Source organism: Mesorhizobium sp. WSM4983 (assembly GCF_029625765.1).
Taxonomy (GTDB): Bacteria; Pseudomonadota; Alphaproteobacteria; order Rhizobiales; family Rhizobiaceae; genus Mesorhizobium.
In genome coordinates, this window is the sequence record NZ_JARTVM010000004.1 from 113,177 (window position 1) to 169,138 (window position 55,962).

A 55,962-nucleotide genomic window follows, 5' to 3' on the forward strand; every position below is an offset into this window, starting at 1 on the left:
GGCGAGATGCCGGCCTGGGCAATCGCGATCTCCATCGCACGTCGCGCGCCATCGCCGTCCTCGGGGCCGGAAGTGACATGATGGGCATCCGCCGTGGTGCCGTAGCCGACGACCTCGGCGAGCGGTTTCGCGCCGCGAGCCAGCGCATGGCTCAATTCCTCGATGACCAGGATGCCGGCGCCTTCGCCCATGACGAACCCGTCCCGCGACATGTCGAACGGACGAGAAGCTTGATCGGGGCGGTGATTGAAGGAGGTCGAAAGCGAGCGTGCCGCTGCGAAGCCGCCCAAGCTGACGGTGTTCATGCATGCCTCGGTGCCGCCGCACAAAGCGATATCGGCCTCATCGGCGCGGATGATGCGAGCCGCATCGCCGATCGCCTGGATGCCGGCGGCGCATGCGGTTACCGGCGCGCCGATGTGGCCTTTGAAGCCGTAGCGGATCGAGACGTGGCCAGCCGCGAGGTTCACCAGGAAAGACGGCACCGTAAACGGTGAAAGGCGCCGAACGCCGCGCTGGTCGACGGTCCGTACCGCCTCGGTGATGGCGGGAAAACCTCCGACACCTGAAGCGATGATCGTCGCCGTGCGAACCCGATCCTTTTCCGAGGCCGGTTTCCATCTCGCCTGGGCAAGCGCCTCTTCTGCAGCGGCCAGCGCGAACAGGATGAAGCGGTCGACCTTGCGCTGATCCTTCGGCGCCAGGAAACCGTTCGGATCGAGGCCGGCTTGGGGATCATCCTCCAGGGAAGGAACCACGCCGCCGATCTTCGCCGGCAAATCTTCCACCACCTCGTCCGCAAGCCTGCGGATACCAGAGCGGCCGGCCAGGAGACGCGACCAGGACGTCTCGACATCCGCCGCAAGCGGCGTGACCGCGCCCATGCCCGTTACAACGATCCGTCGCATCTATTCTCCTATCAATCCCGGTCGTCAGTCCCGCGCCGTTCAAGCCGTGACTGCGTCGCGAACCTGTTCGGTGGCCGCATCCAGAAAGGCCTGAGCGAGGTCGGGGTCGTTGACGACGCGCGACAACGTCAGCGCGCCGACCATCGTCGAAAGAATGGCCATGGCCTTGCTGTTGGGCTCGTCTACGTCGGTCGCGGCGATCAACCGGCCGATGATTTCGAGATACTGCTTGATGCCGGCTTCGAACGACCCTTTCACCTCGGCCCGCTGCCTGGCGGCATCCGAGCCGAGCGCCGCGACCGGGCAGCCGTCCATCCTTTGCTCGCGATGGCCCATGCTGAGGTAAAATGCCATCACCGCCCCAAGCGGATCGCTGGGATTGGCTGCGGTCGCTGTCGCCCATCGGGCAGCCGTACTCTCCACCGCCCGTCTGGAAGCCTGTGCGACCAAGTCCTCCTTCGACGCGAACTGCTTGTAGAAGGCGCCTTGGGTCAGCCCGGCACCCTTCATCAGATCCTTGAGGCCGATGCCGTCGAACCCATGTTCCCGAAAAAGGCGGCTGGCCACGTCGATCACGGTCTGCCGGTTCTTCTCAGCCTGAATGCGGCTCACGCGCATGATCGGCCTCCATATTTAGATTGCGTAAGAAATCTATATGCCATTTAGAGACTGAGCGCAATCTAATTAAGGATCCGGGATAGGCGGCTCGTCGGGCGTAGGTTTGCGGCAGGCCAGATGCGCCGCCGACCGGGATTCCGTGAGCTTCTCCTTGCCGGGCCACCGCGAACAGCTCTACGCGCTCTCGAGATCCGGCGGGGAGGTGACGGTCTCGACCGTGGGCGACATGCAGATGAGCGCAACGCTGCCGGACTACCCCGCCACGGATCGCGGCCTGGCAAGCTGCCGGACAAGAGTCTCAGAGCGTTGGCCAGGACCTAACAAAAGACGCGTGGACCAGAGGACCTATTCGAAGGCTATTCTCGAACTCAATTCCCAATCGGCAGCGTCCCGGCGAACACCGCCGTCGCCGGCCCGAATCGCCGGCGTTGGGCGTCACCGCCGTGCGAAGCTGAAGGCGAAATGGCTGCCGCGATGATAGACAGCGGCATAGACGACCGGTGTCCCGGTCGCATCGAAACAGGTTTCAGTAATGAGCAGCGCCGGCCCGAAATCGCGCAGGTCGTTGCGCTGCACGATTTCGTCCGGCAGCGTCACGGCTGAAACCGAGGCGGCCGACATACGCGGCTGATGGCGGTGTTTCTCCAACAGCGCGAGCAGCGAACCACTCCATTCGATGTCGAAAAGGCGGCCGGGCAAAAGGCTGCGCGGCACGTAATCCAGCGAGTAGATGAGGGGCACGTCGTTGTGCAGCCGCAGCCGTTCCAGTCTTATGACGCGCTCTCCGTCGGCCAGCCGCAATTGCTGCTGGATCACCGGATCGGGCGTTTCCTCGGCGATCGACAGAACCTTGTTGATGGTGTCGTAGCCGTAATGGCGCGACATGTCGGTCACGCTTTCGAACATCGTTATCGGCCGGTCGACCTGCACGGCAGAGTTCGCCGTGACAAAGCGGCCGAGGCCGTGGGTGACGGAAATGGCGCCGTCCTGTTCGAGAAGTTTCAGCGCTTCGCGCAGGGCAGGGCGCGAGATGCGGAAGCGCTGCGTCAACTGCGACTCGGTCGGCAGCCGGTCGCCGGGCTTGAGCCCCTCGCTTCTGATCAGGTCGGCAAGGCGGTCGCGGAGCTGGACCGCCAGTGTGCGCGCATCCCGAAGCGGCTCGTCCAAGTCCGTGATCCCCATAGTGCCAACTCTCCTTTTGTTGTCGGACAATCGCGGCTAGGTCAAGCGGGGGCATGTCGTGGCGCCTCACTTGCTGCATACGCAATTGGACCGGAGCCGGTCCGCAAGATTTCTCTTGAAATGCGCTCAGCAAGATGTCAGTTGTCTTACAACAGATGCGATCGAGGGAACGATGCTCAATTTCGACGAAGCCCGGTTTGTACGCATTCAATCGGGGGCGGTGGCTTTGCGGGAGCGCATCGAAACCGCCGTTGCGCAATGTCTCGCCGCCGGGGCTCAAAACATCTTCTTCCTCGGCACCGGGGGCGCGGCGATTCTGATGCATCCGGCCGCACAATTGCTGCAGCGCCGGTCCGGCTTTCCCGCCTTCGTCGATATCACTGCCGAGCTGCAGCTTGCCCAATCCGTGCACCTGACCGAGAAATCGATCGTCGTGCTGCCTTCGCTCTCGGGCACCACCAAGGAAAGCGTGGCGCTGCTGGCTAGGATCAAGGAGATCGGAGCGACGGTCATCGCGCTGGTTGGGCATGAGGAGACGCCGCTCGGCAGGGGCGGGGACCACGTCTTCGTCAACTTCGCTGAGGACGACACCTCCTGCGAGTCCTTCTACCTCCAGTCGCTGTTCATCGCGCTTTCGGTGCTGAAGCATCGCGGCGAGCTGGCCGAATCCGAACGGATTTTCGCCGAGCTGGCGCAGTTGCCGCGATTGCTGCTGGAGGTGAAGCGGAGCTATGAAAAGCAAGCCGCCGACTTCGCCCAAAAACTGGCCGCCTCCGACTATCACATCATAACCGGCGCCGGGAACGTCTGGCCGCAGGCTTGGTATTACGGCATGTGCATCCTGGAAGAGATGCAATGGATCCGGACCCGTCCGGTGCATGCCTCCGATTTTTTCCACGGCACGCTGGAGCTGGTGGAAAAAGACGTAAGCGTTGTTCTCTTCAAGGGCGAGGACAGCGCCCGGCCGCTGGCCGAGCGGGTCGAGAATTTCGCAGCTAACTACACGGACAAGACGACGGTGCTCGACACGGCCGCCTTCGAACTGCCCGGCATTTCTGCGGACGTGCGGGCGCTGGTTTCGCCGGTCGTGCTGGCCACCGCCCTCGAACGCGTCAGTGCTCATCTCGAGGTGATCCGCAACCACCCGCTGACGACGCGCCGCTACTATAAACGCGTAGCCTATTGAGCGCGTGCCTTTAGCGGCAGCGCTTCATGGCGTAGCAGAGGGGATATGACGGCTCAATTTCGATTTGCCGCCGTCGGCGACAATTGCACTGACCGCCTCGGCTTGCCGATCGGGCGCTCGCTGGTCGGCGGCAACGCGCTCAACGTCGCCGTCCAGCTCGCCCGGCTTGGCAATAGGAGCTTCTATTTCGGTGCCGTCGGCCGCGACGCCGAAGGCGAGCGCACCCGCGCCGAGCTCGAAGCCAATCGGGTCGTGGTCGACCACCTGCGAGTCGGCGACCGCAACACCGCCTGGACCGACATCAAAGTGTTGCCGTCCGGTGAGCGGCTGATCGCTGCCGAGGATTTCGGCGCCTGCGCCGGATACGCGCCGCACGAGGCCGAACTTGCGATCCTGGAGGCGATGGATCACGTCCATATCGGCTGGCTGGATGACGGCGGCGCCTTGCGCAGGCGCCTGTCGCGGGCAGGCGTCAGCGTCTCGCAGGACATTTCGGTCAACGCCGATCCGGCCAATCTCGGCGTCGAGGGCCTGAGCGTAGCCTTCTGCTCGACCGGCGAACCCTATGGCGCCGCGGCGGCGATGGCGGCGGATCTTCTGTCGCGCGGCGCAGGCTGCGCCGTCGTCATGCGCGGTGCCGAGGGGTCGATGGCGTTCACTGCCCGCGAGCGCGCCGAGACCGGCATCCGTCCGGTCGAGGTCGTCGACACGACCGGCGCCGGCGACAGTTTCATTGCCGGCTTTCTCCACGCCTGGCTGGCCAAAAAGCCGCTGTTGCAATGTCTCGAAAGCGGCCGCGATCGCGCCGCGCTGACCTGCTGCCATCTCGGCGGCTTCCCCCAGGAGGGAATGCCGCACTGAAGTTCAGCGCTTCAGCGAGCGCCCGAACCGTTCCTCGATGCGGGACTGCAGGAATTCGAGCCCGATCGACAGCAGCCAGTAGATCATCGAGGCGGTGATCAGCATCTCGATGTGCCGGAACTCGGTCTGGCCCTGCGTGCGCGCCAGATACATGATCTCCCATACGCCGACCACCGAAATCAGCGAGGAATCCTTCAGCATCGCGATGAACTGGTTGCCGGTCGGGGGAACGATGACGCGCATCGCTTGCGGCAGGATCACCAGGAACATCGTCTGGTTGGGGCTGAGGCCAAGCGCGGTGGCGCCCTCCGTCTGGCCGCGCGGAATGCTTTCGATGCCGGCCCGGAAAATTTCGGTCATGTAGGCGCCGTAGCAGAGCGACAGCGCCATGATGCCGGCGGGCACGGCCCCGATCACGTAGCCGACCTGCGGCAGGCCGAGATAGATGATGTAGATCTGCATCAGCAACGGCAGCCCGCGGAACAGCGAGGTGTAGAACGTTGCCAGGCCATAGACGACGCCGTTCTTGGAGAGCTTGGCTATGGCGCCGATGAAGGCGATGACCGTGGCTATGGCGATCGAAATGGCGGAGATGTAGAGCGTCGTCACCACGCCCTGCGAGACGAGGAAGCCGATCTTCCTGGCAATGAAAGAGAACGACAGGTCGAAGGAATAGAAGAACAGCATCAGCAGCACGAACAGCTCGATCCATACGGCCACGATCTGCTGTTTGCGCCCGAGTTGCTGCAGGGCTTTCCAGTTGGCCGCCGCGATCAGCGCGATCAGCACCGCCGAAACGCCCCGCGCTGCCGCGGGATTGGCGGCAAGCCATTCGAGGGAGCTCGGAACCAGCTTGCCGATCCAGTCGGCTTTGATGCCAAGCCCGTAAAGGCCTGCAGCGAACGCGGCGAGCGCCAGGCACATGCCGATGCGACGCGCGGCGTCCGGATAATTGAGCAGCAGTCTGCCGATCACCTGTCGATCTCCCTGTGGTCAGCGGGGGCGTTCGCGCCACCAATCCTGCGCCTGTAGCTTCCAATAGGTGAGTTGCGCCGCGGCAAGCCCGACCGGCCCGCCCGCCCAGGTCAGTCCGAACCGTTCGAACAGCCGGTAACGGTCCGACTGGCCGAGTATCGCCTCGGCCACCACCTTGCCGGCCATGGCGGTGGTGTTGATGCCATGGCCGCCAAACGCCGTGAGATACCAGACGCCTGGCTGCAGCTGTCCGATCTGGGGCATCAGGTGCCGGGCGTAGGCCATCAGCCCCGACCAGGCGAGTTCGGTCTTGAGCGCAGCGAGCTGAGGATAGGTTCCGACCATCTCCCGGCGCAATTCCCTGGCCAGCGCCGACGGCGAAGCGGCCCGCGTCGTGATGCGCCCACCCCAGAGCAGCCGCCGCCCGTTTTCCACGACGCGGTAGTAGTCGCCGGCGCGGCGGCTATCGCCTATGCCGTCGGTCGTCGCGATGGCGCTGGCGATGAGCTCCGGGGCCTCCTCGCTCAGCATCACATAAGTCGCAATCGGCAACATGGCCCGCCTCAACTGGCCGAGCAGCCGTCCTGTGTAGCCGCCGGTGGCGAACACCGCCTGCCGCGCGCGTACTTCGCCGTTTGCTGTGCGCATGGTCTTTTGCGGGCCGTCGAGTCTCGCCTCGACGGCGCTCGACGCCTCGTGGATCCTGCCGCCCAGCCGCTCGATCTCCTCGGCGACGGAGCGCAGATAGTTGAGCGGATGCATGTGGAAGGCGTTGGCGTCGCGCAGGCCCTGATAGTAGCGCTCGGACTGCAGCACCGCGCGCACCTGGTCACGCTCGAGATATTCGAGCGGATAGTCGAAATCCCGCGCCAGCCGTTCGGCGTGGCCCTTCAGTTCGGCGCCGCCGTCATGGCGAAGCACGCCGATAATTCCGGGGCGAGGCTTTGCCGCCTTGATGTCGAGATCCTTGATCGTCTGCCGCACGAATTCGACGCCTTCGATCGACAATCGGTGCAGCTTCTGTGCCGCCGCGGTGCCGGCCATCGCGGCGATATTGTCGCTGCCGGTGGCGAAGCCGGGGCTGACGAAGCCGCCGTTGCGGCCCGAGGCGCCAAAGCCGACGCGCTCGGCTTCGAGCAGGACGACTTCGCGCCCGGCGCGGGCCAGCTGCAGCGCCGTCGTCAGACCGGCCAGTCCGCCGCCGACAATGACCGTGTCGCATTCGGCCAGACCGGCCAAAGGTGGTCTGACCTTCTCGTCGGCAAGCGTGCGGCGATAATAAGTATCGGGATAGGTCATGATGAATCGCATGAGAGCGGGCGGCCTTCAAAGCCGCCCGCGACGAACGTCATTCGGCGCTGTAGTTCTTGCCGTACCATTTGGTGGTCAGCGTGGCGAGTGTGCCGTCTTTTTTCATCTGGTCGATGATGCCGCCGATCTTGGTGGTCCACTCGGCGTCACCCTTGTCCGCGATCACCACCAGCGGCTCGCGGAAGGCGTAGTCGCCCTCGAGGATGCGCAGCGGATACCCGTTCTTGATGGCGTTCTGGGCGGTCTGCTCGGGCGCGATGACTGCGTCGAGCCGCACGCCGTCCCCAAGTCTCAAATCGTCGAATGGCAGCATGGAATCGGCAAAGGTCCGGATCTCGCCCGGTTGCAGCTTATATTCGACTGGCGGAAGGCCGGGAGCGTCGATCTCCAGGTGACGGCGGATGAAATCTTCCGAAGTCGTGGCGGTTTCGACACCGATCACCTTGCCGTTCAGGTCGTTCACGGACTTCGCCTTGCTGTCCTTGTGGACCACATAAACATAAGGGCTGTAATAATAGATGCCGGCGAAATCGATCACGTTGGCCCGGGCCTTGGTCGGCGTCACCGAGCCGACGCCGAGGTCGTAGCGGCCTTGCCAGTGGCCGCCGGTCATTGTGGCCCAGTCGGGCGTCTCGAAGCTGACCTCCACGCCCAGACGCTTGGCGATCTCTTTCGAGACGTCGATATCAAAACCCACCAACTGGTTGCTTTCGTCGAGAAAGCTCTGCGGCGGCCAGCCGCTGTTGGTCGCGACCACCATGGCCTTCTTGGATGTGACGCGATCCAGGGTTTCTCCCGCTCGCGCTGCCGACACGAATGCGAGCGCGCCGGCAGCCACCGCGAAACAAGCGATCAATCTCCTCACGAAACCTCCCTCTCGTATGTAAGATGTCTGACAACGCAATTGTCCGGAAGGGGCAGGGCGAGTCAAGCATCTTTTGTCGGGCATTGCCGAGTTCAGCCTGCAATGAGCGTCCACTGCCGCCCCGGCCCCAGGCTCAACTCCGATGCCGAAGCGCCTCGACGACGACTGCCATCGCCGGAGAAAGCTGCCGCCGGCTCGGATAATAGAGGTGATAGCCCGGAAAGGGCAGGCTCCAATCATCGAGCACGAGCGTCAGCCGCCCGTCCGCGATGTGGCGGCTGACGAGGTTTTCCGGGACATAAGCGATGCCGTAGCCGCTTAGCGCCGCATCGATCATCGGCAAGGTCGAGTTGAAGGTCAGCTGGCCATCGACCCGGACCCGAAGCTCGCGGCCCTTCTTCTGGAACTCCCAGGCATAGAGCCCGCCAAACGTCGCCTGCCGCAGGCCGATGCAGTCATGCCCGACCAGATCCTGCGGTGTCCTCGGGACTGGGCGGCGGGAGAAATACTCCGGCGAGGCGATGGCCACCAGCCGCCAGTCGGGGCCGATCCGCACCGCGATCATGTCCCTGTCGACGCTCTCGCCAAGCCGCACGCCGGCGTCGAAGCGCTCCTCCACGATGTTGCGCATGCCGTTGTCGCTGTAGAGCTCGACGCGCAAGTCGGGATAGTCGCAGAGCATCGGCTCGAGCTTCGGCCAGACCGTCGTCTCCAGCGCATGGTCGGACAGCGTGATGCGTACCGTGCCAGCGGGCTTGTCCCGGAAGGCGACCAGACCCGCGAGATCGGCCTCGATCTCCTCGAAGCGTGGGGCGAGCGACTGGTAGAGCCGCTCGCCGGCTTCCGTCGGCGCCACGCTTCGCGTCGTGCGCGTAAGCAGGCGAACGCCGAGGCGGGCTTCCAACTGCTTGATGGTGTGGCTGAGCGTCGACTGTGACGTGCCGAGTTCCGCTGCTGCCCTGGTGAAGCTGCGCTCCCGGGCGACAGCCAGGAACCACAGCAAATCTTTCATGTCGCCGCGCTGCATGGAGAACCTCCTGATCGATTTATATCACAGGTAGATAAGTCCATACGGATTATCGGCTCTAATCGATTTGGTTGCACTGCAATATCTTCCGGGCAGGTCGCGGCGGCCGTGGCCGATTCCGGCGCCCCGCTTGCAAGGATGCCCCCGAATGGAAACCACTTACGACACAAGGCTTGTCGAAGACCGCGCCATGCGGGGCGCGGTGCTCTCGATGGCGCTTTGCGTTTCGGTGCTCATCGCCTCGGAGTTCATGCCGGTCAGCCTGCTGTCGCCGATCGCGACCGATCTCGGTATCACCGAGGGTCGGGCGGGCCAGGCGATCTCGATTTCGGGCATTTTCGCTGTCGTGACCAGCCTGCTGGTCGCCGGTCTGACGCGCCGCATCGATCGCAGGCTGGTCGTCACCGGCTTCACCGTGCTTCTCATCGCGTCCGGGCTTGCCGTCACCTTCGCCCCGAACTACGCGTTCCTGATGGCCGGCCGCGCGCTGCTCGGCATGGCGATCGGCGGCTTCTGGTCGATGTCGACCGCGATCGTCATGCGCCTCGTCCCCGAGGAGCAGGTCCCAAAGGGCCTCGCCATGCTGAACGCCGGCAACGCCGTCGCGGCCACCATTGCCGCGCCGCTGGGCAGCCTGCTTGGGGCCTATGCCGGTTGGCGCGGCGCGTTCTTCCTGGTCGTGCCGCTCGGGTTCCTGGCGCTCGTCTGGCAGTGGCTCAGCCTGCCGCCGCTCCCGCCGCGCCGGCGAAAGCGGTCGGGCAACAGCCTGTCTCTTCTCGGCCGTCCTCCGGTCGCCATCGGCATGGCATCGGTCATGATGCTGTTCATGGGCCAGTTCGCGCTCTTCACCTATCTGCGTCCCTTCCTCGAAAGGGTCACCCAGGTCGACGTCGCGACGCTTTCGGCGATCCTGCTGGTCATGGGGCTCGCGGGCGTCGGCGGCACCTGGTGCATCGGCCGGCTGCTGCGCGCGCGTCTGTTCAGCATCCTGATCGTCATTCCGCTGGTCATGGCCGTGCTTGCGCTCGCGCTCATCGCCCTCGGCGCAATACCCCTTCCCACGGCCCTGCTGCTTTTCGTCTGGGGTTTCTTCGGCACGGCCGCGCCCGTCGGCTGGGGCACCTGGCTCAGCCGCACGCTGCCTGAAGACGCGGAGGCCGGTGGCGGGTTGCAGGTGGCCGTCATCCAGCTTGCCATTACCGGCGGCGCTGCGATCGGCGGCACGCTTTTCGACACGGTCGGCTGGTGGGGAGCCTTTGCCTTCGGCGCGGCGCTGCTTTGCGGAGCGGCGCTCGCCGCGTTCGCCGCATCGCGCATGGGCGGGAGGGCCGTGCCATGACGACCGGCCATCCCAAGCTCAGTCGCCGCGCATTGCTCGGCGCCGCGCTCGCATCAACGCTCCTGCCGCGGCGCGCCCGCAGCCAGCAGGGCAGGGGCCCGGCCAGCCAGGAACCCGCCGACATGAAGATCAGAATGACATTCGATGGCCGAACCATGACGGCCACGCTCTACGACAATCCTTCGGCACGCGATTTCTTTTCCATGCTGCCGCTCGATCTCACGATCGACGACTACGCGCGTAACGAGAAGATCGCCTATCTGCCGCGCAAGCTGACCGAAGAGGGCAGCGGCCCGTTCGGCAACGAGCAGCCCTATGACCTCTGCTACTTCGTGTCCTGGGGCAATCTGGCGATGTTCTACGCCGACTACCGCCATCCCGGGCTGATCAGGCTCGGCCGCTTCGACGGGGGCGAAGAGGCCCTGCACATACGCGGCGAGTTCCCGCTGCGCATCGAACGCATGTGAGAACGCAAAGGAGATCACCATGGACATTCTTCGCGCTGGCACGAGGCCGTCCGGCAAGGGGCCGTCCGACTGGTTCACCGGCACGGTCCGGATCGATCCGCTCTTCAATCCCTTCGATGCCGCGCGGGTGCAGGGCGCGCAGGTCACCTTCGAGCCCGGCGCCCGCACCGCCTGGCATACGCATCCGCTGGGGCAGACGCTGATCGTCGTCTCCGGCCGTGGCCGCGTGCAGCGCGAGGGCGGGCCGCTCGAGGAGATCCGCCCCGGCGACGTCGTCTGGTTCGCGCCCGGCGAGAAGCATTGGCACGGCGCGTCGCCCGAGACGGCCATGACCCACATTGCCCTCCAGGAGGTCAAGGACGGCAAGGTCGTGGACTGGCTGGAACATGTCAGCGACGCCGACTACGGCGCCTGATCACCGATCGAACGAAAAGGAAAGCAAAATGCTCGCAACTGTTCTTCATAAGCCCGGCGATATCCGCTGCGAGGAAATCGAGGACCCGAAGATCCTTCGCCCGACGGACGCCATCATCAAGCTCTCGGCGAGCTGCATCTGCGGCTCGGACCTGTGGCCGTATCGCGGGCTGCAGCCGATCGATCGCCCGATGCATATGGGCCACGAATATTGCGGCATCGTCGTCGAGGTCGGCGCGGAGGTGCGCAACGTGCGCCCCGGCCAGTTCGTCGTCGGCTCCTTCTGCCTCTCCGACAACACCTGCCCGCATTGCCGCTTCGGCTTCCAGTCTTCCTGCGTGCAACGCGAGTTCATGTCGGGCGCGCAGGCGCCTTATGCCCGCGTGCCGCTGGCCGACGGCACCCTGGTGGCGACTTCCGAGGTTCCGCCGGCCGACCTGGTGCCTGACCTGTTGGCCGTCTCGGATGTGCTCGGCACCGGCTGGTATGCGGCGGATGCGGCCGAGGTGCGCGAAGGATCGACCGTTGTCGTCGTCGGCGACGGCGCCGTCGGCCTGATGGGCGTGCTCGCGGCGAGCGAGATGGGCGCGCAGCGCATCATCGCCATGAGCCGGCACGAGAGCCGCCAGAAACTCGCGCGCGAATTCGGCGCGACCGACATCGTGGCCGAGCGCGGCGAGGAAGGCATCGCCCGCATCAAGGAACTGACCGCGGGCGTCGGCGCGGACTCGGTGCTGGAATGCGTCGGTACGGCCGAATCCTTCGACCAGGCGCTGGCCTGCTCGCGCCCCGGCGGCACCATCGGCTATGTCGGCGTGCCGCATGGCGTGAGCTTCGACGGCCAGAAACTGTTCTTCGGCCAGAAGCGCATGCTGGGCGGCCCGGCGCCGGTGCGCCGCTTCCTGCCCGACCTGATGGAGCGCGTGCTCAAGGGCAGGATCAAGCCCGGCAAGGTTTTCGACCTCAAGCTGCCGCTGACCAAGGTCGCCGAAGGCTACCGCGCCATGGACGAGCGGCGCGCGATCAAGGTCATGCTCGAGGTCTAGGCGCCGGCGATGGTCGCGACGGGCACTGCAGCCGATGAAAGCCGGACGATGGCGAGATTGGTGCCGATCATGGCGGCGATCTTTGCCGGCTTCCTGCTCATCGGCCTGGCGCTGCCCGTCCTGCCGCTGCATCTGCATGACAGGCTCGGCTTCGGCCCGTTCGCCGTCGGGCTGGTGACGGGCAGCCAGTTCGTCGCCTCGCTGCTGTCGCGCATTGGTGCCGGAAACTATGCTGATCTGCGTGGCGGCAAGCGCGCCGTCGTGGTCGGCCTTGTCGCCGCCGCGCTGGCCGGGCTTATCTATCTCGGCTCGCTGGCCTTGCTCGCTCAGCCGACCGCGTCCGCGACGGTGCTCTTCGCCGGCAGGGCGGTGCTGGGCGCGGCCGAGAGCTTCATCATCACCGGCGGCGTCGCCTGGGGCCTGGCGCTTGCCGGCGGACAGAACTCCGGCAAGGTCATCGCCTGGATCGGCATGGCAATGTTCGCGGCGCTGGCGCTCGGCGCGCCGATCGGGTCCGCGCTCTATGAAGCCGGGGGCTTCGCCGCGATCGCTCTTGCCACAATGGTCCTGCCCCTTGCAACACTGCTCGCCACTCTACCGATGCGCGGCGTCAAGGCCGCCGGCAGCGCCGCGCGGCAGTCCTGGACGAGCGTCGCGCAAGCGGTCTGGCTTCCGGGCGTCGGAGCGGCCCTCAGCAGCCTCGGCTATGGCGCGATCCTGTCCTTCGCAGCGCTGCTCTTTGCCGAGCGCGGCTGGCATCCGGTGTGGCTTCCCTTCACCGCCTATGCGGCATCGCTGATCGCGGCAAGGCTGTGCTTCGGCCACCTGCCGGACAGGCTCGGCGGCGCCCGCGTCGCCGCCATCTTCGTGGTGGTCGAGGCGGCGGGCCTTCTATCGATCTGGCTGGCACCGGGGCCGCTCGTCGCGGCCATCGGAGCGGGCCTGACCGGGCTCGGCTACTCGCTGGTCTATCCGGGCCTCGGCGCCGAGGCGGTCGCCCATCTCCCCGCAAGCAGCCGCGGCCTTGCCATGGGGCTCTACACCGTCTTTCTCGACGTGGCGCTCGGCTTCGGCAGCCCGGCGCTCGGCCTGATCGCCGCGTCCGCCGGGCTGCGGTTCGTCTTCCTCGCCGCCGCCGCGACGACACTTCCGGCTTTGGCCATCGCGCTCTTGCTTCGCCGCAGGTCAGCCCGGGCAAGGATGTAACGGAAAGCGCGCCGCCGCTAAGCCGTCTCTGCAGGTCGTCAGATCGGCTCTTCGGTCAGCCTCAGTGCCGGGGCACTTCGGCCCACAACCGGGCGGCAAAGCCGCGCTTGTCGAGCACCCAGGTCTCGCCGGTCACCACCGCCTTGCCGTCCAGACATTTGTAGGAATAGAGCGCGTCGTGACCGGTCGCGAAGGCTGGCACGACGTCGGCATTCGGGTTGGTCCTGCAGAATTCGTCCGCGCCGGGATTGTCGCGCGCGGCGTTCATTTTCGCGCAGGGCAGGTTTGCCCCGACGAAGCAGGCCAGCACCTTGCCGTTCATGCAGCGGTAGTTGGCCTGCGCCTGCAGTTCCGATTCCGCCGGCGCGCCCTTGGCGTCCGGAAAGAGCTTCCTGAACGCCTTGACCGTGCCGCCGTAGAGCTCGTGCGAGTAGGCGCGGATCGTATCGTCGTTCTTCACCTGGCGGCACAGTCGATGGAGATTTTGGCCCTTCGCCGCGCTGCCTGAAGCGAGGACCGGGAAGGCGGATGCCGCAAGCAGCACCGAAGCGAAAACGCCGATGGTCGAAAGGCAAAATGCACGCATTTTGAACTCCTCGGGAAGGGCGCGCGGCCATTGGGGGCGTGAGGCATGGGATGCCGGCAACCTCCCGCAGCTTGACCGCTGCGATGCCGGGAAGCAATGGGGGTCGCTCGTGCCGCGAGCGGGCGTCGCCAACCTCTGGAACCAAGGCTGTCCCCACGGGTTGAGTTCGGTCGGCCGAGATCGCAAGGCGTTGCAAGCGGCACTTATGGAGTACCCGGCTTTGAGCATTGTCGAGAGCATCAAGAAAGCAGCCGAGAAGCTGACCGGGATCGCAAGACCGGCCACGTCCAGGCTCGCGGATCTGGTTAGGCAGAGGAAAGCCAATGCCTTCCGCTTCAAGGACGACGGCCTTGTTCCGAACCATCCGTCGTGGCCGCTGATCGTTTACCGCGGCGCCGTGACGTTGCCGGACGATCTCGATCCGGCAGCCGTCTTCGAGGAGCTATTCAAGGCGAATGGCTGGAGCGACAGCTGGCGCAACGGCATCTACGACTATGTCCACTACCACTCGCGCATCCATGAGGTGCTGGGCATTGCGCGCGGCACGGCCAAGGTGCGCTTCGGCGGCGACAAGGGCCGCGCGCTCACGGTCAAGGCCGGCGACGTCGCGGTCCTGCCGGCCGGCACCGGTCACCAGCGGCTCTCGGCTTCCGCCGATTTCCTCGTCGTCGGCGCCTATCCGCCCTCCGGCACCTATGACGAATGCACCAAGCCCGAGCAGCACGCGGAAGCGCTACGCATGATCCCGAAGGTGAGCCGGCCGCGCAAGGACCCGGTCTATGGCCGCGACGGACCATTGCTGAAGGCGTGGGGCGAACGCTGAATGCAAGCATCTCGCCATCAAGCGAGGCCATCCCCACCTGCGCCTTCAACAAGAAACAGCGGCCGCCGATTTGCAGGCGTAGCGGCGCGCTTTCGCCTACGGATATTGCGTCTTCGTCGGCGCGTAGGTTGCCGGATCGAAATCCAGCTCCTTGGGCAACGGCTGGCTGGAGCATTGCAGGTGCACCTGGCGGGCAAGAAGCCGTCGCTGTTGCTGCTCATGCTCCTTCACCGCCGCCACCATCCCCATGCTGTACGGGCCGAGCAGCACGCCAAAACCCCAGCCGGGATGCTCCTTTTCGCGCACGTCGTAGTCCGAGGCCGCAATGCGGGCCTGCTGGCATTCCGGCGAGGCCCATTTCGTGTCCTGCTGCGACAGCTTCGCTCCGTAGTCGACCGGAGAGGTCACGCATCCAGCCAGCGCCGCGCTGAGCGCGAGGATCATTGCGATTCGCATCCGCAAGCCTTTCCTAATGTGCGGGCGAGAAAACACACACGGAGGCTTCGGGCAAGCATCCGTCGACGGGAACCAAAATCGCTTTCGAGCTGCAACCGGCCTGCGGGACGCGCGTTGTCGAAGCAGCTTACCTCATGGAGCCCACACCAATGCCCGCCAAGCGTTTCTCTCAGCCCGTCGCAATCTTCGTCGGGCTCGGCTTTCCGCGCGAGATAAACACCGTCTTCGAGGCCTATCAGTTTCTCGACGAATGGACGGGCAGCCGCAGCCCGACCTACGCAACGACCCTCGCGCTGTGCCGGGCGGCGGTCGCGGGTGAACAGGATGCCGAAGCCGCACGCGTCGCCTTCGAAGCGTTCGCGAGGTCGCGCGGCATTCTCGCTGCCGAAGCAATGGAACTGGCCGCGGCGCGTGCCGCGCAGGAATGGATGGCGGCGTGATCGATCGCTATCGATCTGTCAAAACTTCCGGCTGACATAAGGCGATCCGCCGAGGCCGAACCGCCACTGCGCCTGCACGCCCTTCGTGATACCGATCCTGCGTCCGCTCAGGATAGCGGCCGCGTTGGTTTCCGAGGCGGCAAACTCGAAGGGCGGCGCGATGAGCGACAGGCCGTTATGCGAGCCGTCGACGCCCATCGCCTGGCAGAGCTTGCCCGGGCCGGAGCAGAGCAGCCTGTCATCGTCGGTTCCCCGCCTGTCGCGCATGGCGGCGATGCCGGACTGCGGCTGGATCGCGCGGATCAGCACCGCGCTGCCCGGCAGGCACACCGCATTCAGGCACCAATGCAAGCCGTAGGAGCGATAGACATAGGCCGTGCCGGGGGCGCCATACATCGGCGCGTTGCGCGGCGTGCGGCCGCGATAGCTGTGCGAGGCCGGATCGTCGGGGCGATAGGCCTCGGTCTCGACAATGATGCCGCCGACGCCGGCGAGGCCGAGCCGCGCGCCGATCAAGGCGCGCGCCACCGTGACGGCTTCGCGCGCGAAGAAATTGTGGTGCTGGTCGGCGTGAGTGCTAGGCGGCATGGCGGTCAACGCTCGTCAGATAGGCCATAATCATCCTGCGGCACTGATCCATCGCGCGTTCGTCGGCGACGCTGACGGGGTGCCGTTCGATGGCGCGGTGGACCACGTTCTCCAGGAGTGTCTCGATGAGCGCTGCCGCATCGCCCAGATCGAGGTCGGGCGCGATCTCGCGCCGGTGCCGCGCCAGCTGGTTTTTGATGATCCGGTCGCCGACCTCGCGGACCTTTTCCGCGCGATAGCGCCGCGCCAGCGAAGAACCCCAAGCGGGTTCCGCGCGGCTATTGCCTGCGCTGCCGTGCCGGGATTCAAATCCTCGGACCTGCCGAACGATCGACGGCCCTGCTCGCGACGGCAAACACAATCCGCGCCAAGGCAATCCCAATGAGCCCGGCCGCCGCTTTCACGAGCGCATCCTGGAGCCGGGCATGCCGGCCGGGATCGACCGCCTGCAGCAATTCCAATAGGCCGGCCGCGGCGCAGACAAACAGCATTGCGTGCATCAGGCGGGCGCGGAATCCGAAGGCCAAGGCAAGGCCGAACAGGGCATAGGCCAGTGCGCGTTCCATGTTCGCCTCACCGAGATGCGGGCGCATTTGGACGGGTGAGAGGGTGGCAAACGTGATGGCCGCCAGCAGCACGAGCGCGGTAAGACGGGAGATCGAGGTCATTCCCCGCTCATACAAGCGGCAAGCCGGCATAACAATACAGGGCGCTACGCGGCACACGCAAACCGCCGGCGAAAGCTGTCCGGCCGGCCCTGCGCACCGTCTCAGTCCAGCGTTTCATGGAAAAGGTGAACTGCCCTGTCTCTCTGTTCCGACGCAATTCCGGCCGGAGAATGCGCCTCCTTTCCAGGCCGCTCACCCCAGCAGACTGCGCGCCGCGCGCATGAAGATCTTCGAACCGATCGGGATCAGGTCGTCCGGGAAATCGTAGTCGGGATTGTGCAGCGCCGGGTAGCGCTCGCCGGCTCCGAGGAAGAACATCGCCGACTTGGCGCTGTGGCCGAAGATGCCGAAATCCTCCGAGGCGCGCATCGGCAAGGCTTCCTCGCCGCGCGACACGCCTTCCTCGTCCAGCGCGCGCTCGAGATGCTCCACCGCGTCCGGCGCGTTGACGCTGGCCACGAAAATCTCGTGGTAGTTGTGGCGGACGGAAAGGCCGTGTTGGGCGGCGATTCTTGCCGCCAGCGCCTCCGCCGCTGCAACCAACTCCGCCATGCGCTCGTCGCGGCGGGTGCGCAGCGTCGCCCACACCTCGGCATAGCCGGGCGCGATGCCGAACACCGCTTCGCCCATCGAGCAATGGGTGACGGTGACCATGGCGAAATCGTCGACGGCGAAGGTGCCGCGCCCGAGCGTCGGCAGCTGCGGCATCAACTCACTGACCGCCAGCATCGGCGAGCTGCCGGTTTCGGGCATGGAGGAATGCGCGGTCTTGCCTTCGAGCACGATCCGCATGCCGCGCGAGGCGCAATTCACCACGCCGGGTTTGAGCCTCACTTCGCCGAACGGCACGCCCGGCAGATTGTGCAGCGAGAAGGCGAAGTCAGGCTGGATCTCGGAAAAGCGCGGATCGGCAACGACGCCGGCCGCGCCATTGCCGGTCTCTTCCGCCGGCTGGAACATCAGCACCACGCGGCCGCGCGCCGGCCTCTGGCGCCCGAACTGGCGGCCGAGCGCAGCCAGGATCGCTGTGTGCCCGTCATGGCCGCACATATGCGACTTGCCCGGCACCTGCGAGGCATGCGCGACGCCCGAAAGCTCATGGATCGGCAACGCGTCGAGCTCGGAGCGAAACAGCACCGTCGGCCCGGCTTGCCCGCTGTCATAGACCGCCGCCACGCCATGGCCGCCGAGCCCGGTCAGCACCTTGTCCGGCCCGGTATCGGCGAGGAAGTCGACGACCTCCTTCGCCGTATTCTCCTCTTCGTTGGAGATTTCCGGCTGCCGATGCAGCTTGCGCCGCCATTCCGTCAGCTCGACCAGGTCTCGGTTGGTCAGGGTCACGTTCGTCTCCGCGTGGTTTGCAGCTCACACAAACACAATAGGGTTCTGCTCGCGCGGTGCCATGCCGATCAATTCAAATAGTCCATGGGTGAATTCGCTGACGCAGCTTGACACATCCAGCGACTATCCCAACGATTTCCGTTGCCAAAGCTCAAAGCGCTACTAGTCGCGGCGCGCTTGGTCGTGGGGCGTCGAAATGAGCGGTGCGGGCGAAAACCTCGATCTACAGGAAATCAACGCCATTCGTGCCTTGCTGGCGTCGAAGCCGCGGCCGGTGGGCTGGGATGAACGCCGGGCGCGGCTCGACGAGGTCGGCTCGTGCTGGCCGGTCGCGGGCGATATCCGATGCGCGGCGGTGGTCTTCGACGGCCTCGCCGCGGAGTGGTCCCTGGCGCCCGGGTCCGGCACGGACAAGGTGCTGCTCTTCTTCCATGGTGGCGGTTACTGCTCCGGCTCGATCAAAAGCCATCGTCGAATGGTGACAGAGGCCGGCCGGGCAATGAGAATGCGCACGCTTGCGGTCGGCCATCGGCGCGCGCCGGAACATCCCTTTCCCGCGCAGCACGAAGACGCGCTCGCGGCGTGGCGCTTCCTCGCCGAGCAAGGGATCGCGCCGGATCGCATCGTTGTCGGCGGAGACAGTGCCGGCGGCAATCTCAGCCTGTCACTGGTCGGCCGGTTGCGCGCGGCGGGCGAGCGGTTGCCGGGCTGCCTTTGGCTGGTCTCGCCCTGGACGGATCTTTCGATGTCCGGCACGACATTGTCAGCCAAGGACGCGATCGACCCCATCATCCACCGGGCCTATCTGGAGGAATTGGCGGGCGCCTATGTTCCGCATGATGTGGACCGGCGCGATCCGCTGATCTCGCCCTTGTTTGCCGATCTGAGCGGATTTCCTCCAATGCTGATCCAGGTCGGTTCCGCCGAGACGCTGCTGTCGGACGCGACGCGGCTCGCCGAGGCCGTCGGCATGGCGGACGTCGAGGCACGCCTCGAAATCTGGCCGCATATGATCCATGCGTGGCCGGTCTGGAATGCGCAATTGAGCGCCGGGCGGCGCGCGCTTCTGAGCGCGGGCAGCTTTGCCCGCGAATTTGTGTAACCACCGGCGGCCAGGCAGGATTGGCATGTTCCCGACCTGACCGCTTTGATGCCGCGCCTGGCAGCTCGATGTCCCGCCCACTCGCGCCCTGCATTTCGACCATTCAGGTAGAGCTTTGGTTCGCGTGTGAGTTCGCCGAGCCCGGCTCGTCGACGCGAAGTTGTCGGCCGCGAGCCGCTAAGCCTTGAAGCTGAACAACCGGAAAAGGTTCGAAGGACTCCTGTAGTACTCACGCACCTCGCGGAAGCCGGCCCGCCGGCCAAGATTCCGCCAGGAAGACGCAGTCTCAGGGTAATCCATGCTATGCACGTGGGTGGCGAGCAGCAGCCATTCGAGGCTGCTGAGCGCCGAAAAATCTTTGCGCTGCCGTTCCCATCGTCTCATCCAGCCGGCCCGGCTCTCCCACATTTTGCATGTGTTCTCGTAGACCAGAAGTGTCCCGGATGGGCCGACAAGGCGCCGCAGCTGGTGCATGACCTCGAGTTTTTTGTCGAAGCGTAAATGGTGCAAGGACAGGCCGATCCAGGCGAAGTCGACAGGCTCCTCCGAGGCGGTCAGCCACTCTACGAATTCCCCGCGCCGCAGTTCGGCGGCGCATGACAGACCGGCGACATTGGCGGTTGCCTCATCGAGCGCTGTCCGCGACAGGTCGATGCCGACATAGCGACCGACGGGCAAGCCCTCCAAGGCAGCCGCACTGAACGAGGCGTCTCCGCATGCAAGGTCCAGGAAAGAGAAGCCAGGGCGTTGGTTTTGCAGCAACTGGCGAAGCACCGCATAAGCTTCACGGTGAAACAGGTAGTTGTTGTCCAGAACCTTGCGATAGATGCCCCACATTTCTTGGAACAGGGCAGAGGGGGGCACGGCAACTTCGATCTTGGTGGCGGCGGTCATGGGATCGCTCCTCTCGGTCAGGAGCAATCAAGGTGAAATGCGGGCCGCTAAATGTAGCGAACCGAGGTGCTAAAACTTCCGAAAACTTCCAAAAAACGCCTCATTGCATTAGCGTGAGCTGATGGAGGAGCGGCGCTACAGTTTTGGTCCTTTCTTGCTCGATGCGGGAGCGGGAATGCTTTACCGACGCGGAGTGCCGATTTCGGTAGGCTACCGGGCCATGCTGCTTCTGGAGCGCCTGCTGCGCTCGGCCGGAGTCGTGGTCGGTAAGGACGAACTGCTCGATGCAGCCTGGAACGGACTGGCGGTCGAGGAGGGCAACCTGTCGGTGCAGATCGCCGCCTTGCGCAAGGTCCTGGGCGAGGGACCCGACGCCTCGCATTCGATCCTGTCGGTCGCGCGCGTGGGCTACCGGCTGACCGGCGAGGTGCGGCTTGACGCAAGCGATACGCGAAACGGTGCAGCCGAATCGGACGAAGGGCCGTCCATCGCGGTGACCCGTTTTCGCCTGATCGGCGACGATCCCGAAAAGTCCTACTTTGCCGACGGCCTGTCGGAGGACATCATCACCGGCCTGTCGCGGTTGCGAGGTCTGCATGTGCGTGACCGGAGTTCTTCCTTTGCCTATGACCCGCAGCACATCGAGCTCGATCGCCTGCGCCGCGAGTTGAAAGTCCGCTACGTCCTGCAGGGCAGCGTGCGCCAGTCCGGGCAGGCCCTGAGGATCACGGCGACGCTGAGCGATGCCAGCGCGGGTACGCAGGTGTGGGCGGAACGCTTCGATGTCGAGAGCGGCGATTTCCTGGCGTTGCAAGACCAGATCACCCACAAGGTTATGGCTTCGATCGAGCCCCAGCTTTACGAAGCCGAGCGTCTGCGCCTGCATAGCCGTCCCGCCGAGAGGCTCGACGCCTGGGGCTTTGTGATGAAGGCCATGCCCCATGTCTGGACGTGGGGATCCGAGAAAGACCTCGACATGGCCGAGGGTCTGCTCGTCAAGGCGCTTGAGATCGATCCCGATTATGCCCGCGCCAACAGCCTTCTTGCCTGGACGACCGGCGCGCGGGCAGCGCTTGGCCTGACGCCGAAACCCCGTGAGCTGTTGGCCTCCGCTTTGACGAGGGCACAAGCGGCGGTCGTGCGCGATCAGGACGATCCCTGGGCGCATCTTTCGGCCGGCTATGTTCACATGGTGTCGCGAAATTTTCGCTCGGCGGTAGACGAATTGCTGGAGGCGATCGAACGCAATCCTGGGCTCTCGCTCGCGCACTGCATTCTGGGTTCCACCTATGGCTATGGCGACATGGCGGAGGATGGCTTGCATCACCTGGCGATTGCCGCGCGGCTCAGCCCGCGGGATTTCATTCAGGCGGCGATCTTTTCCACCATGGGTATCTGCCACTTCACCGCGGGACGGTTCGATGTGGCGGCCGATCTGGAGCGCCGGGCCGTTCAGCTTCGGCCGGCTTTCGGCACCGCTTGGCGGACTTATGCGGCGACGGCTGCCCTTGCCGGCGATGTCGCCACCGCCGCCGCGGCGTTGAAGGAGGCCCTGCGGCTACAGCCGAACCTCTCGGTGGCCTGGGTCGACGAGCACCACCCCATCGTCAGGCCCGAAAAGCGCGCTCTCTACATCAGCGGACTTCGCATGGCGGGGTTGGCCTAGCTTTGGCTTCAATTGGGTCTTGGTGGTCACGTCGCAGGCCCCGCCTGGCCGATTGCGCACTGCGCCAACAAAGCCATACGATCGAACCATGCCGCACTATCCAGACGCAATGCCCCTGTCGAAGACCCTGTTCGAACGTGCCAGGAAGGTGATGCCGGGCGGGAACACGCGCACCACGGTCTTTGTCGATCCGTTTCCGATCTATGCCTCGCGAGGCGAGGGGTGCAGGGTCTGGGATGTGGACGGCAACGTCTATTACGACTGCATCAACAATTTCACCTCGATGATCCATGGCTACACGCAACCGGATGTGGCCGGCGCGGTGATCGACCAGCTGCCGTTCGGCACGGCCTTCGGTGCGCCGACGGTCAGCGAGATCGAGCTTGCCGAGCTGCTGGTCGAGCGCTTGCCCTCGGTCGACCGGATCCGCTTCGCCAACTCCGGGACCGAGGGGGTGATGATGGCCATCAAGGCCGCGCGCGCCTTCACCGGACGGCCCAAAATCGTCAAGATCGAGGGCGCCTATCACGGCTCCTACGACTTCGCCGAAGTCAGCCTTGACAGTACTCCCGCCAATTGGGGAGACATGCCGAATTCCACGCCCTATACGAGGGGCACGCCGCGCGGGGTGCTGGACGATGTGATCGCCGTGCCGTTCAACGACAGCGAAGCGCTGCGCGCGGTCTTCGCCGCTGAGCGCGATACCATTGCCGGCGTGCTGATCGATCCCATGCCGAACCGCGCCGGCCTCATTCCGGCGCGGCAGGATTACCTGCACGCCATGGTCGAGATCGCCCATGCGGCGGGTGCCCTGGTCATCTTCGACGAGGTGATTTCCTTCCGCCTCGGCTATTCGGGCGCGCAGGGGCTGTGGGGCATCGAGCCCGACCTGACGGCGCTGGGCAAGATCATCGGCGGAGGCTTTCCCGTGGGTGCCGTCGGCGGCCGGGCCGACATCATGGCGGTGTTCGATCCGACCCAGGGCAAGCCCGCTTTGCCGCATGGCGGCACCTTCACCGCCAATCCGGTGACGATGCGCGCCGGGCTGGCCGCGATGCGGGCGCTGACCAGGGAAAGCTTTGCCCACCTCGATCGCCTCGGCGCTTTGTTGCGCGACGGCATCGCCGCCTCATTGGGCAAGCATGGTCTTGCCGGCCAATGCGTCGGCCTGGGCTCGCTCTTCAAGGTCCATTTCACGTCGCATCCCGTCACGGATTACCGCTCCGTCTATCCCGGCCAGGCCGAACGCAGGAAGCTCGATGCCTTCCACAAGGGCTTGCTTGGCCGCGGCGTCTTGTCGGCCAGCTATGGCCTGTTCGCGCTGTCGACACCGATGACCGAGGCAGACGCCCGCGCCATTCTGCAGGCGATCGACGAGACCCTGGGCGAGATCGCTCGCCAGTCCTGAGACAGGCCGACAGGAGGATCACGGATGACAGCTTCTCCTCATGTGGTGGTGATTGGCGCCGGCACGTTGGGTTTGTGCTCGGCCCTCCACCTTGTCGAACAGGGCGCGCGCGTAACCGTGCTCGAAGGCCAGTCGATCGCCTCCGGATCGAGCGGCAGGTCGGTTGGCGTGGTCGGATCGCAATTTACCGATCCGTTTGAGATCATGCTTCGCGTTCATGCGCTGCGCCGCTTCCGCCAATGGGAGAGCCAGGGGCTTGGCTTCAACCATATCGGCTATCTGCGGCTGGCGCGCACGCAGAAGCAGATGGAACTGTTTGCAAAGTCGGTGGAAATTCAGGAAGAGGCCGGCCTGCGCTCCCGACTCTATCGTGCGAACGAACTCACGGAACTCGTGCCGCATATCAACCCGGGTGGGCTGGAGGGTGGGCTGTTCGGGCCCGACAATGGCTTCCTCGACCCTCACGAGATGTGCACTTTCCTGGCGCATTCGGTCCGCACCCAGGGCGGCGAAATCCGCCAGTATCGCAAGCTGCTGGGGGTAAGGCGGCGAGCGCGCGGCTACACGCTGGAGACCAGCGGCGATCCGATCGATTGCGATGTCGTGGTCAATGCGGCAGGAGCCTGGGCGCCGCAGGTGGCCGAACTCTTCGGCCAGCGCCTGCACATTTGGCCCGAGCGTCACGAGGCGGTCGTCATCCATCTCGACGAGCCGCTCGGCTACACGATGCCGATGGTCATGGATCTGGTAAACGGCGAAGGCAGCGGCCTCAATTTCCGCCATGAGAAAAGCACCGAACTGATCGCCGAGATTCACAAGGTCGACTCGCTCGCGCCGGAGGATCCCGACAATTATAACGACCAGTGCGAGGAACGATCTAAGGTCAGACTGGCGGAGCTTCTCCTTGAGCGGCTGCCCGATCTGCCGGGCGCGCGGCTTGGCCGGGGTTGGGCCGGCCTTTACCCCGTGACCGCCGACCATCGCCCCTTCGTCGGCCCGATCGATGCTTCCGAGCCGACATTGGTGACCGCCGCCGGCGCCGGCGGCTACGGCATCCAGCTGGCCCCGGTGATCGGGCAGATCGCGGCCGACTGGGTTCTTCACGGCGCCCCGGTTTCCGCGCCCGGCACCGAGAGCCTGCTGCCGTCGGCAGCGCGAAACATTGCTCTTAGGTGATTGAGCGATGGAGCTTGGCGGGATGTCGAAGTCCGTGTCACGCGCCTAGGAGCGCGCCGGCATTCTGCAGGCTCGAAACACTTCTTGGGCCGTCGGCGCTTCGCGCGGAACCATCGGATCGAGAGCAGGTTGGTTGTGCATCTCAGTTTGAGAGACAGTCACAGCTCAAGGGAGAACCCGATGAAACTTCCGTACAGAACCACAGCCGCCGCTGCTGCCTTGCTATTCATGACCTTCCCGGTCCTTGCCCAGACAAGTGCTACGCCGGAGCCCACGCCCATTCCGCAGAAGCCCGGACCGACCGCGACACCGGAAGCCAACGCCCAACCCGCAGGTCCGACGCGCGAGGTGATCCGCCAGATGATCGACGACGCGCTCCAGGAGAAGCTGCAGGAAGATCGTTCGGCTGAACAGGGACCCCGGCATGGCGGACGTTGGCACCGCGAAGACAGACAAGCGCGGCGCGACGGCGACAGAATGGCTGGCAGGCCTGATCGGATGGGACCGCGCATGATGCACCGCGCCCGTATGCAGGTCATGTTCGCGATAGTGGATGCCGACGGCGACGGCGCACTGTCGCAGGGCGAAGTTCAGGATATCGTCGGCAGGATCTTCAACGCCGCCGACGAGGATGGCGACGGCAGCCTCGACCTGGACGAGCTGCAGTCGTTCATGCATGGCTCCGGTGGCGGGCGCATGCGGTAGCGGCGCCGAAGCACATCCAGCCAGAGCGATGCATCTTGGCAGCCGCTGTCCATGGAAGCGCATATATGTGACGGCCCGGGATTGAGATATATTGCCGCCATCCTTGGGCGCTGACGTTCTTTGAACGGGGGCATGACATGCAGGCGGTGCCGATAGCTCATCCGGCGGAACAGTCCGCCGCCGCCTCGATACCTTCGCTCTCCGGCTATCCGGCCGCGGTGCTGTGCTGGCTGCTGTCGGCCGGCGTCTATATCGCGGCCAAATGGGTGGCGCCGGAAATGCCGCCCTGGGGACTCTGCTTCTGGCGGCTTGCGCTCGCCTGCGCCATCCTGCTGCCGATCGTGCATCGTCATCACGGCGCGATGATCGCGCTTGTCAAATCCCGGCCGCTGGAGATCGCCGCCGTCGGAGCGATCGGCCTGACGCTCTGCCAGGGCATGATCTACCGCGGCCTCGCCGACACCGACGCGACCACGGCCGGCATCATCATGGCGCTGTCTCCGGTCATGACGATGGTGCTCGCGCGTTTCGTGCTCGGCGAGCCGCTCGGGCTTTGGCAGGCGCTCGGCGCGGTGGTTGCGCTCGCCGGCATGCTGGTGATCGTCGCGCATGGCGACCTGGCGGCGCTGCTTCAGCTACAGTTCAACCTGGGCGAATTGTGGATCGTCGGCAGCGCGTTCTGCTGGGCGCTCTACACCGTGCTGGTGCGCCGGTCCAAATTCGGCATCGAGCTGTTGCCGCTGGTGGTGCTCCTGCTCGGCGCCGGCGCGCTCGTCGCCCTGCCTTTCCATCTGTGGGAACTGGTCAACGACGAACGCTCCGCCTTGAACGCCCATGGCTGGCTCGCGCTCGCCTATCTGGCGGGCCCGGGCGGCGCCCTGATGTACTATCTCTACAATCGCAGCGTGGCGACGCTCGGCGCCAGCCGGGCGAGCATGCTCCTCTATCTGCAGACGATGTTCGTCGCCATCCTCGCCTATCTGCTGCTCGGCGAGAGCCTGCATGACTACGATCTCATCGGCGCCGCCTTCATCGTCGCCGGCATCGTGCTTGCCACGATGTTGAAGCCGCATGCGGCTCGCGTCGCGTAGCCCGGTGATGGCAAGTGCAAGGAGAGTTTACCGCATCGGCGCGGTCGATCGCCCATGCCCGATGTCCTTCGGGGTTCGAATGACACGGTCTGTCGACACCCTGACACGGGAGCGGCCCGGAGCCCTTGTGGGTTTGGTGGCGAAAGGCAAGGGCCACCGGGCCTAACCGGCGGGGACCTAGTACGGGGACTTCGCTAAGAGGGCACCGGCTGATAGAAATATGCGCTAATGCTAATACAATTGAAACGCATCCCTAAGGACGATGGCCAGACTGGCCAGCTTAGGTAAATATCGGCCGTGCGCTTCGCATGCTCGGCCATTCGGACGACCGAGGCCACGACAAGGCAGCGAAGCAAGCGCCTACCTGATCTGGAATCCGTGGGCCAACGGATCGCGGTCGTCCACAAAGATCGTATTGTGGCCAATAATTTGCGCCCATCCGCCGACGCTTGGCCGAATGCCTTTGAAAGGGCCAACGTCAACCTCCGCCTCGACACGGCCCTCGAAGACAGTGCCGATCAGGCTTTCCTGGCGGAAGCTGTCGCCAACTTTCAGGCGGCCCTTGCCGCGAAGTTGCGCCATGCGCGCCGACGTTCCCGTGCCGCCCGGCGAACGGTCGATCGCCTTGTCGCCGTAGAAGACCGCACCGCGGCCGTCGGCATCGCTGCCCAAGGGTTTGTCGCACCAGATGGCGTGGTGGACGCCGCTTATTCTCTCGTCCTCGGGGTGGGCCGGATTGCAGACAATCGCCAACGCGTCGCGCAGACGCCGGCTGAGGTCGACGATGTCGCTGGCCGACATGCCCTCCAGACCCCGCCAGTTTTCCTGCGGCTCGACCACCGCGTAGAAATTGCCACCATAGGCGATGTCGACCACGAGCCGGCCGAGCCCTGGAACATGGACGCCGACATCGGCCGCATGCAGATAACTGGCGACATTGAACATCCGCACGGAGTCCACGAATTCGCCCGGCTTCTCGTACTGGATGTCCACTCTTCCCGCCGGCGTCTCGATCGACAGCCTGCCCGGGATGCGCGGCGTAACGAGCCCTTCTTCCAGCGCCGCCGTAACCAGGCCGATCGTGCCGGCGCCGCACATCGGCAGGCAGCCGCTGACCTCGATGAAGATGACGGCGAAATCGCAGTCCTCGCGGCAGGCGGGATAGATGATGGCGCCCGACATGATGTCGTGGCCGCGCGGTTCGAACATCAGCGCCCGCCGGATCCAGTCATGCTCGCGCACGAAGAGCTCGCGTCGCTCGGCGATCGGGGCGTGCGGCAGCAAAGGTCCGCCGCCGGCGACCAGCCGAACCGGGTTGCCGCAGGTGTGGGCGTCGATGCAGAAGAAGCTGCGGCGCATTGATCTCTCCGTTCAGGCAGGCTTGGCCGCACCGGGTGCCCGGCTGCGCTCCAGCGCGCCCCTCGACAGCCGGTCGAGGAAGATGGCGATCGCCACGATCGACAGGCCGGCCCGCAGGCCGAGCCCCATCTCCATGCGGGTCAATCCCCGCGTCACCTCCGCGCCGAGGCCGCCCGCTCCGACGAGGCCGGCCAGCACGACCATAGCCAGTGAGAGCAGAATGCACTGGTTGAGGCCGACCAGCAGGGTCGGCTTGGCGGAGGGGATTTCTATCTTGAACAGGATCGATCGCGGCGAAGCCCCGGTGGCCTGGCCAAGCTCCAGAAGATCCTTCGGCACCTGGTTGAAGGCGAGCGTCGTGAGGCGCAGCATCGGCGGTATGCCGTAGACGATCGTCGCGATGATCGCCGGTACGCGGCCGAGGCTGAAGATCATGACGGCTGGGATGAGATAGACCCAAGGCGGTACCGTCTGCATGATGTCCAGCACCGGCCGGATCGCGGCCTCGAAATTCTTGGAGCGCGATGCCAGGATGCCGAGCGGGAACGCGATCGACACCGAGATGATCACCGCCACCGTCACCAGCGCCAGCGTCTGCATCGACGCGGCCCAGAAGCCGGCCAGCAGGCAGAATAGAAGCGCAACGGCCGTCACGACGGCAACCCTGGTGCCGACGAGAAAGAAGGCCAGAGCAACGGCCAAGACGATCGTCACATAGGCGGGCGGGTAGAGCAGGGCGACTTCGATGCCGCTGAGCACCGCCTCGATCAGTTTGGCCACGGCGTCGAAAAACGGATGGAAGTTGGTGTTCAGCCAATCCACCGCGGGGGCAAGATAACCCCCCGGCGAAAAGCGGAGCAGATCGAAATTCATCTTGCGCCTCCCTTGGCGCGGCTGGCCGCGCTTTGCGTGAGCCTGTCGAGCACCATGGTCAGTATGACGATGGCGATGGCGGCGTTGATAGAGGTTGCAATGTCGAGCGTGCGCACGGCCGAATAGATCGTCTCGCCGAGACCGCCCGAACCGACGATGCCGGCGATGACGACCATGCCGAAGGCCATCATCAGGCTCTGGTTGATCCCCGCCATGACGCTCGGGATGGCGAAGGGGAGCCTGATCTTGACGAACATCTGCCAAGGGGTCAGGCCGGTCGCGTGTCCCAGCTCCACGAATTCGCGCGGCGTCATTCGGATGCCCAGCGCAGTGAGCCGGATGGCAGGAGGCATCGCGACGATGAAAGTGGCGACGAGCGCGGTCGCCGGTCCGTAACCCAGCAGCGCGATCGCCGGAAGAAGATAGATGTAGGGTGGCAGCGTCTGGATCAGGTCGAGTATCGGCTCGAGGAAACGGTCGAACGCCCTGCCGAAACCCGCCACGATGCCGATCGGAATGCCGAAGAGCAGCGCCAATATGGTGGCGGTAATCACCAGGGCGAGCGTGCTCATGGTCTCGGCCCAGAGCCCCATGACCGCGCAGAAGACCAGGGCAAGCCCGGCGAGAACGCCGGCGAGGGCATTGATCAGTCGCCACGCGAGCAGCGCCGCGACCATCGCGATCAGGTAGAACGGTGCGAGCTGCAGCAGCCAGAGGACGCCGTCATAGGTTCCTTCAAGCCCGGCCCTCAGCGTTTCGAACAGCCAGTCGCCATTGTCGCTGATCCAGCCGAGAGCGGTATCGGTCCCGCTGTCGAACGCGTCCGTGATAGTCGAGATGTCCATGACGCTCCTCCCGAGCTATGCCGCTGCGAGTTCTCCCGCGGGCTTGCCGGCGACGCCGCGCAGCAGGCCGCGGATGGTGACGACGCCGACGACCGCTCCGTTCTCGACGACCGCCACCGCGTCGCGATCGGACTGCGTGGTGAGGTCGATGAGGGCGCCGATGTCGGCCTCCGGTGACGTACGGGGCAGGGCGTTCACGTCGCTATGCGGTTGCGCACTCTTGTATTCGCCCACTGGCGTCATCACGGAGTGCGCCTTGACCAGGTGAATCCTGGAAATGCCCGCCACGAAATCGGAGACGTAATCGTCTGCGGGTTTTGTCACGATGTCTTCAGCCGTCCCGACCTGGACGATGACGCCGTCCTTCATGATAGCAATACGGTCGCCGATGCGGATGGCTTCCTCGAGATCATGCGTGATGAAGACCGCCGACTTGCCGAGCGACTTCGTCAGTTGCCGGAACTCGTCCTGCAACTGACGGCGGATGAGCGGGTCGAGCGCGCTGAAAGGCTCGTCCATGAGGATGATTTCCGGGTCTGCCGCCAAGGCTCGGGCGAGGCCCACGCGCTGCTGCATGCCGCCGGAAAGCTCCGAGGGATAGCGCGATGTCCAATCGGCGAGCCCGACCTTTCCGAGGGCAGCACGGGCGATCTTGTTGCGTTCTTCCTTGGCGACGCCGCGCACCTCGAGGCCGAAGCCGGCGTTTTCCAGTACCGTGCGGTGCGGCAGGAGTGCCACGCTTTGGAACACCATGCCGATATTGCGGGCGCGCATGTCGCGCAGCTCGGAGGCATTGAGTTTGGCGATCTCCTTTCCCTTGACCGTGATCTTGCCGAGGCTCGGCTCGATCAGGCGATTAAGCAGACGGATCAGCGTCGACTTGCCGCTTCCCGAGAGGCCCATGATGCAGAAGATCTCGCCGCGGCGGACCTGGAGGCTAGCGTCGGCAACACCGACCACGCAGTTGAACTCCTGCAGCACCTGCTTTTTGGAGAGCCCGCGCTCGGAGATCGCCTTGACCGCGGCCGAGGCGCGGCTCCCGAACACCTTCCACACGGATTTGCAGTCGACCAACACTTCGTTGGGGGCATTCACGGTCATGTTCATTGCCTTCCCCATGGGCCACCAAATGGCTATCGTGTTTGGAGGCGGGCAGCCGGTTCGGCGGCCCGCCGTTGGTGTGATTACTCGCCCTTGATGTTTTCCCAGCGCTTCAGGAGATCGGCGTGAGCGTCGGTCCAGGCCTTGACGGCTTCATCCATCTTCTTGCCGTCGCTGACCGCGCCGTTGATGGCGGTAATATCAGCGAGCGGCACATAGACCGAGGCGATGACCTCGCGGGCATGCGGATGGTCGGCCGAGAAGCCCTTCTTGGCAATCCAGTAGTAGCTCTGCGGCGGCGGGAAGATGCCCTTCGGATCCTTGAGGAATTTCACGGGATACTTCTGCATCATCCAGGACGGCTCCCAGATGGTGACGGCGATCCATTCCTTGCGGTCGACGGCCGACTTCAGCGCAGCGGTCATCGCGGCGGTGCTGCCTTCGACCAGCTGGAGCTTCAGGCCGTATTCCTTGACCGCATTGGCGGCGTCGCGCATCAGGCCCGAACCCGGCTCGATGCCGACGATCTTGCCGCCGAACTTGTCGGCGTTGTCGTTGAGCTGCTCGGTCGAATCGATGGTCACGTAGTTCGGCACGGCGATCGCCTGGTAGAGGCCGTGCGAAACCGGAGAGATCTTCTCGAGGCGCTTCTTGTTCTTGTCCCAGTAGTCCTGCGCGACATAGTCCGTCTGCGAGGCGAGCAGTTGAATGTCGCCCTTGGTCAATGCGGCGTAGGCGATGCCCCATTCGGAAAAATCGACCACCTTGACGGTGTAGCCGGCGTCCTCAAGCACCTTCTTGGTGATGCCTGTGATGGGGGTGAGATCCTCCCACGACATCGTGCCAACGGTGATTGTCTTTTCTTCCGCCTGAGCGGACAGCATGGTCATCCCGACCATCGCGGCAGCGCAGAGCGCTTTCCACAACGTCTTCATGTTTCCTCACTCCTAAGTTTCCGTTTCCATTCCCGTTCGAAGACTTCGCGGTCTGCTCGGTCTTCACATTGCGCGGCGAGAACTCATCCCTCGCGGCCAGCACGCAATTCCTGCAAACGGATCACCGTGTTGATGCCCATCCACGCGAACGGTTCGGGAGGAAGCCGCGCGGGTTGGGGTTGATCCGCATATTTGTCGAGCATGTTCGACCGGGTGCCGGTCGCGAGATCCGCGGCCATGATGCCCGCGAGCGTGCTTTTCACGGTCCCAAGGCCGTTCTCGCAGCACGCCGAATAAAGGCCGTCTTCGATCTCGCCGAAGGCGGGCACGTGGTTGCGGCTGAGGCAAAGCCGTCCGGCCCAGACATATTCGAACGGCACATCCTTGAGGTCCGGAAACCTGGCATCGAGTGACGTCCGCTGCTCGGCGGCGATGCCGGCCAGGCGCTTCTCGCTGACCCGCACGGGCCAGTCATAGGTGAACCGGGTCCGGATCACGATCCGCGAGAGCCCGTCGTTGGTTATCTTCCGGACCGTGGCGCCCATCGGATCGGCCGGCAGCAATGCCCACCGGTCCTTGCCCGTCGACTTCGCGGTGAATGGGGCGGTCATCGATGCATAGGTGAAGATGTGCATCAGGCGGCCGCGGAAGTAACCGAAATCGTCGATATGGCCGTTGACGCCGAGGATGACTTTCGGCGCGGTGACGCTTCCGGTGCGCGACACCGCCTTCCAGGCTCTTCCGGCCCGGGTGAGCTTGAGCACCGGCGAGTGCTCGAAGATGTCGACCTTCGGTGCGAGCCCCGCCGCGAGCCCCCGGATATAGTCGGCAGGCTGGATCATCACGGCGCCGGGCGTGTAGAGGCCGCCGAGATAGTAGGACGACCCGGTGATTTCCCGCATGTCGCTCGCGTCGAGGAAGCGATGCTCTTCGCCGATCGTCTTGAGCGAGCGGCCGTAATTGGCATTGAGTGTCATGCCGCGTTCGGTTGCCGCGGCATTGATCTTGCCCGAGGGATCGAAGGTGCGCGCGGACATTGCGTATTCCGCGGCCGCCTCGGCGGCGAAAGCGATCGCGAAGCGATTCTCGGCGATCTCCGCCTTTGTTTCGGCCTCACCGGCGACAGTATATTCGCCCGACGACAAATTGTGCGGGGTGTCGATCATATAGCCGGAATTCCGGCCGGCGGGACCTTTGGCGACCTCTCCGGCTTCCAGCAGGACGATCCTGTCGCCCGGCCGAAGCTTTGCGAGCCGCCGGGCGGCGGAGAGGCCGGCGAAGCCGCCGCCGATGATCAGCCAGTCGGCCTTGATGTCGCCGTCGAGCGTGCGGACGGGGAAGCAGCGTCTGCTGATCGCCTCCCAGCCAGAGATTCCGGATTCAGCCGGAAGCCGCTTGACGACGAGATCGCTCACCGGACGGTCTCATCGACCGAACGGTCGGAGACGTCGATCCAGACCGTCTTCAGTTCGCAGTAATTGTCATGCGCGAAGACCGACTTGTCGCGCCCGCCGAAGCCGGATTCCTTGTAGCCGCCGAACGGTGTCGTCGCGTCGCCTTCGCCGAAGCAGTTGACGGTGACGACGCCGGCGCGGATCTCGCGGGAGAGCTTGATCGCCTTGCGCAGGCTCCCCGTGTAGACGGACGCGGTCAGGCCGTAATTCGTGTCGTTGGCGAGCGCGATCGCCTCGCCCAGCGAGTTGAACGTCGTCACCGACAGGATCGGTCCGAAAATTTCCTCCTGGAAGAGGCGGCTCGCAGGCGTGACGCCGTCGACGACGGTCGGCTCGATATAGGCGCCCTTATGCATGGCGCCGCCATGAGCGACCGAGAGCTTCTCGGTCTTAACGTCGCCGAGGAAGGATTTCACCTTCTCGAAATGGGTCTTGCTGACCAGCGCGCCGATGCGGTTTTCAGGGTCGAGCGGATCGCCAGTCTTCCAATCGCGCATATAGGCGCCGATCCGCTCAAGCAGCTCGTCCTTGATCTTTGCGTCGACGATGAGCCGCGAGGTGGCCGAGCAGTTCTCGCCCATGTTCCAGAACGCGCCGTTGACCACCTGTTCGGCGACGAGATCGAGGTCTTCGGCGTCGTCGAGAACCACGGCCGGGTTCTTGCCGCCGCATTCCAGCACGACGCGCTTGAGGTTGGAGTCGGCCGCGTAGCGCAGGAAACGGCGGCCGGTCGGCGTCGATCCGGTGAAGGCCACCATGTCGACGCCCATATGCATGCCGATCGGTTCGCCGACCTCCTTGCCACCGCCCGGCACGACATTGAAGACGCCGGCCGGAATGCCGGCCTCATGGGCGAGCTCCGCGACACGCAGCGTGGTCAGCGTCGTCTCCTGGGCAGGCTTGACGATGACCGAGCACCCGGCCGCGAGCGCCGGGCCGATCTTCCAGGCCAGCATCAGCAGCGGAAAGTTCCACGGCAGGACGCAGCCGACGACGCCGACCGGTTCGCGCACGACCATGGTCAGCGCCTTCGAGCCAACGGGCGCGGTGTTGTCGTAGAGCTTGTCGATCAGCTCGGCATGCCAGCGGATGGTATGGATCGTGTCCGGCACATCGACGGTCTGGCATTCGCGGATCGGCTTGCCGCTGTCGAGGCTCTCCATGACCGCGAGTTCGTGGCGGTTGCGCTCCAGAAGCTTGGCGAATTTGAGCAGGACGGTCTTGCGCTCGCCAGGCGCGAGATGCTGCCAGCGGCCGTCGTCGAAGGCCTCCCTGGCCTTGGCCACAGCGAAGTCGACATCGCTGGCATCGCAGGCCGCGATGTCGGCAAGCACCTCGCCGGTCGCCGGATTGGTCGTCCTGAAGGTCTTGCCGGAATTCGCCGGACGGAAGGCTCCATCGATGAAGGCATTGGTCGGGAATTGAATCTCGGCGGCGAGCGCCTTGTATTCGGCGGCGGTCAAAGGCTCATGCATTGGTTTGCTCCCGACGTGATCTGGGCGACCGTCCGCTTCAGCGTGGCGACGACAGTCTGGAGGGATCGCTTTTCTTCCGAATTGAGAGGCCGCAGCGGAGCGCGCACGCCGCCTGCCTTCAGGCCGATCAACTCGCATCCATGCTTGATCGACTGGACGAACTTGCCGCATTCGAGAAAGTCCATCAGCGGCAGCATCGCGCTCATGATGGCGCGGCCCTTGTCGAAGTTCTTTTCGAGCACGCAGGCCTCGTAGAGCGCGACGTGCTCGCGCGGCAGGAAGTTCGAGCCGGCGCAGACCCAGCTCCTGGCGCCCCAGGCGAAGAATTCCAGCGCCTGGTCGTCCCAGCCGCAGGAAAGCGAGATGTGCGGGAACTTGCGGGCAAGCCGGTGCAAATTGCCCATTTCGCCGGAGCTTTCCTTGATGGCGACGACGTTGCGGGATTTGCCGACGCGGGAGAAATACTCCTCGCCCATCATCACGCCCATGCGGGCCGGATAGTTGTAGAGCATGATCGGGAGGTTGGCCGCGCGGTCGACGGTGAGCGCATGAACCGCATTCTCGCGCTCCGTCGGCAAGGCATATGGCGGCGACGAGACGAGGATCGCGTCGGCGCCGATCTCCTTCGCCCCCTTGGCGTATTCGACCGAATCTTCGGTCCTGGTAGCGCCTGTGCCGATGACCAGCGGAAGGCGGGTGCCGATCACCTGCTTTGCATAAGCACCGAGCTCGAAGCGCTCCTGGGCGCTTTGGGCATAATATTCGCCGGTCGAACCGCCGACGATGATGCCGTGCACCTTGGCTTCGATGAGCGACTCGAGAACGTCGGCGAAGGCCGCGTTATCGATCTGACCGTCCGGACCGATCGGCGTCACCGCCGGCGTGTAGATGCCCTCAAACTTCAAGACATTTCTCCATCGATGGAGTGGCCGTTTCGACCAATGCGTCATTCGGCAAAACGGAGGCCATCCGCGAATTCCCAAGCGGGGATTCGCAGCGCTCGAAATCGGTTGATCGCGTTTGATAACGCGCAAGATTGCACGTCAGCATCCGAGAGTCAACACATTGTATAATTTACGTACACATAAAAAATATGGCACGAGTACAATTCTGGGAGCGGGCCCGTCGCGCATTTGCGGACATGGAGCAGGTATTCGGTGGCGTCGCCGCAGATCTCCCAGCTCTCCAGCAGAACCGATTCGAAGTGAAGTGAATTCGCGGGTACCTGACCAGCGGCTCCAGTCAGGTGCGGCTGATATTGGCCATCTCGACCCGCGGACCTTTTTTGCTTCACGACCATGCCGAGGCGAAGCGTTCCGCCCTTCTTGCCTTCCTCGGCGATCGGCGGTGCAAAAGGTCTGGCTGGAACAGGCCTGACGGATCGGTGCCCCGAGGTGGCGGCCGCGGAATCTGCCTCTTAAGCGGGAGATTTCGCTGCCGGCACCGGGCCCGGCAGCAGGCGTTCTTCCTATCCCGGCCGCAATCGCTTTCCTAAGCGGCCGTCAATTATCGCCGACCAGCGCGTCCGCCTTCATTCCCTGCGGCGCGATGAACATTTCCATGTTCTCGCGCGACAGTTCCCAGTGCTCGAACACCAGGTCGACGACGGCGTCCTCCTCATGCGCGCCGATGGCCGAGATGAAGCCGTCATGATGTTCGACCGCCGTCTGCAGCCGCTTGCGCATGTCGTCATTGCGTGGGCGGAAGAAGGTATGGCCGATGCGGGCGTGGTCGATCAGCAACCTGCCGAGGCTGGGTTGAAGATAGGCGTTGGCGGACATCTCGCCGATGATCTCGTGAAACCTGTTGTTCTCGACCACCATGGAAAGCGCGTCGCCCGACTTGCTGGCGGCGCGGAAACGCTCCTGCGTGTCCTTCAGGTCTACCATCTGCGAAGGCTTGAAATTCTGCACGGCCAGCCGGCCGATGGCGGCGTAGACCATGGGGGCGACCAGGAAGAATTGCCGAAGGGTCGAATGGTTCATCGGTACGACCCTGGCGCCCCGGTTCGCGCGGATCTCGATGTAACCTTCGCCCTCCAGCCGCCGGAAGATTTCCCTGACCGGGGTCCGCGACAGGCCATAGCGCTCGCTCAGCGCCACCTCGTCCAGATCCTCGTCAGGATCGAGCTCCATTGTCAGGATGCGACGCTTCAGATCGTCATAGAGACTGCCCTTGCTTCCCTTCATGGCGCACCTTCGGAATCGTCCTTGCCAATCGAAATACCTGGCAGTTGGAAGAGTCGCATGCGCTTGCAAGTGAGTCAACGGATTGTATTTTCTTGGTACACAATATATGACGAGATGGATCGGCTGGCTCGCCTCAAATGACAGCCCGGACGGCGATCTTGTCTGAATGAGCCTCGGATAACTCAAGGGACAGGTCCCGCAAAGCATGGCCAAGAAGTTTGCGTTTCTCCTGGTGCGCGATTTCACTTTGTCGCCGCTGTCGCTTTTCATCGACACGCTGCGGCTCGCCGGCGATGAGGGCGATCGCAGCCGCAGGGTCGAGTTCGACTGGCAGATCGTCGGCGAGCGCGGCCTGCCGATCCGGGCGAGCTGCGGCGTCGAATTGCTGCCGACCAAGGCGATCGGCAATCCGGAGGATTTCGACAACGTCGTCGTGGTTGGAGGTCTGCTCGACACCAACCGCAATCTCAGCGCTGAAAAGGAGGCCTTCCTTCTGCGGGCCGCCGACAAGGGCGTGCCGATAACCGCGCTGTGCACGGGAAGCTTCGTGCTGGCCCGCTATGGCTTGCTGGACGGCTACAGTGCCGCCGTCAGCTGGTTCCACATCAAGGATTTTCGCGCCGAATTCCCCGATGTGAATGCGCATGCCGACAGCCTCTATTCGGTCGACCGCGGCCGCGCGACATGTGCCGGCGGCACCGGCGCGGCAGACCTCGCCGGTTATTTCGTGTCGCAATTCATCGGTCAGAAGGCGGCGGAAAAGGCCGCCAAGATCCTTGTGCTCGATCGCATCCGCAACATCCGGGACGTGCAGCCCGTCGGCGACCTGTTTCCCAAAGCGTCGAGCCGTGCGGTGAAACGGGCCTTGCTGCTGATGGAAAGCAGCCTGCAGGAAAAGATATCGGTCACCGAGATCGCAAGCCGGTTGAATTGCTCCCGGCGCCAGCTCGAGCGTCTTTTCGCGACCGAGCTGGGCACAAGCCCGATGGCCGCGTACCTGGCGCTCCGGGTTCACTACGCCAAGTCGCTGCTGGAAGGCAGCGACCTGCAGATAGGCGACATCGCCTACAGGTGCGGCTTCGAAAATGCCGGGCACTTCAGCCGGGTATTCCGCCAGCACACCGGCATCACGCCGACCAACCTCAGGCATCCAGGCCGCTTGGCTGCTCAAGCGGCGAAGCAGTGAATTCCTTAAGGCCGATGCGAACAGGGGCTTGGTAGGCTACGAAATCCGCTGCCCGTTCTCGTCCAGCAAAACACAGCCGCTCGGATCGAACCCGAGCTCGATGATCTCGCCCTCCCGGACGATGCGGCCGTTGATCGGCGCGTTGGCGCGGATGCTCGTCTTGCCGCCGAAGTCGATCTCGTAAATGGCGCTGCCGCCGAGATAGGAGGTCGAGACGACCCGGCCGGAGAGCCGGTTGCCGCCTGCTGCAGGACCGACCGACAGTTTCTGCGGCCGCACCACCACGATGATCTTGCTGCCCGGCGCCAGCGGCCGCGGCGACATCACGTTGACCGTCTGGCCAGCGGCAAGCGTCACCGCTATCTGCCCGTCAGATCTGCTGACGGTGCCGGCAAGCATGTTGGCCTTGCCGAGGAAGTCGGCGACGAAGGCGGTGGCGGGCCGCTCATAGACTTCCTCCGGCGTGCCGATCTGCTCGACCGAGCCGGCGTTCATCACCACGATGCGGTCCGACATGGAGAGCGCTTCTTCCTGGTCGTGGGTGACGAAGATGGCGGTGATGCCGGTTGCCTTCTGGATCTTCTTGATCTCGACGCGCATCTCCTCGCGCATGTTGGCGTCGAGCGCCGACAGCGGCTCGTCGAGCAGCAGCACCTGCGGTTCGAAGACGATGGCCCGCGCCAGCGCGATGCGCTGCTGCTGCCCGCCCGACAATTGTGAGGGCAGCTTCTTCTCGCTGCCCGGCAGCCGCACCATGTCGAGCGCCCGGCCGACCCTGCGCGCGATCTCGGGCTTCGGCACGTTGCGATACTTCAGGCCGAAGGCGACATTGTCGAACACGCTCTTGTGCGGGAACAGCGCGTAGCTCTGGAACACCAGGCCGATGTTGCGCTTGTAGATCGGCACGTCGTCGACCCGCCGCCCATCGATCATGATCTGGCCGCCCGAAATGTCGACCAGCCCGGCGATGGAGCGCAGGATCGTCGTCTTGCCGCAGCCCGACGGCCCGAGCAGGGTGACGAAACTGCCCTTGCGGATCGACAGCGAGAAGTCGCGCACCGCGACGAACTTGCCATAGGCGATGTCGATGTCGCGGAACTCGACCGCTGGCTGCTCCGCACTCATGTTGGGAGCTGTGCCGGGTGCCCCGGCCGAGACCGGCCGGGGGCTGAGTGACGCTTCGCTTCTGTCAGGCACCTTTCGCGATCCTGTCCCACTGCTTGGTCCAGGCGTCCTCGTTGGTCGCCCAGTAGACCGGATCGGCGAAGGTCAGCGCCTTCATCGAGCCGGTCTTGTCGAAAGCCGGCAGCTTCTCGATCTTCTCGGTTAGCTTCACCTTGGTCGGGTCGAGCGACGGCGGGTAGCTCTGGCCCTCGGCCACCGCGATCGAGGTCGCCGGATCGAGCATGAAGTTGATCAGCTCTTCGCATTCGGTCATCGGCGAGCCTTTCAGGATCAGCATGTCCTCCATCCAGGCATAGGAGCCCGCCGGATCGAGATAGCCGATCGGATGGCCCTGATCCTGCAGGGCGGCGACGCGGCCCGACCAGGCGTCGGTCACCACGATCTCGCCCTTGGACAACAGGTCCATCAGTTCCGCGCCGGAGCTCCAGAATTTCTTGGCGAGGTCGCGCGTCTCGCGCACCTTGGCCCAGATCGTATCCATGTCCTTGATGTTGTTGGGATCCTGTCCGGTGGCCAAAGCCGCGTACCAGACGCGGGTGGTCATGTCGGCATAGCCGCCGACCTTGCCGGCGTATTTCTTGTCGAGCAGCAGGCCGGCACCCTTTTCCTTCGCCTCCTCGGGCGAGATCACCTTGGTGTTGTAGGCGATGCCGGTGGTGCCGTAGTCGTAGGGCACCGCCGAGAGCTTTGGCGTCAGCTTGCGGAACGGCTCGATCATCGGCTGCAGCACATTCGCCATGTTGGGAATGTTGGCCTCGTTGATCTCCGAGTTCATGCCGGCATTGACGTATTTGATGTAGTAGTTGACGCCGGACGAATGCACGATCTGGAAGTCGCCTGGCTTCGCCGTCTTGATCTTGGTGATGATCTCGTTCTCGTCGCCGAACGTGCCCTGGACCACCTTGATCTTGGTCTTGGCTGTGTAGGGCTGGAAGGCGTATTTGTCGATCGCCTCCTGCACGGTTCCGCCCCAGCCGTCGAAGCGCACCTGCTCGACCGCGGCGAGCGCGCGGCTCATCCACGGCATGGAGAGGCCCGCCGAGGCCGCGGCGGCGGCGGTCAGGCTCAGAAAGGTGCGGCGGCTCAAATCGCCGTTCACGTAGCGGTCATGCAGCCGTTCCAGCCGTTTGGTGGTGGATAGTTTCATCTTGCTTCCTCCTTTGGTTCGCCTCGTCTTCTCAATTTTGTCAGGCTTTGCATGAGAATGCCGCCAATCAGCGGGATGCCGACGGTCACCAGGATCATGACCGTGCCCAGCGCATTGATCTCCGGGCTGATCGAAATCTTCAGCATCGAAAGGATTTGGGTAGGCATGGTCTCGACGCCGGCCGGCCGCCAGAACAGGCTGGCCGAGGTGTTGTCGAACGAGATGGTGAAGGCGAGCAGCGCGCCGGCAACGACCGCCGGGATGAGCAGCGGCAGCGTGATCTCGCGGAAGGACGAGAAGCGCGAGGCGCCGAGCGAAAGCGCGGCCTCCTCATAGACGCGCCGGATGCCCACCATGCGCGCCTGGGTGATCAGCACCACATAGGGCACGGCGAGCAGAATATGGCCGAGCACCAGGAGGAGCAACGTTCGCGGCTGGTCGACCGCCTTGATCAGCACCAGGAGGCCGACGCCCAGAATGGTTTCGGGCACCAGCGCCGGCAGGATCACCAGCGTGCTCAGCGTCTGCTTGCCGGGGAACTCGAAACGCACCAGCGCGAACGAGGTGACGACGCCGATCGCCGTGGTGGCGGCCGCAGTGACCAGGGCGATCCACAGCGACGTTCGGAACGCGGCCAGCACCGCCTCATTGGCCATCAGCTTGCCGTACCATTGCAGCGAAAAGCCAGTCATCGGGAAGCCGCCGAACATCGAGGCGTTGAACGACAGGATGACGGTCGCCGCAATGGGCGCGAACATGAAGATGTAGACGCAGAGCGTGACGAAGCCAGTCAGCCGCCAGGCCCATCTGCCTTCCTCTTTCCGGCGTGCAGGCTTCATCCGCCCAATCCCCTCATCCTCCAAGGCCTTTGACGATCTGCGACATGCCCATGTAGCGGGTGTAGATGGCGGCGAAGAAACCGAGCACGACGAACAGCACGATCGAAAGCGTGGCGCCCATCGGCCAGTTCAGCTCGCTCATGATGGTGTCGTAGATCAGATTGCCGAACAGCGCGTCGCGGCCCGAGCCCAGAAGCTGCGGCGTCACATAGCTGCCGGCGGCAAGCACGAAGCAGAGCAGCAGGCCGGCCGCGAGGCCGGGCAGCGAAAGCGGCAGCGTCACCTCGCGAAACGCCTGCGCACTGGTGCAGCCCATCGAGCGGGCTGCCGCAATCAGCGTGCGGTCGATGCTTTCCAGGCTGACATAGACGTTGAGGATCATGTAGGGCAGCAGGAAATGCAGCAGCCCCATGATCACCGCGCCCTCGGTGTAGAGCATCGGCAGCGGCTCGCTGACAATGCCCAACTTTATGAGCGCCACGTTGATGACGCCCTGTTCGCCGAGAATGTTGATCCAGGAAAAGGTGCGGATGGTGAAGCTGATCCAGAACGGCACGATCAGCAGGAGAAGCAGCAGCCACTTGTGCCTGAAGCTCGTCGCCCAGATGAAATAGGCCGGAAAATAGCCGAGCACGCCGCAGAGCAGCGCGGTGATGGCGCCGACCCGCAGCGTCTTAAACAGGAAGCCGTGATAGTAGCTGTCGGTGAGGAATTCGTGCCAGTTCGCGGTTGTCAGCGCGCTGGTTTCCACGCCGGCGGTGACGAAGGTGAAGAAGGTGTAGACCGACATCACGGCGATCGGCAGCACCAGGAAGAAGATCAAGAGCAGCAGCACCGGCGCGATAAGCATCCAGGCCAGCCGTGGATCATACAAGGTCCATCGATTTTTCATGCGCACCCGAAGGTCCGCGCTTTCTTTGAAGCGCTTCTGTTCCCGCAGCTCAGATTGGGTGATTGGGAGCGCGATGTCTACAGGCGGCGATTGAGCCAGAGAGCCTCCGACTGTTGGCGATCGCGTCGTGCCGTGCCTCCACGCAAACAGTCCAGGCAAGCAAGGGAAAGGGCCCGACATCGGGCCCTTCCCATTCTACCGGACACTCGGTGCGGCTGGATCAGGTAGCGCCAATTGGCGGAGGGAATGACCGCTTTGACCGCCCCCTTATTTCAGCCCAATGGTCATGCCGCTGAGATCGGCATTGATCTGCAGGCCTACCTGCCGGCCTGTGAGCTGGAGCTCGGCGCCCTTGTCGTTGGTCATGACGATCACCTGAGCGCCTCTGCCGAGCGCGCCGCCGCCGCCCGCTGCGCCGTACACTCCCGCCACGTCGCGGGCGCGGCGAATGTGGCGCACTGTGCCTTTGAAATAGGTCTTGGAAGCCCCGAAGGCGAGACCGCCCGAGATGCCCCCGATCGAGATGGGATAGTTGCGACCACGGAAGGTCAGCGTCCCTTCGCCGCCGGCGCCGCCGATGAAGAAGGCCGCCTTATAGATGGAGAAGCGGATCGTGCCGCTGTCGGCGTGAGCAGCGCTGGCAAAGCTCACGCCGACAGCGGCGATGACCGCAATCGCGGCTGAACGAATTCTGGACATGGTGAGACTCCTCGAAAGCGCCGATTGCCCAACCGGCAGGGCACGTCAGCGTTGTATGAAACGATAGCTGAACAGTCTCGCAGGTCTTTTGGTTCCAAGGCTGGCGGATTGAATCCGGTTGCGAGAGGACGCCACGAAAGCAGGCGCCGTAGCGTCGTGTAGCTATCTCGGGGTCTCATCGGCTCGGTCAGCGCCTCCTCCGCGCGCTGCGGACTCAGGCGCCCAATTCTTGCCTGTGCGCCTTGACGAGGTCGGCCATGCTGTCGAAGCGGAAATCCACATTTGGCATGTAGCCGGGGTGCATCGTGGCGCCGAAGCCCTGGTCGGCATGACGGCGATAGATCCAGCACGATGCCAGGCCGACGCGATTGGCGGGAGCGTGATCATGGAACATGCTTTCGGCAGTGTGCAGGACTTGGCTTTTCTCCACCCCGATCGTCGCCAGCTTTTCGAGCATATAGTCGAAGTTGCGGGCGGAGGGCTTGTAGGAGCCGATGTCCTCTGCCGTGTATATCGCGTCGAAGTCGACGCCGAGCTTCTTGTTGCTGAACGAAAAGCTCTTGTTGTCGACGTTGGAAAGGATGATCAGCTTGTAGTGCTGCTTGAGATACCGCAAGGCTTCCGCCGAGTCGGCAAAGGCCGGCCAATCCTTCACGCTTTCGCCATAGGCCGTGCATTCCTCCGCGGTGGCGACGACGCCCCATTCCTCGGCAAGCCGCTTGTAGACGATCGACAGAAGATCGCGGTAGCGTCTTGCCGGAGTCCAGTTCTGCTGGCTGGATTCGTGCCGGGCATGCGCCTCGAGGATTTCGTCGCGGCTCAAACGGCCGCCGGCGCGCTCTGTCAGCGGCTTCAGGCCCTCGATCATGCCGGATTCCCAGTCGATGAGCGTGCCGTAGCAGTCGAAGGTCAGGGCCTTGAAATCGGTCAGCTTCATGGATTGCACTCCTTGTTGGTGTCGCGTGATTATCCGGCAGGCTGCTCGCATGAGCTCAGACGCGCCTCGTCCTTCGATGCAGCGCTCCTCGATGCCGTCAGCCAGACACCGAACAGGGTTACCGCCAGGCCGAGGAACATCGCTCTCGATAGCGGTTCGCCGAAGATCAGCCACGCCCAGAGCATCGTCACCGGCGGGCTGAGATAGACCACGCTGCTGACCTGTGCGGCGGTGTAGTGACGCAGGCTCATATAGTAGACGCCGTAGCAGAAGAAGGTCGAGAACAGCACCAGCCACGCCATGCCGAATTGGAAACGCCCATCGAGCGGCGGTGTCAGGCCGCCGTTCCATTCGGCGCAGGCGGCAAAGAGGATCGCCGCCGTCAGGCATTGAATGCACAAGCTCTGATGGATGGGCATATCGATCGTCCTGATCCGCTTCTGCACCACGGTCGCCAGGGCGAACACCAGCATGGAAGCCACCGTGAGGACATAGGCCCAGACCGGTGCTTTGCCGAGACTGAGGCTGTCCAGGGAGACGATAAGGACGCCCGTTACGCCCAGGGCTGTTCCGATCCATTGTCTTGCGCTCAGCCGGTGGCCGAGAATGGGCTGCGACAGCGCCGCGATGGCGAGAGGGACAAGATCGGAGATCAGCGCGACAAGGCCGGTCGGAACGCGCTGGCCGATGGCAAGGGCGAATCCGCCTAGATAGAGGAACATCGTCGCCACGCCGAACGCCATCTGCTGCGCCAAGGCGCGCCCGCTGATGCGCTGCCCGATCAAAAGAGCAAATGGCAGAAGGATAAGTCCGGACAAAAAAGTCCGCCAGAACAGGACCAGCATGACGTCGGCGTTCTCGCTGGCGTAGCGGATGCCGACGAAGCCGGAGCTCCAGCTTAGGACCAGGGCTGCCGCCACGGTCGGCCATACCAGAGGATGAGGCTTGTTCTGCAGAAGCGTCATGGGCTGTCTTTATTCGAGCGGTGCGCCATGCTCCTGAAGCGGATCACCAGCGCTGTCTGGCGCAGACTTATGGCTGCACACTCGCTGCCTTGCACATGACAAATTTCGATAGGCTCATGAAACAGCTACGAACAATGACATAAATATTTGCCCGAAAACCCGCTCTGTGTCAGAGATTTGGCGCGGTGCTTTCATTGCGAGCGAGGATTGTCATGGCTGGAATTATGAGCCGCCGCCTGGATGTCGATGCCCTGCGGGCGCTGGTCGCGATCGAGAAACATGGCGGTGTCACCCGTGCGGCCGAGGTTCTGGGTTTGTCGCAATCGGCCGTCAGCCACAAGATGAGGCGGCTGGAAGCGAGCCTCGACTGCGAAATCCTCAGCCGGAAGCCAAACGCGCCGCTGTTCACCACGGCCGGGCACGATCTCCTGGGTTATGCGCGGCGCATCCTGGGAATTCATGACGAGGCGGTACTGAGCCTCTCGAAAAGCACGCTGCAAGGCAAGATCGCGCTGGGAATGACCGAGGATACGACCTGCACGGATCTCTCGCGCATTCTTGGCCGGTTCCGCAGGCTTCATCCCGAGGTGAGCGTCCGTACGCAAGTGCGCATGAGCCTCGTCTTGCGGGAGCAGCTCAGCCAGGGGGCCCTTGACGCCGCGATCGTCCAGCTGTTCCAGCACGAGGTTCGCCCTGCCGACATCGTCCTCTACCGCGAGACGCTGCACTGGGTGAAGTCGCCGGATCTGGTCCTGTCGAAGGAAAAGCCGATCCCGTTCCTGTCCTTCGACGAGAACTGCTTCTATCGGCGCTGGGGCCTCGATCTTGGGCAGGACGAGGGAACGGTGTTCGAGACCGTGTTCGAATGCTCCAGCGCAGCCGGTATCATCGCCGGCGTGACCTCCGGGCTCGGCGTCGCGCTCTTGAGCCAGCGGCACCTGCAACCCGGCATGGAGGTCGTCGACAAACACTTCCCCAAGCCGCCGGACCTGGCCTATGTGATCAGGCGCGCACGCAACTCCCGAAATCCCGCGCTGGAGACTTTGGTCAGGGAGATCGAAGCCGAAGTCAAACGCTACGGGGCGCTTCAGATCGCCGTTTGAACAGTCGTGCTGGCCAGGAGCGTGACAAGGCCGTCACAGAGCACGCAGCGGCGCGATTCACTGGTATCCTGAAAGAATGCTGGGATGGAATTAGGCATGGCGAAGCTCGTCTTCGGAATGAATCAGTCACTGGACGGCTATGTCGACCACGAGGCATTTGCGCCCGATCCCGCGCTGTTTCGTCACTGGATAGAGCAAGTGCGCGGCCTGACGGGCAGCGTGTACGGCCGTCGCATGTACGAGGTCATGCGCTACTGGGACGAGGACCGTTCCGAGTGGACCCCTGAGCTCCGCGAATTCGCGACGGCGTGGCGGAGCCAGCCGAAGTGGGTCGTGTCGAGCACGCTGCAGTCCGTTGGCCCCAACGCCACGCTTGTCGAAGGCGGCCTGGCGGAGATGATACGTGACCTGAAGGCTCGGCTCGCTGGGGAGATCGCCGTTTCCGGACCGGACCTGGCGCGAAGCCTGACCGACCTCGGGCTTATCGATGAGTATCGTCTCTACATCCATCCCGTCGTGCTTGGTCACGGAAAGCCATTCTTCGCCGGCCCCCGGCCGCCGCTCCGGCTCGTGGCCAGTGATTTGATCGGGGAGGAAGCGATCAGGTTGACTTATGTTCCTGCGTAGGCACGCAACTCCCCGACGGACGGGCGCGTCGGGCGGAGCGCCCGCTCACCTCTCCGCAAACGCGCGGGCGAACGAATCCACCATCGGCCGCGCCAGATACTCGAAGAAGGTCCGGTCGCCGGTGTTGATGAAGGCTTCGACCGGCGTTCCCGGATAGAGTTGCTCCGGCTTGACGCCGGGCGGGAGCGCGTCGGCGATCTTCAGCTTGGCGCGGAAATAGGGTTCGTGGGTAGCCTGGTCGATCAGCCGGTCGGCCGAGATCTGCGTCACCGTCGCCGATACCTCTGGCGTCAGGCGCGCGTTGAGCGCCGACAGCCTGAGCTTCGCCGGCTGGCCGACGCGCACCTGATCGACGTCTTTCGGCCGCAGCTTGGCATCGACGTTGAGGCCCGACGCGGTCGGCAGGATCTCCATGATCTTTTCGCCGGGCGCGATCACGCTGCCTTTCGAATTATAGGTGGAGGACACCACGATGCCCGCCGCCGGCGCCTTGATCGTCGTGCGCTGAAGCACCGCTTCGGCTGCCCTGATCTGCTCCTCGATGTCGGCGAGGTTGGTGCGGACCTCGTCGAGTTTGGTCAGCGCTTCCTCCACGCGCTGCGTGGTCAGTCGCTCGACCTGCACCTGCGCCTCGACGATCTGGCTGTTGGCCCCGGCAAGATTGGCCTCCAGCGCGCCGGCCTGGCCGACCAGATCGGCTTCCGAGCGCAGCAGCTGCGAATATTCGGTGCGGTTGGTGAGGCCCTTGTCGAGCAGGCCTGTCTTGATGCCGAGCTCCTTCTTCACCAGATCGGCCTGCTGCTCGATGGCGAGCTTCTGGGCGTTCAAGCCCACGACCGACTCGCGATGCATGGCGACCCGCTGCGCCATGATCGATTGCTCCGACCGGAACCGGGCGAGCCGGGCGTCGAACTCCTTCTGCTGCTCGCGGATGAGGTTTTGGAAATCCTGCTGGAACGGCGCCGGCGCTGCCTCGGTGATCGGCGCGAGCCTGTCCAGCCCGTCGCGCTCGGCCTCCAGCCGCGCCATGCTCGCCTTGAGCGCGATCGACTGCCTCGTCAGACGGTTGAGCTCGGCTTGCGCGGCCGTCCGGTCGAGCAGGATGAGGTCCTGGCCCTGCTGCACGCGGTCGCCCTCGCGGACCAGCAGCTGCTGGATGATGCCGCCCTCGGGCTGCTGGATGAGGATGTTGCCGCCCGTCGCCGAGATCGTGCCCTGCGTGATCACCGCGCCGGACAGCGGCGCGCTCACCGCCCAATAGCCGAAGCCGCCCGCAAAGAGCGCGATTGCCGCATACCCTATGAAGGCCACGCGCCGGAAGTCGGTGCGCGGCTGTCCATCCCAGGCAAGGCTCTCGATCGTCATCGTCTAGGATCCGAAGCGGATGCCGTGCGTGCGGATCATCGGCGCGAATGATCCGGTCACCACCGTGCCCTGCTGGGCGGCCGGGGCGTTGCCGGCGCCTCTATCGACAGTGGACCGCCGCAGCACCTCGGCGCTCGGGCCGAAGGCCTCGATCACCCCACCGCGCAGAACCATCACGCGGTCGCAGGCCGTTGCGATGGACGGGCGATGTGTGATCACGAGGATCGTGACGCCCGCCGCTCGCGCGGCGACCAGCACCACTTCGAGCGCCGCCTCGCCGCTGCCGTCGAGATGGGAACTGGGCTCGTCGAGCACGAGAATGCGCGGGTTGCCGTAGAAGGCGCGCGCCAGCCCGATCCTCTGGCGCTCGCCACCCGAGAGCGTCCTGTCGGAAGGGCCGATCATTGTCTGGTAGCCGTCGCGCTGCGCCAGGATCAACTCATGCGCCTGGGCGCGCCTGGCGGCCTCGACGATCGCGGCGTCCTCGGCCTGCGCGTCGAAGCGGGCGACATTGTCGCCGATCGTGCCGGGAAAGAGCTCCACCTCCTGCGCCAGGTAGCCGATCTGTCGCCCGAGCTGTTTTTCCTCCCAGGTCCTGAGGTCGGCGCCGTCGATCCTCACTGCGCCCCCGGTCGGCTGCGCGGCACCGACAAGCAGCCGCGCCAGCGTCGATTTGCCGGCGCCGCTCGGCCCCACGATCGCCACCGCTTCGCCGGCGCCGATCTGGAAATTCAGCCGCTTGAGGATAGGTTCGGTGCCGGGCTGTGCGTTCGGTGCCATGAAGAAAACGTCCTGCACCGAAATCGCGCCTAACGGATCGGGGAGCGCCAGTTTCCGCTTCTCGGCCGGGTGCGCAGCAAGCGCCGTCTCCAGCCGCTTCCAGGCCCGCTTTGCCTCGACGATTTGCCGCCAGGCGCCGATCAGCTGGTCGAGCGGCTGCAGCGCGCGCGACGACACCAGCGAGGAGGCGAAGATCATACCCGCCGTCATCTGCCCCTCGAGCACCAGCCATGCGCCGGCGCCGAGGATCGCCAGCTGCAGCATCATGCGCAGCGCCCGCGAGGCGCCGCTGAAGATCGCATTGGCGCTCGAGGAACGGTCGTAAAGCGTGAGCGCTGCCCCGACATGCCGCCCCCAGACCCGAGCGGCGTTCTCGACCATGCCCATGGCGCGCAGCGTTTCGGCATTGCGGGCAAAGACCTGTTCCGCATGGCTCGCCAACGCCGAGCGTTCCGCGGACATGGCATCGTTCCGGCCAATGGCGAGCTGGTTCGCGACGACAAGGACGAGCAGAAGCACCGCGCCGGCGACTGTCACCCAGAACAGCACCGGATGGATCAGATAGAGCAAAGCGAGGAAGACGGGCGCAAAGGGCAGGTCGAACAGCACCGCCACGCCGCGCGACCGGACGAAGGCGCAGACCGAGGCGAGATCACGCAGCGGCGACAGGCCGCCGGCATATTTGGGCGCCAGCGAGAGGGCGAATGTCCTTGCCCCGAGCTTCCCGTCGACGGCGGCCGCGACGCGCTGCGTGTAGACGGCGCGGATCGCGTCCAGCAGTCCGAGGAAAGCGAGCGCAAGAACCGCAATCGCCGACAGATAGACCAGCGTCTCGACGCTGGAGGAGGGCAGCACGCGGTCATAGACCTGAAGCAGATAAAGCGGGATCACCAGAAGCAGGATGTTGATCAGCAGCGAGAAGAGCCCGACATCGCCGACGGCGCGCAGGAACACCGCCCGCAGGCTCGACGGTGCAGTCATATCGGCCGCCGCTGCATGATCCCGGGACATCGAACCGATCGCCTGAAAATCTTAAGCGTGGCCCCCAAACTCGGAACCGTGATGCAGCGTGCTGCTGCCGAAGCTGTGCGTGGCAGTGCTGTGCGTTGCGGTGGTGGTGCTGCTGGTGGCGATCAGGGGGTTAGCCTCCACAGCGTCCAGCGTATAGGCGCGGATGTAGTCGATCTTCATCTCAGCCGGTGTGGCAAGATGATCCGGCGGCGCGCCGGCCTGGCCGCCGATCGCAAGATTGACCAGCATGTACATGGGCTTATCCATGTCCGAGGGCGTCTCCGCTTCCGCGACCTGCACGCCGTCATAGGTCCAGACAAGCTTGTCCGGCGTCCACAGCAGGCCATAGGTGTGGAAACCGGCAGTATCCATCGCATTCACCGTAGACCCGACCATGGTGTGCGTACCCGTCTCCATCGTATGCGCGGTCATCAGAAGCGAGTTCGGGGTCTGGCCGTATCTTTCGATGACGTCCAGCTCAGGCGGCCACGAGCCGTCTTCCGGCAGCAGCCAGAAGGCCGGCCAGGCGCCGGCGTTTTCCGGCAGGTCGGCGCGCATTTCGAAATAGCCGTATGTCTGCGAGAAGCTGTCATGCGTGGTCAGGATGCCGGACGTGTATTCGTAATTGTTGATCAGCGGCTTGATGTCCGCCGGCGCTTGCGCCGCGGTGATGGTGAGCACGCCGTTGTTCACGCTGAACGGGTGGACCGAGCTCGTCGGCGCGTAATTGGCGTCGATATACCATTGCAGCTCGTTGTTGGTGGCGAGCGTGCTGCCGTTCGGCGCGCCCCACCAGAAGTTGGTATCCCACGTGCCGCCTTGGCTGTTGTGGAGGTTCAGCGCGTTGAAGTCGTCGCTGAAAGACAGCGTCATGTCGGACTTGTCGATCGGCAGCTGGAATTGGCTGGGCTGCAGCTTGTCGATGGTCGTGTCCTTGAACATGAGGATCTCGCCGGATCCGAGGTTCAAGATGACGTTCGGTCCCGCCTGGATCATGTTCGAGTGGATGGCGTCGAAGGAAGTGAACCCATAGCCATCGAGACGGACGCTGTCAGTCGCGGCAAAATTGGCGATCAGGTCGCTTCCGTTGCCTTTCGCGATGATGAAAGTGTCGTAACCGCCGCCGCCATCGATCAGCACATCATTGCCCTTGCCGCCGTCCAGCGTCTGGTGGCCGGCCTTGGCGGTGATGATGTTGTCCAGGTCGTTTCCAAAAGCGTAGTTCTTGGCGTTGGTGACGATCAGGTTCTCGACATTGTCGGGAAGCGTGTAGCTCATCCATGTGCTGATGGTGTCGATGCCTGCCCCATAGCCCTCGGCCACCTTGTTGCCCGCGGCATAGAGATAATAGATGTCATCGCCGTAGCTCCCGTGCATGGTGACATTGACGCCGGAAGCTCCATAGAAGGTGTCGTTTCCGGAGGTGCCCCACAAGTCCGGTCCGGACCCCGCGGCCGAGTACCAATGGTTGGACGAGCCGCTATAGGGGAGAGGAACGCCTACGGCATTGACGAAGCTGCTCATCGGACAACCCTCCTCGCAATACACGGCTTGCTTGAATCGGCATGCGAACTCAACCGATCGCTAGCGGGTCAACTTGTAATTCCGGGTATCGTTCCAAGGAATTGTGTAATAGTACAGAGAAATTTGCCGTTCGGCGATCAATTATTCGCAAGAAAAGAGAGTGAGAACGCCCTAATACAATTTGCACGCGAGGGCTCACTCAGTTTTACACAATATTACTAATTTCTTTTATCAAAAATTAAGCATCGCGGCGCGAGGAGTTCGCGTAGGCGGCACGACTCACCTGAGCGGCGGGGCCCGATCCGGCGGATGCTCGCCTGATGCATTCCGCGCTCAAAGGGCGGCGTCGTCGGCTCACGCCTTGCCCATCGCGATCGACTTGAGGAACGCGGCCGCCAGTCCCTTGGCAACGGCCTGGTCGAAGCCCGCTTCGCGCATCGTCTCGATCGCGGCCGCTATCGTGCCGCGATAGCCGAGAAAGGCCTCGACCGTATCGGCCGGTGAAGCGTCGTTGAGCTCCAGCAGCCGGCCGGTTCCGGTGAGCACGGTGTTGACCGCGCGGCGCGCGACCTCCGGCTTGAGGCCGAAGGCCACGGCGTCGCGCATCATCGCTTCGGCGAGCAGGGCAGGGAAGGCGGGCCCCGAGCCCGTCAGCCCGGTGAGATAGTCGATGTCGCGCTCGCTGCCGACCTCATCCTCAACGCCGCAGGCTCCGAAGATCGCGCGCACGGTCGCGCGGTCCAATTCGGTGGCGTCGCCGCTCGCGATCCACGGCGTGTACGATTTGCCGACCTCGGCAGCCGCGTTGGGCAGCGTGCGCACCACGCGGCCGGTGCCGTGCTTCTCGCCGATCTCGGCCATCCGGATGCCGGCCATAACCGAAATCACCAGCTTGCCCTTGGCATCCAGCTCGAGCGACGGCCAGTCCTGCGGCCGCACGGAAAGCATGATGACGTCCGAGCGGTCGGCGAGCGCCTGGTTGTCGTCGGTCCAGAAGACGCCTGGAAAGCGATCCGGCTTGGTGCTGCGATAGGAGAGGGCAAGGTTCTCCGCCCGCGCGACGCCGGCCGAAAGCGCGGCACCCGCGATGGCGCCGCCCAGCCAGCCAGCGCCGCCGACAATGCCCAGCCTGAGTGAAGCGCTCATCCTTGTCTCCCTTGCAGTCTTAAGGGTGCGGGAGGCGGCGGCCGCTGTCCAGCGGTCAAGCCGCAGCCGCGTCAGTCCGCTATCGACCGGGCTGGAAAAACCAGCCTGCCGCAAGACCGAACCCCGACAACGCCATCGCAACGGTCGAGAGCCAACCGAGGCAGGCGCGCAGCGTTCCGGAGCATGGGCCGGGAGAGCAGTGTATGCGCAACTCTTGCGCCGGCTCCCTCCTGCCATCGGGGGGCGTTCGCCGGCCACGCATTGCCGGCGAAACGACCCGCCTGCCGAAAACGAGCCTCAGTACCCCCGCATCAATCCACCATCGACGCGGATGTTCTCGCCGGTGATATAGGCCGCGCCGTCGGAAGCGAGGAAGGAGATCGTTGCCGCCACTTCCTCGGATGTGCCGTAGCGCTTCATCGGCACGCTCTGGCGGCGTTCCTCTACGCCGGGCAGGCTGTCGATCCAGCCCGGCAGCACGTTGTTGATGCGGATGTTATCGGCCGCATAGGTGTCGGCAAAGATCTTGGTGAAGGCGGCGAGCCCGGCGCGCGCCACCGCCGAGGTCGGGAAGGCGACGCTCGGCTCGAACGCCCAGGCGGTCGAGATGTTGATGATGACGCCCGCCTTCTGCTTCTGCATCACCGGCGTCACCAGCCGGGTCGGTCGCACGACGTTGAGGAAATAGGTGTCGATGCCCTTGTGCCAGTCCTCGTCGCTGATCTCGATGATCTGCGCGCGCGGCCCGTGGCCGGCGCTGTTGACCAGCACGTCGATGCGGCCCCAGCGTTCCAGCCCGCCGTCGGTCAGCCGCTTCAGATCCTCGTTCGACTGGTTGGAGCCGGTGACGCCGAAACCGCCGAGTTCGTTGCCCAGCGCCTCGCCCTTACCGGAGGAGGAGAGCACGCCGACCTTGAACCCGTCGGCGGCCAGCCGCTTCGCCGCCGCTGCGCCCATGCCGCTGCCCCCCGCCGTCACCAGAGCTACTTTTTCTCCTGCCATGTCGCTGTCCATCCTTGTTGAAAGCGCCTCTGTTAGCACGCGGCGGTGCAGGGCACGAACCGGTTTGGATTGCGCCACGATGGCGATTGGCGAAAGCGGACGCGGAGTCCGAACGCCATGCTCACACGTTGAAACCGCTCATCAGCGCCTTTGACACCACCGCACAGCGTCCGGGCTTCACGTCGCCCGCCTTCAGTGGTACGCCCTTTCCAGCCGGCACCGCCGGCCGGTACCAGCTCCGCAGCGCCTGGTCGCTGGCGCAATAGCCCCAATTGACGAGATCGATCGTCTCCTCGCTTCCCAGGAAATGAAGCGACGTGCCGATATCGGCAGGCGCGATTGCCGCGCTTTGCACGAAGCTCGGCTCGGCGGCGTCAGGCTTGCTGGCGATCGACCAGTAGACGCCGCGGGTGGCGGCATAATCGGGCCGGGTCGCGTCATTGGGCAGGCCCTGGTCGTCGGCATCCTTCGCCGCCTGGAAGCGGGCGATGAGGTCGCGCCGCCTGAGCGAGCGCACCTGGTTGTCGGTGGTGTCGAGCACGCGCTTCAACTGCGAGAACCAGTTCCAGTAACCGGAGCTCGACGCCCGCCAGGGCGCGCCGGCGTCGCTGACCAACAGCCAGCGGCAGCGCTTCAGCGCCGGCTCGATGCCGTGATTGTCATAGACGCCGCCATCGGTGAGCACGGCGCGGCCGGCCGGGACCGGCGGGCCGACGCTCGCGTCGAGCTTGTCGTTCTCCCACGCGAACTGAGTGAGGTCGAGCCTGAGCGGCGACAGAAACGGCGGGAAGGCGGACGACGCCGCGACCGCGGTCGCGACCGGCAGGTCCGCATGCTTGGCCATGCCGATCCGGTAATCGGCAATGTAGCGGTTGGACATGCGAAACAGCGAGCCGGTGCTGAGATTGCTCGAGCAGAACACGAACCACGGACGCCGGGTCAGGCTCTTCAGCGTCGGCACCTTGCCGTCGAGCAGATGGCGCTCGTAGCAGGTGGCGACTTCGCTCGCCGCGCTCGAAAACGGGTTGAACACGCCCTTGAGGATCGACGGCGCGTCAAGGAAGACCTGCGAGAAAGCGAGGATTTTTTCGACGTAAAGCTCGCGGAAATTCGTGGCAACGCCGTCGGCAAAGCTGAGGCGCGGCCAGAGAACCGCAAGCAGCCCGGCGGCGATCGAGCCGCCCGAGACCGAACTGACCATGTCGATTTTCTGAAGCAGGCCGGCCTCGTTCAGCCGGCAGAGCATGCCGGCATGGAACAGCATGGCGCGATAGCCGCCGCCCGACAGGCAGAGGCCGAGCTCGTAATGCTCGACCTTGTCGTCAGCCGGTGACGATCCGGCTGGAATCGGCTCCATCGCGCCCCCCTTCTGCCTGTCCGTTCGGCATTCGAGCTCGGCTTTGCTCAATCCAGCCCAGCGCAGCCATTCTGGCAAGCGGGGGAAACGCGTAACGTCGCGGAGTGGAAAGCGGGGCCGCTTGCCGGCCGCTTCGTCGCGGCCGGCCGCATAGACCTTGCGATCGATCTTTACTGATTAATCTCGGGCTCGACGAGCCTTGCCAGGTTCTTGAGCGACTCCTGCCAGCCGAGATAGCAGGCCTCGGCGGGGATGGCGTCCGGAATGCCGGCCTGGGTGATCTCCATCTCCGTGCCGACCGAGACTTTCTTCAACGTCACCGTCACCTGCATCTCGCCGGGCAGGTTGGGATCGTCGAACTTGTCGGTGTAGCGCACGAGTTCACCCGGAAGGAGCTCGACATAGTCGCCGCCGAAGGCATGGCTTTCGCCCGTGGTGAAGTTGCGGAACGACATTTTGAAGTTGCCGCCGGCCTTTGCATCCAAGTGATGGACCGTGCAGGTGAAGCCGTTCGGCGGCAGCCATTTCGCCAGCGCGTCCGCCTCGATGAAAGCGCGATAGACTTTTTCAGGTTTGGTGGCGAGCACGCGGTGCAGGCGGACAGTGCTGGGCATATCGTGTCTCCTGTTGATTGCCGGTCTATGCTCCTATGACGAACGGTGATTGGCCAGTCCGACATCGATGGAGAAGTTTTTTGATCGCTGCTGCCGATCTCTCGATGGGGAGATTATCCGAACCGGTTGCCTTGCACGCCGCGCACGCCGGGCCTGAGCGCGAACAGGCCGCCTTCGAAGGGGTTGGCGTCGAGATGCTCGGCGCTCATGGTGAAGCGCGCCGAGGTGACGAACAGCGTGTCGAGGCCGGGGCCGCCGAAGGCGCAGCTCGTCGGCCAGCTGCAGGGCAATTCGGCGATCCGGTCCAGCCTGCCGTCGGGCGCGATGCGGGCGAGGCAGCTTCCGCCAACCACCCGGCAGTTCCAGATATAGCCCTCTGCGTCAAGGCAGGAGCCGTCCGGCAGGCCGCGCTCGAAGCCGGTGAAGAAGGGGAGCGCCCGGCCGAGCCGTCCCGCCTTCTTGTCCCAGTCATAGCTGTAGAGCGCGTTCTTCGTCGTGTCGGCGGTGACGAAGCGTCCGTCGGGCAGCCACACCATCGTGTTGGTGATGCCGAACCGGTCTTCGCTGAGCGGCGTCACATTGCCCTCCCGGCCGACCCGGTAGAGCCGACCTTCATCGCTGGCGATGGGCACCGGCGCGTCGTCCGGGCCGATGTTGTTGGCCATCGTTCCAACCCAGAACGAACCGTCCGGCGCCACCACGCCCTCGTTGAGCCGCGTTCCCGGCCTGTCGTCCTCGATCGTCGCGAGCGTCCGGAACGGCCCATCGAAGTCCCATAGCGCGATCTCCTTGCGCAACCCGACGATCGCGCCGCCGTCGTTGCGCAGGCCGACCGAGGTCACGAGATCGGGCGTCTGCCAGCTTTCATGCGCGCCGCTCAGCGGATCCAGCCGATGGATCCTGCGGCCGATGATGTCGACCCAAACCAGCCTTTCGCGGCGCTCGTCCCACACCAGGCTTTCGCCGACCACGTCGCGCGCATCGAAGATCAGGCCGGCTTGCT

At 64.4% G+C, this 55,962-nt stretch carries 56 protein-coding genes and 1 pseudogene (2 of these 57 only partly in view); 18 read left to right on the forward strand and 39 right to left on the reverse strand.

Annotated features, from left to right (window positions below):
• The 3 genes from fabF to P9254_RS14500 all read right to left on the reverse strand — a co-directional run.
• On the reverse strand, positions 1-908 hold the 5' portion of the coding sequence (gene fabF, locus P9254_RS14490; RefSeq protein ID WP_095824610.1) for a beta-ketoacyl-ACP synthase II. It extends 367 nt beyond the left edge of the window; 908 of the gene's 1,275 nt are visible here — the first part of the coding sequence; the start codon lies at positions 906-908; its stop codon lies beyond the left edge, outside the window.
• 39 nt (positions 909-947) lie between these two features.
• A complete protein-coding gene (locus tag P9254_RS14495; RefSeq protein ID WP_095801489.1) occupies positions 948-1,526 on the reverse strand; it encodes a TetR/AcrR family transcriptional regulator in 579 nt (192 codons plus the stop codon).
• Between the two features lie 435 nt (positions 1,527-1,961).
• On the reverse strand, positions 1,962-2,693 hold the full coding sequence (locus tag P9254_RS14500; protein ID WP_095801575.1) for a GntR family transcriptional regulator: 732 nt from the start codon (positions 2,691-2,693) through the stop codon (positions 1,962-1,964).
• A gap of 187 nt (positions 2,694-2,880) precedes the next feature.
• On the opposite strand from P9254_RS14500, the gene P9254_RS14505 reads away from it, so the two are divergent.
• Together P9254_RS14505 and P9254_RS14510 are read left to right on the forward strand one after the other, a co-directional pair.
• Positions 2,881-3,894 (forward strand): SIS domain-containing protein, encoded by a 1,014-nt coding sequence (locus P9254_RS14505; RefSeq protein ID WP_095824609.1) that lies wholly within the window; start codon positions 2,881-2,883, stop codon positions 3,892-3,894.
• Between the two features lie 45 nt (positions 3,895-3,939).
• Positions 3,940-4,755, forward strand: coding sequence for a PfkB family carbohydrate kinase (locus tag P9254_RS14510; protein ID WP_067321863.1), 816 nt, complete (start codon positions 3,940-3,942; stop codon positions 4,753-4,755).
• Positions 4,756-4,758: 3 nt separating this feature from the next.
• Here P9254_RS14510 and P9254_RS14515 read toward each other — a convergent pair whose 3' ends face one another.
• From P9254_RS14515 to P9254_RS14530, 4 genes are all read right to left on the reverse strand, one after another.
• Positions 4,759-5,730 (reverse strand): amino acid ABC transporter permease, encoded by a 972-nt coding sequence (locus P9254_RS14515; protein WP_066993007.1) that lies wholly within the window; start codon positions 5,728-5,730, stop codon positions 4,759-4,761.
• Between the two features lie 18 nt (positions 5,731-5,748).
• Complete coding sequence (locus tag P9254_RS14520) at positions 5,749-7,029, reverse strand: NAD(P)/FAD-dependent oxidoreductase (RefSeq protein ID WP_278056675.1); 1,281 nt, start codon at positions 7,027-7,029, stop codon at positions 5,749-5,751.
• 49 nt (positions 7,030-7,078) lie between these two features.
• Entirely contained in the window at positions 7,079-7,906 is an 828-nt protein-coding gene (locus P9254_RS14525; RefSeq protein ID WP_278056676.1) for a transporter substrate-binding domain-containing protein, read from the reverse strand.
• A gap of 133 nt (positions 7,907-8,039) precedes the next feature.
• On the reverse strand, positions 8,040-8,933 hold the full coding sequence (locus P9254_RS14530) for a LysR family transcriptional regulator (protein WP_278056678.1): 894 nt from the start codon (positions 8,931-8,933) through the stop codon (positions 8,040-8,042).
• A gap of 148 nt (positions 8,934-9,081) precedes the next feature.
• On the opposite strand from P9254_RS14530, the gene P9254_RS14535 reads away from it, so the two are divergent.
• From P9254_RS14535 to P9254_RS14555, 5 genes are read left to right on the forward strand one after another with little or no spacing between them, the layout of a single operon-like run.
• Positions 9,082-10,272 (forward strand): MFS transporter, encoded by a 1,191-nt coding sequence (locus tag P9254_RS14535; RefSeq protein WP_278056679.1) that lies wholly within the window; start codon positions 9,082-9,084, stop codon positions 10,270-10,272.
• On the forward strand, positions 10,269-10,739 hold the full coding sequence (locus P9254_RS14540; RefSeq protein WP_127241650.1) for a cyclophilin-like fold protein: 471 nt from the start codon (positions 10,269-10,271) through the stop codon (positions 10,737-10,739). The genes P9254_RS14535 and P9254_RS14540 overlap by 4 nt, the downstream gene beginning before the upstream one ends.
• A gap of 19 nt (positions 10,740-10,758) precedes the next feature.
• Positions 10,759-11,154 (forward strand): (R)-mandelonitrile lyase, encoded by a 396-nt coding sequence (locus P9254_RS14545; protein ID WP_127215226.1) that lies wholly within the window; start codon positions 10,759-10,761, stop codon positions 11,152-11,154.
• A gap of 28 nt (positions 11,155-11,182) precedes the next feature.
• On the forward strand, positions 11,183-12,199 hold the full coding sequence (locus P9254_RS14550) for a zinc-dependent alcohol dehydrogenase family protein (RefSeq protein WP_095824605.1): 1,017 nt from the start codon (positions 11,183-11,185) through the stop codon (positions 12,197-12,199).
• A gap of 9 nt (positions 12,200-12,208) precedes the next feature.
• Positions 12,209-13,405: an arabinose transporter gene (locus P9254_RS14555; RefSeq protein ID WP_278056523.1), complete on the forward strand. Its 1,197-nt coding sequence runs from the start codon at positions 12,209-12,211 to the stop codon at positions 13,403-13,405.
• Between the two features lie 61 nt (positions 13,406-13,466).
• Here the strand turns inward: P9254_RS14555 and P9254_RS14560 are convergent, their stop codons facing one another.
• Positions 13,467-13,991, reverse strand: coding sequence for a hypothetical protein (locus P9254_RS14560; protein ID WP_156751033.1), 525 nt, complete (start codon positions 13,989-13,991; stop codon positions 13,467-13,469).
• A 220-nt stretch (positions 13,992-14,211) separates the two neighbouring features.
• Between P9254_RS14560 and P9254_RS14565 the strand changes: the two genes are divergently transcribed.
• Entirely contained in the window at positions 14,212-14,814 is a 603-nt protein-coding gene (locus P9254_RS14565; RefSeq protein WP_278056525.1) for a cupin, read from the forward strand.
• A 96-nt stretch (positions 14,815-14,910) separates the two neighbouring features.
• Here P9254_RS14565 and P9254_RS14570 read toward each other — a convergent pair whose 3' ends face one another.
• The gene (locus P9254_RS14570) at positions 14,911-15,270 is read right to left on the reverse strand and encodes a hypothetical protein (protein WP_278056680.1); all 360 of its coding nucleotides are present in this window, start codon (positions 15,268-15,270) and stop codon (positions 14,911-14,913) included.
• A 149-nt stretch (positions 15,271-15,419) separates the two neighbouring features.
• Between P9254_RS14570 and P9254_RS14575 the strand changes: the two genes are divergently transcribed.
• On the forward strand, positions 15,420-15,710 hold the full coding sequence (locus P9254_RS14575) for a DUF982 domain-containing protein (protein ID WP_095783366.1): 291 nt from the start codon (positions 15,420-15,422) through the stop codon (positions 15,708-15,710).
• Positions 15,711-15,728: 18 nt separating this feature from the next.
• Here P9254_RS14575 and P9254_RS14580 read toward each other — a convergent pair whose 3' ends face one another.
• The 4 genes from P9254_RS14580 to P9254_RS14595 all read right to left on the reverse strand — a co-directional run bounded on the left by P9254_RS14580 (position 15,729) and on the right by P9254_RS14595 (position 18,307).
• Positions 15,729-16,298: a DNA-3-methyladenine glycosylase gene (locus P9254_RS14580; RefSeq protein ID WP_278056681.1), complete on the reverse strand. Its 570-nt coding sequence runs from the start codon at positions 16,296-16,298 to the stop codon at positions 15,729-15,731.
• On the reverse strand, positions 16,288-16,653 hold the full coding sequence (locus tag P9254_RS14585) for a hypothetical protein (RefSeq protein WP_278056683.1): 366 nt from the start codon (positions 16,651-16,653) through the stop codon (positions 16,288-16,290). The genes P9254_RS14580 and P9254_RS14585 overlap by 11 nt, the downstream gene beginning before the upstream one ends.
• Positions 16,604-16,966 (reverse strand): VanZ family protein, encoded by a 363-nt coding sequence (locus P9254_RS14590; RefSeq protein WP_067321824.1) that lies wholly within the window; start codon positions 16,964-16,966, stop codon positions 16,604-16,606. Before P9254_RS14590 ends, P9254_RS14585 begins: the two co-directional genes overlap by 50 nt.
• A gap of 192 nt (positions 16,967-17,158) precedes the next feature.
• Positions 17,159-18,307, reverse strand: coding sequence for an amidohydrolase (locus P9254_RS14595; RefSeq protein WP_278056685.1), 1,149 nt, complete (start codon positions 18,305-18,307; stop codon positions 17,159-17,161).
• 196 nt (positions 18,308-18,503) lie between these two features.
• Here P9254_RS14595 and P9254_RS14600 point away from each other — a divergent pair, with 196 nt between their 5' ends.
• The gene (locus tag P9254_RS14600; protein ID WP_278056686.1) at positions 18,504-19,409 is read left to right on the forward strand and encodes an alpha/beta hydrolase; all 906 of its coding nucleotides are present in this window, start codon (positions 18,504-18,506) and stop codon (positions 19,407-19,409) included.
• Between the two features lie 177 nt (positions 19,410-19,586).
• Here the strand turns inward: P9254_RS14600 and P9254_RS14605 are convergent, their stop codons facing one another.
• On the reverse strand, positions 19,587-20,303 hold the full coding sequence (locus P9254_RS14605) for a class I SAM-dependent methyltransferase (protein WP_278056687.1): 717 nt from the start codon (positions 20,301-20,303) through the stop codon (positions 19,587-19,589).
• Between the two features lie 175 nt (positions 20,304-20,478).
• Here P9254_RS14605 and P9254_RS14610 point away from each other — a divergent pair, with 175 nt between their 5' ends.
• From P9254_RS14610 to P9254_RS14630, 5 genes are all read left to right on the forward strand, one after another.
• Positions 20,479-21,969 (forward strand): winged helix-turn-helix domain-containing tetratricopeptide repeat protein, encoded by a 1,491-nt coding sequence (locus P9254_RS14610; protein ID WP_164750424.1) that lies wholly within the window; start codon positions 20,479-20,481, stop codon positions 21,967-21,969.
• Between the two features lie 88 nt (positions 21,970-22,057).
• Positions 22,058-23,377: an aspartate aminotransferase family protein gene (locus P9254_RS14615; RefSeq protein ID WP_278056688.1), complete on the forward strand. Its 1,320-nt coding sequence runs from the start codon at positions 22,058-22,060 to the stop codon at positions 23,375-23,377.
• Positions 23,378-23,401: 24 nt separating this feature from the next.
• Positions 23,402-24,553, forward strand: a complete 1,152-nt coding sequence (locus P9254_RS14620) for an NAD(P)/FAD-dependent oxidoreductase (RefSeq protein ID WP_278056689.1) — start codon at positions 23,402-23,404, stop codon at positions 24,551-24,553.
• Between the two features lie 180 nt (positions 24,554-24,733).
• On the forward strand, positions 24,734-25,258 hold the full coding sequence (locus tag P9254_RS14625) for an EF-hand domain-containing protein (RefSeq protein ID WP_278056690.1): 525 nt from the start codon (positions 24,734-24,736) through the stop codon (positions 25,256-25,258).
• Positions 25,259-25,395: 137 nt separating this feature from the next.
• A complete protein-coding gene (locus P9254_RS14630) occupies positions 25,396-26,349 on the forward strand; it encodes a DMT family transporter (protein ID WP_278056692.1) in 954 nt (317 codons plus the stop codon).
• A 360-nt stretch (positions 26,350-26,709) separates the two neighbouring features.
• Here P9254_RS14630 and P9254_RS14635 read toward each other — a convergent pair whose 3' ends face one another.
• The 10 genes and pseudogenes from P9254_RS14635 to P9254_RS14680 all read right to left on the reverse strand — a co-directional run bounded on the left by P9254_RS14635 (position 26,710) and on the right by P9254_RS14680 (position 36,580).
• On the reverse strand, positions 26,710-27,708 hold the full coding sequence (locus P9254_RS14635; protein WP_278056694.1) for a 4-hydroxyproline epimerase: 999 nt from the start codon (positions 27,706-27,708) through the stop codon (positions 26,710-26,712).
• 12 nt (positions 27,709-27,720) lie between these two features.
• Positions 27,721-28,581 (reverse strand): ABC transporter permease, encoded by an 861-nt coding sequence (locus tag P9254_RS14640; RefSeq protein WP_278056538.1) that lies wholly within the window; start codon positions 28,579-28,581, stop codon positions 27,721-27,723.
• Positions 28,578-29,426, reverse strand: coding sequence for an ABC transporter permease (locus tag P9254_RS14645; RefSeq protein WP_278056696.1), 849 nt, complete (start codon positions 29,424-29,426; stop codon positions 28,578-28,580). The genes P9254_RS14640 and P9254_RS14645 overlap by 4 nt, the downstream gene beginning before the upstream one ends.
• 15 nt (positions 29,427-29,441) lie before the next feature.
• Positions 29,442-30,533 carry a quaternary amine ABC transporter ATP-binding protein gene (locus P9254_RS14650; protein ID WP_278056697.1) on the reverse strand — a complete coding sequence of 364 codons (1,092 nt, stop codon included), beginning with the start codon at positions 30,531-30,533 and terminating at the stop codon, positions 29,442-29,444.
• Positions 30,534-30,610: 77 nt separating this feature from the next.
• Positions 30,611-31,462 carry a glycine betaine ABC transporter substrate-binding protein gene (locus P9254_RS14655; protein ID WP_127217286.1) on the reverse strand — a complete coding sequence of 284 codons (852 nt, stop codon included), beginning with the start codon at positions 31,460-31,462 and terminating at the stop codon, positions 30,611-30,613.
• A gap of 83 nt (positions 31,463-31,545) precedes the next feature.
• A complete protein-coding gene (locus P9254_RS14660) occupies positions 31,546-32,877 on the reverse strand; it encodes an NAD(P)/FAD-dependent oxidoreductase (protein WP_278056699.1) in 1,332 nt (443 codons plus the stop codon).
• Positions 32,874-34,391 (reverse strand): aldehyde dehydrogenase, encoded by a 1,518-nt coding sequence (locus P9254_RS14665; protein WP_278056701.1) that lies wholly within the window; start codon positions 34,389-34,391, stop codon positions 32,874-32,876. The genes P9254_RS14660 and P9254_RS14665 overlap by 4 nt, the downstream gene beginning before the upstream one ends.
• Positions 34,376-35,296, reverse strand: a complete 921-nt coding sequence (locus P9254_RS14670; protein WP_278056703.1) for a dihydrodipicolinate synthase family protein — start codon at positions 35,294-35,296, stop codon at positions 34,376-34,378. The genes P9254_RS14665 and P9254_RS14670 overlap by 16 nt, the downstream gene beginning before the upstream one ends.
• 218 nt (positions 35,297-35,514) lie before the next feature.
• Positions 35,515-35,733, reverse strand: a pseudogene (locus tag P9254_RS14675) (ABC transporter substrate-binding protein); the annotation flags it as partial.
• A gap of 160 nt (positions 35,734-35,893) precedes the next feature.
• A complete protein-coding gene (locus P9254_RS14680) occupies positions 35,894-36,580 on the reverse strand; it encodes a GntR family transcriptional regulator (protein WP_066993109.1) in 687 nt (228 codons plus the stop codon).
• 205 nt (positions 36,581-36,785) lie between these two features.
• Here P9254_RS14680 and P9254_RS14685 point away from each other — a divergent pair, with 205 nt between their 5' ends.
• Positions 36,786-37,766, forward strand: a complete 981-nt coding sequence (locus P9254_RS14685) for a GlxA family transcriptional regulator (protein ID WP_278056704.1) — start codon at positions 36,786-36,788, stop codon at positions 37,764-37,766.
• Between the two features lie 36 nt (positions 37,767-37,802).
• Here the strand turns inward: P9254_RS14685 and P9254_RS14690 are convergent, their stop codons facing one another.
• From P9254_RS14690 to P9254_RS14720, 7 genes are all read right to left on the reverse strand, one after another.
• Positions 37,803-38,963 (reverse strand): ABC transporter ATP-binding protein, encoded by a 1,161-nt coding sequence (locus P9254_RS14690; RefSeq protein WP_278056707.1) that lies wholly within the window; start codon positions 38,961-38,963, stop codon positions 37,803-37,805.
• A complete protein-coding gene (locus P9254_RS14695) occupies positions 38,956-40,098 on the reverse strand; it encodes an extracellular solute-binding protein (protein ID WP_066993114.1) in 1,143 nt (380 codons plus the stop codon). The genes P9254_RS14690 and P9254_RS14695 overlap by 8 nt, the downstream gene beginning before the upstream one ends.
• Positions 40,095-40,937, reverse strand: a complete 843-nt coding sequence (locus P9254_RS14700) for an ABC transporter permease (RefSeq protein ID WP_278056709.1) — start codon at positions 40,935-40,937, stop codon at positions 40,095-40,097. Before P9254_RS14700 ends, P9254_RS14695 begins: the two co-directional genes overlap by 4 nt.
• 13 nt (positions 40,938-40,950) lie before the next feature.
• Positions 40,951-41,829, reverse strand: a complete 879-nt coding sequence (locus tag P9254_RS14705) for an ABC transporter permease (RefSeq protein WP_127239835.1) — start codon at positions 41,827-41,829, stop codon at positions 40,951-40,953.
• Between the two features lie 267 nt (positions 41,830-42,096).
• Positions 42,097-42,528 carry a hypothetical protein gene (locus P9254_RS14710; RefSeq protein ID WP_066993122.1) on the reverse strand — a complete coding sequence of 144 codons (432 nt, stop codon included), beginning with the start codon at positions 42,526-42,528 and terminating at the stop codon, positions 42,097-42,099.
• A 214-nt stretch (positions 42,529-42,742) separates the two neighbouring features.
• Positions 42,743-43,465, reverse strand: coding sequence for a haloacid dehalogenase type II (locus P9254_RS14715; protein WP_278056710.1), 723 nt, complete (start codon positions 43,463-43,465; stop codon positions 42,743-42,745).
• Between the two features lie 29 nt (positions 43,466-43,494).
• On the reverse strand, positions 43,495-44,430 hold the full coding sequence (locus tag P9254_RS14720; RefSeq protein ID WP_127335181.1) for a DMT family transporter: 936 nt from the start codon (positions 44,428-44,430) through the stop codon (positions 43,495-43,497).
• 212 nt (positions 44,431-44,642) lie between these two features.
• On the opposite strand from P9254_RS14720, the gene P9254_RS14725 reads away from it, so the two are divergent.
• Positions 44,643-45,533, forward strand: a complete 891-nt coding sequence (locus tag P9254_RS14725) for a LysR family transcriptional regulator (protein ID WP_278056713.1) — start codon at positions 44,643-44,645, stop codon at positions 45,531-45,533.
• Between the two features lie 96 nt (positions 45,534-45,629).
• The gene (locus P9254_RS14730) at positions 45,630-46,160 is read left to right on the forward strand and encodes a dihydrofolate reductase family protein (RefSeq protein WP_067322019.1); all 531 of its coding nucleotides are present in this window, start codon (positions 45,630-45,632) and stop codon (positions 46,158-46,160) included.
• 45 nt (positions 46,161-46,205) lie between these two features.
• Here P9254_RS14730 and P9254_RS14735 read toward each other — a convergent pair whose 3' ends face one another.
• The 8 genes from P9254_RS14735 to P9254_RS14770 form a co-directional block, all read right to left on the reverse strand.
• Positions 46,206-47,525 (reverse strand): HlyD family type I secretion periplasmic adaptor subunit, encoded by a 1,320-nt coding sequence (locus tag P9254_RS14735; protein ID WP_278056714.1) that lies wholly within the window; start codon positions 47,523-47,525, stop codon positions 46,206-46,208.
• Between the two features lie 3 nt (positions 47,526-47,528).
• Positions 47,529-49,286, reverse strand: coding sequence for a type I secretion system permease/ATPase (locus tag P9254_RS14740; protein ID WP_278056716.1), 1,758 nt, complete (start codon positions 49,284-49,286; stop codon positions 47,529-47,531).
• 51 nt (positions 49,287-49,337) lie between these two features.
• Entirely contained in the window at positions 49,338-50,840 is a 1,503-nt protein-coding gene (locus P9254_RS14745) for a family 16 glycosylhydrolase (protein ID WP_278056717.1), read from the reverse strand.
• A gap of 354 nt (positions 50,841-51,194) precedes the next feature.
• Positions 51,195-51,986: a pyrroline-5-carboxylate reductase family protein gene (locus P9254_RS14750; RefSeq protein ID WP_278056718.1), complete on the reverse strand. Its 792-nt coding sequence runs from the start codon at positions 51,984-51,986 to the stop codon at positions 51,195-51,197.
• A 297-nt stretch (positions 51,987-52,283) separates the two neighbouring features.
• Positions 52,284-52,988: an SDR family oxidoreductase gene (locus P9254_RS14755; protein WP_278056720.1), complete on the reverse strand. Its 705-nt coding sequence runs from the start codon at positions 52,986-52,988 to the stop codon at positions 52,284-52,286.
• Between the two features lie 121 nt (positions 52,989-53,109).
• Positions 53,110-54,345 carry a patatin-like phospholipase family protein gene (locus P9254_RS14760; protein ID WP_278056722.1) on the reverse strand — a complete coding sequence of 412 codons (1,236 nt, stop codon included), beginning with the start codon at positions 54,343-54,345 and terminating at the stop codon, positions 53,110-53,112.
• A 170-nt stretch (positions 54,346-54,515) separates the two neighbouring features.
• Positions 54,516-54,959 carry an SRPBCC family protein gene (locus P9254_RS14765; protein WP_278056723.1) on the reverse strand — a complete coding sequence of 148 codons (444 nt, stop codon included), beginning with the start codon at positions 54,957-54,959 and terminating at the stop codon, positions 54,516-54,518.
• Between the two features lie 113 nt (positions 54,960-55,072).
• A protein-coding gene (locus P9254_RS14770) for an SMP-30/gluconolactonase/LRE family protein (protein WP_278056725.1) crosses the window boundary here: on the reverse strand, positions 55,073-55,962 show its 3' portion. Its footprint extends 10 nt past the window's final position; 890 of the gene's 900 nt are visible here — the last part of the coding sequence; its start codon lies beyond the right edge, outside the window — the gene reads right to left on this strand; it ends in the stop codon at positions 55,073-55,075.

Bases quoted from the DNA above. Each gene is read 5' to 3' on its own strand.
- P9254_RS14640 (WP_278056538.1), bottom strand. From the start codon at position 28,581: ATGAATTTCGATCTGCTCCGCTTTTCGCCGGGGGGTTATCTTGCCCCC.
- P9254_RS14510 (WP_067321863.1), top strand. From the start codon at position 3,940: ATGACGGCTCAATTTCGATTTGCCGCCGTCGGCGACAATTGCACTGAC.
- P9254_RS14550 (WP_095824605.1), top strand. From the start codon at position 11,183: ATGCTCGCAACTGTTCTTCATAAGCCCGGCGATATCCGCTGCGAGGAA.
- P9254_RS14755 (WP_278056720.1), bottom strand. From the start codon at position 52,988: ATGGCAGGAGAAAAAGTAGCTCTGGTGACGGCGGGGGGCAGCGGCATG.
- P9254_RS14715 (WP_278056710.1), bottom strand. From the start codon at position 43,465: ATGAAGCTGACCGATTTCAAGGCCCTGACCTTCGACTGCTACGGCACG.
- P9254_RS14590 (WP_067321824.1), bottom strand. From the start codon at position 16,966: ATGACCTCGATCTCCCGTCTTACCGCGCTCGTGCTGCTGGCGGCCATC.
- P9254_RS14620 (WP_278056689.1), top strand. From the start codon at position 23,402: ATGACAGCTTCTCCTCATGTGGTGGTGATTGGCGCCGGCACGTTGGGT.
- P9254_RS14680 (WP_066993109.1), bottom strand. From the start codon at position 36,580: ATGAAGGGAAGCAAGGGCAGTCTCTATGACGATCTGAAGCGTCGCATC.
- P9254_RS14545 (WP_127215226.1), top strand. From the start codon at position 10,759: ATGGACATTCTTCGCGCTGGCACGAGGCCGTCCGGCAAGGGGCCGTCC.
- P9254_RS14580 (WP_278056681.1), bottom strand. From the start codon at position 16,298: ATGCCGCCTAGCACTCACGCCGACCAGCACCACAATTTCTTCGCGCGC.
- P9254_RS14635 (WP_278056694.1), bottom strand. From the start codon at position 27,708: ATGCGCCGCAGCTTCTTCTGCATCGACGCCCACACCTGCGGCAACCCG.
- P9254_RS14700 (WP_278056709.1), bottom strand. From the start codon at position 40,937: ATGAAGCCTGCACGCCGGAAAGAGGAAGGCAGATGGGCCTGGCGGCTG.
- P9254_RS14530 (WP_278056678.1), bottom strand. From the start codon at position 8,933: ATGCAGCGCGGCGACATGAAAGATTTGCTGTGGTTCCTGGCTGTCGCC.
- P9254_RS14665 (WP_278056701.1), bottom strand. From the start codon at position 34,391: ATGCATGAGCCTTTGACCGCCGCCGAATACAAGGCGCTCGCCGCCGAG.
- P9254_RS14650 (WP_278056697.1), bottom strand. From the start codon at position 30,533: ATGAACATGACCGTGAATGCCCCCAACGAAGTGTTGGTCGACTGCAAA.
- P9254_RS14725 (WP_278056713.1), top strand. From the start codon at position 44,643: ATGGCTGGAATTATGAGCCGCCGCCTGGATGTCGATGCCCTGCGGGCG.
- P9254_RS14600 (WP_278056686.1), top strand. From the start codon at position 18,504: ATGAGCGGTGCGGGCGAAAACCTCGATCTACAGGAAATCAACGCCATT.
- P9254_RS14730 (WP_067322019.1), top strand. From the start codon at position 45,630: ATGGCGAAGCTCGTCTTCGGAATGAATCAGTCACTGGACGGCTATGTC.
- P9254_RS14575 (WP_095783366.1), top strand. From the start codon at position 15,420: ATGCCCGCCAAGCGTTTCTCTCAGCCCGTCGCAATCTTCGTCGGGCTC.
- P9254_RS14570 (WP_278056680.1), bottom strand. From the start codon at position 15,270: ATGCGAATCGCAATGATCCTCGCGCTCAGCGCGGCGCTGGCTGGATGC.
- P9254_RS14765 (WP_278056723.1), bottom strand. From the start codon at position 54,959: ATGCCCAGCACTGTCCGCCTGCACCGCGTGCTCGCCACCAAACCTGAA.
- P9254_RS14750 (WP_278056718.1), bottom strand. From the start codon at position 51,986: ATGAGCGCTTCACTCAGGCTGGGCATTGTCGGCGGCGCTGGCTGGCTG.
- P9254_RS14655 (WP_127217286.1), bottom strand. From the start codon at position 31,462: ATGAAGACGTTGTGGAAAGCGCTCTGCGCTGCCGCGATGGTCGGGATG.
- P9254_RS14645 (WP_278056696.1), bottom strand. From the start codon at position 29,426: ATGGACATCTCGACTATCACGGACGCGTTCGACAGCGGGACCGATACC.
- P9254_RS14615 (WP_278056688.1), top strand. From the start codon at position 22,058: ATGCCGCACTATCCAGACGCAATGCCCCTGTCGAAGACCCTGTTCGAA.
- P9254_RS14685 (WP_278056704.1), top strand. From the start codon at position 36,786: ATGGCCAAGAAGTTTGCGTTTCTCCTGGTGCGCGATTTCACTTTGTCG.
- P9254_RS14760 (WP_278056722.1), bottom strand. From the start codon at position 54,345: ATGGAGCCGATTCCAGCCGGATCGTCACCGGCTGACGACAAGGTCGAG.
- P9254_RS14740 (WP_278056716.1), bottom strand. From the start codon at position 49,286: ATGACTGCACCGTCGAGCCTGCGGGCGGTGTTCCTGCGCGCCGTCGGC.
- P9254_RS14705 (WP_127239835.1), bottom strand. From the start codon at position 41,829: ATGAAAAATCGATGGACCTTGTATGATCCACGGCTGGCCTGGATGCTT.
- P9254_RS14610 (WP_164750424.1), top strand. From the start codon at position 20,479: ATGCTTTACCGACGCGGAGTGCCGATTTCGGTAGGCTACCGGGCCATG.
- P9254_RS14625 (WP_278056690.1), top strand. From the start codon at position 24,734: ATGAAACTTCCGTACAGAACCACAGCCGCCGCTGCTGCCTTGCTATTC.
- P9254_RS14720 (WP_127335181.1), bottom strand. From the start codon at position 44,430: ATGACGCTTCTGCAGAACAAGCCTCATCCTCTGGTATGGCCGACCGTG.
- P9254_RS14745 (WP_278056717.1), bottom strand. From the start codon at position 50,840: ATGAGCAGCTTCGTCAATGCCGTAGGCGTTCCTCTCCCCTATAGCGGC.
- P9254_RS14555 (WP_278056523.1), top strand. From the start codon at position 12,209: ATGGTCGCGACGGGCACTGCAGCCGATGAAAGCCGGACGATGGCGAGA.
- P9254_RS14630 (WP_278056692.1), top strand. From the start codon at position 25,396: ATGCAGGCGGTGCCGATAGCTCATCCGGCGGAACAGTCCGCCGCCGCC.
- P9254_RS14560 (WP_156751033.1), bottom strand. From the start codon at position 13,991: ATGCGTGCATTTTGCCTTTCGACCATCGGCGTTTTCGCTTCGGTGCTG.
- P9254_RS14605 (WP_278056687.1), bottom strand. From the start codon at position 20,303: ATGACCGCCGCCACCAAGATCGAAGTTGCCGTGCCCCCCTCTGCCCTG.
- P9254_RS14520 (WP_278056675.1), bottom strand. From the start codon at position 7,029: ATGACCTATCCCGATACTTATTATCGCCGCACGCTTGCCGACGAGAAG.
- P9254_RS14695 (WP_066993114.1), bottom strand. From the start codon at position 40,098: ATGAAACTATCCACCACCAAACGGCTGGAACGGCTGCATGACCGCTAC.
- P9254_RS14505 (WP_095824609.1), top strand. From the start codon at position 2,881: ATGCTCAATTTCGACGAAGCCCGGTTTGTACGCATTCAATCGGGGGCG.
- P9254_RS14535 (WP_278056679.1), top strand. From the start codon at position 9,082: ATGGAAACCACTTACGACACAAGGCTTGTCGAAGACCGCGCCATGCGG.
- P9254_RS14710 (WP_066993122.1), bottom strand. From the start codon at position 42,528: ATGTCCAGAATTCGTTCAGCCGCGATTGCGGTCATCGCCGCTGTCGGC.
- P9254_RS14735 (WP_278056714.1), bottom strand. From the start codon at position 47,525: ATGACGATCGAGAGCCTTGCCTGGGATGGACAGCCGCGCACCGACTTC.
- P9254_RS14540 (WP_127241650.1), top strand. From the start codon at position 10,269: ATGACGACCGGCCATCCCAAGCTCAGTCGCCGCGCATTGCTCGGCGCC.
- P9254_RS14495 (WP_095801489.1), bottom strand. From the start codon at position 1,526: ATGCGCGTGAGCCGCATTCAGGCTGAGAAGAACCGGCAGACCGTGATC.